The following is a 56,521-nucleotide window of genomic DNA, read 5'->3' on the forward strand; positions in this document are numbered from 1 at the left end:
TGTCGGCAGGATCAGACCCCAGTACTCGTCCACACCGCCGAGGTTCGCGATCAGCAGGAACGTCGGGATCAGCGTGACGTGGAACGGCACCATCACCATGGCCAGGAACGACCAGAAGATCACTTCCTTGCCCGCGAAGCGCTTCTTGGCGAATGCGTAGCCAGCCATCGCCGAGAGGAAGAGCACCGCAACGACCGAGACGAGCGAGTACACCAGGGTGTTGAACAGCCACAGCAGGATGTTCTGGCCGGCGAGCACCTGCTCGTACGACGCGAACGACATGTCGCCCCAGGGCAGCAGCGAGCCGGGGAACTCCACCGCGGCGCCCGGCTTCAGGCTCAGCACGACCATGGCGTAGAACGGGAAGAAGCTGAAGATCGCGGCGAGGCTCAGCCACAGCCAGCGCAGGGCCAGGCCCCCACGGGTGGGCTCGAGCGCCCGGAACGAACGCTGCTTCTGGCGGGCCTTCGGCGACGTGACGGCGGTCATTTCTGCTTTCCGATCACCAGGCGCTGGATCAGCGCGACGACGAGGGTCATGACGAACAGGGCGACACCGGCCGCAGCCGCGTACCCGTACTCGAAGTACTTGAAGCCCTGGTCGTAGATGAGGTAGACGAGCGAGTAGCTGGCGTTCGCGGGACCGCCCTGCGTCATCACGTAGATGACGTCGAACACCTGGAACGCCGCGGTCGTCTCGATGACGGCGAGGAAGAAGACGGTGGGGCGCAGGTGCGGCAGGATGACCCAGCGGAAGCGCTGCCAGGCGTTCGCGCCGTCCATCAGCGCCGCCTCTTCGAGCTCACGCGGGATGTCCTGCATCGCGGCGATCATGATCATCATGCCGTAGCCGAAGCGCGACCAGACGCCGACGATGATGATGGCAGGCACCACGAGAACGGTGCTCGCCAGCCACGAGCCGCCGAGGCCCAACGGCGTCATGAGTGCAGACCAGGGCCCGTTGCTGGAGAAGATCCAGACGAAGATCGCACCGGCCAGCACCAGCGAGGTGATGACGGGCAGGAAGAAGATCGAGCGGAAGAACCGCGAGCCGCGGAACGCGCGGCGCACGCCGAGTGCCATGGCGGTGGAGAGCACCAGCGAGATCGGCACGGCGAAGACGGTGTAGAGCAGAGTCGTGCCCAGCGCCCGCCAGAACAGCGGGTCGTTGACGAGTCGCTGGAAGTGGTCGAGTCCGCGCCACGTGATCTCACCGGAGATGTCGTAGTCGAAGAAGCTCAAGGCGACGCCGACGATCGCCGGTCCGAAGCGGAACGCGAGGAACAGCAGGAACGCGGGGAGCACGAACAGCAGTGCGATGCGCGCTTCTCTGCGGGCGAGCACGCGCTTGGAGATCGACGCGCGCTTCGTCTTCGGTGTGGGCGGCGCGGGCGGAGCCGTCATCGGTGGGGCTGTCGTCATTTCGATTCCTCGCAGGAAGGGGAGGGGTGCGCGGCGGGCCCGCGCACCCCTCTCGCCGATTACTTCAGGAGCGGCTCTGCGGCCTTCGCCGCGTCCTCGAGCGCCTGCTCAGGGCTCTTCTGCCCGAGCAGTGCAGCCTGGATCTCCGGGGAGAGCACACCCATGAGCGCGCGCGAGCTCGGCGCGAGCTCTCCGACCGTGCTGACGTTGACGAACTGCTCGACCTGGCCCTGCAGCGAGTCGGGTGCGTTGAGCGGCTCACCCTCGAGTGCCGAGAAGAAGCCGGCCTCGAGCAGGTAGGGCTTGATCACGTCGGCGCTGGTGGCGAACTCGGCGAACTTGCCTGCAGCGTCCTTGGCCTTGGAGCCCTTGAGCATCGACAGCGAGCCGACGGTGCCGTAGGTGACCGTCTCCTTGTCGGTGAGCGGTGCGAGCACCTTGACGTTCTCCTCGCCCCAGATCGGTGCGAGCTCGGTGACCGAGTTGACCCACGAGCAGGCCGTCTTGCCCTGCGCGATGCCGGTCTGCTCGAACGGCGGAAGGCTGGTGAGCGGGTCGGGGTCGAGGGCACCGGTCTCGGCGAGGTCGGTCAGCAGCGTCAGCGCCTCGACGCCTTCGTCGCTGTTGAAGGCGAGGCCGCCGTCCTTGTCGTAGACGCTGCCGCCGGCCTGCCAGAGCAGCGGGTAGTAGGTCATGTTGAGGGTCGCCTCGGCCGAAGCGGTGTAGTTGAACAGGTACAGACCGGCGTCGACGAACTTCGGCGCGATCTCGCGCACGTCGTCCCACGTCTCGGGGTACTCGGTCACGCCGGCCTTCTCGAAGACCGCCGCGTTGCAGATCAGGGGCTGCGTGCTGGTGAGCATGGGAGCGCCCATCATGCCGGCCTCGAGCGTGACCGAATCCACGACGTTCGGAAGCATCTCTGCCTTGTGGTCATCGCTGAGGTACTCGTCCATCGGCTCGATGGACTTCTCGTAGGCGACGAGCTGGTCGGGGATCAGGTAGACGAGGTCGGGCCCCTTGTTGGCGGCGATGGCCGTCTGCAGGCTCTCGTCGCGGTTGGCCCACGGGAAGATCTCGTAGTCGACCGTGATGCCTTCGTTGGCGGCCTCGAAGTCGGCCACGGTCTCGTCCCAGAATGCCTTGTGCTTGGCCTCGTCTGCGATGACGGGGTAGAGCCAGACGGTGATGTTCTGGTCGCCGCCAGCGGCGTCGCCGCCTCCGGCCGAGCAGCCGGCGATGAGGCCGACTGCCGCGAGACCGGCCACGAGGCCAGTGATTCTCTTGACGCGCATGATGCTCCTTTGCTGAACGTGCAGGGTGATGCCATTATGACAGTGGTCTTGGATAATTAGTCAAGCACGAAGCTGCACTTCGCGTGAGATCCGTAGCTTTTCCTGTGTGACTCCGTGCGAGTCACACCCCTGTTATTCCACGAATTGCGTGTGCTAATTTTGTCGCACACTCATCGATGACGAGAGGAGTCCGCATTTGTTCCGCAACAGCACGCTGCCCATCGCGGTCCGCGCGGCCCTGCACGTCCGCGACCGCGGCTCGGCGACGGTCACCGAGATCGCGCAGACCCTCGAGCTCTCCCGCACCTCGGTCGAGAACGCCATGGGCACGCTCAGCGACATCGGCCTGATCGCCGACGCTCCCGTGACCAGCGGCCGTGGTGCCGGTCGCCCCGCGCGCCGGTTCTCGTTCGAAGGGCGCTCGGGCTTCGTCGTCGGCGTCGACATCGGCGTCGCATCGGTGCGCGTGGTCATCGCCGACCTCGCTGGACACGTGGTGCGGCACGAGAGCTTCAACGGCGTCGCCCTGTCGCGCGATGCGGCTGACAAGCTCGCCGTCGTCATCGACGACATCCGCTCCACCCTGACAGCGTCCGCGATCCCTACATCTCGCGTGCGTGCCGTCGGCGTCTCCCTGCCTGGAATCGTGGATGACGCCGGTCGCGTCACGACGTCGGTCGTGATCCCCGAGTGGTCGGGTGTCGACATCGGCGCTCAGCTGTCGGCGGCATTCGACTGCCCCGTGTCCGTCGACAACGGCGTGCGGCTGGCTGCCGTGGCCGAGCACCACCTCGGCGTCGCGCAGCTCGTCGACGACATGGTCTACCTCTCGGTCGGAAACCGCATCGCCATGGGCCTCATCCTCGGCGGACGAGCGCGCCGTGGCATCCACAACGCCGCGGGTGACATCGGCCGTCTGGCGTTCCCCGGTCTCGTGACCGAGACCGGGCAACTGACCTGGCACTCCGGCGCCTCCGGCGAAGAGGTCTTCAGCCGCGCCCGCGCCGGCGACGCCGCCGCCGCGGAAGAGCTCGCGGGTTTCATCGACCAGCTGGCCCGCGGCATCGCGACGCTCGTGCTCACCGTCGACCCGGCCATGGTCGTGATCGGCGGCGGCCTCTCCGCCGCACACGAGCAGTTCCTCGACCCGCTGCGGCGAGCGCTGAGCACGCACATCGACCTGCCGTTCGCGGTGCCGCTGGTGGGGGCCCGACTCGGCGCCGAAGCAGCGTCGCACGGCGCTCTTGTCTTCGCGTTCCGCCGGCACGCCGCCGAGATCTACCGCCTGGACGACGTGCCCGTCCCCCCGATCACCCCGCTGCCGGCTGACAACGCGGCCGTCGCAGAAACTCACTAGGAGACATCGTGAGCACATTGAAAGTCGGACTCATCGGCGCGGGCGGAATCTCCCGCGTGCACGCCGACGCCTGGCGCGCACTGGGGGTCACGGGCTACGTCACCTCACTCGTGGGTGCAGAGGAGATCGCCGCGGACTACGGCTTCGAGGTCGTCGACGATGTCGATGCCCTGATCGAGCTGGTCGACCTGGTCGACATCGTCACGCCCAGCAGCACTCACGCCGACTTCGCCCTGCGGGCCATCGCCCGCGGCCGCGACGTGGTGTGCGAGAAGCCGCTCGCCGACACGGCCGAGGCCGCAGCGGTCGTCGCCGAAGCCGCAGCGGATGCCGGTGTCCGCCTGTTCCCCGCCCACGTGGTGCGCTACATGGGCGAGTACCAGCGCGTGAAGGCCGGCATCGACTCCGGCCGGATCGGCAAGGTCGCCGTGCAGCGGTTCAGCCGTGCCGGCTCCGCCCCGGCATCCGCCTGGTTCTTCGCCGAGAGCACCGGCGGTGGGATCATCCGCGACCTGATGATCCACGACATCGACCAGGCGATGTGGTTCGCCGGCCCCGTGGCTTCCGTCTTCGCGGTGCAGAACCCGCCGACCGTGGATGACCGCGTTCCGGTGCCGGTGACCTCGCACGTCGTGCTGACGCACTGCAACGGCGTGATCAGTCACGTGCACGGCAGCTGGCTCGCACAGGGCATGCCGTTCCGCACCAGCGTCGAGGTCGCGGGCTCCGCCGGACGCCTGCGCTACGACAGCGCAGAGGACCACTCGCTGCGCGTCGACGCGGTCGCCGACCCCGGAGCCGAGGATTACCTGCCGCCGATGTCGCCGCAGGAGAGCCCCTACTACGCAGAGATCGCCGACTTCGTGGCCGCGATTCGCGAGGGCCGCACAGCGCTGGTCACTCCCGAAGACGGCATCGCCGCCGTGGCCGTCGCCGAAGCCGCCTACGCATCCATCGCCGCAGGCGCCCCGATCGAGATCACGCCCCAGGTCGAGGAGGCCGCAGCATGACCACGCCGCAGCCATTGCGCATCGCCGTTCTCTCGTTCGCGCACACTCATGCGCTCAGTTACGTCCAGGCGCTGAAGACGGTGCCGGGGGTCGAGCTGATCGCCGCCGACCCCGACGGTGCAGCCGCCCCCGACGACGCCCTGCGCGGAGCTGATCTGGCAGCCGAGCTCGGCGTCGCCTACGTCGACAGCTACGACGAGGCGTTCGCGTGGAAGCCGGATGCCGTCGTGATCGCCGCCGAGAACTCGCGCCATCGCGACCTCGTCGAGCGCGCGGCCGCCGTCGGTGCGCACGTGCTGTGCGAGAAGCCGCTGGCCACGAGCGTCGAGGACGCCGTCGCCATGCAGGAGGCGTGCGATCGGGCGGGGGTCTTCCTGATGGTCGCTTATCCGGTGCGCTTCGCTCCCGCGGTGCGCGACGCAATCGCCGATCTGCGCAGCGGCCGCCTCGGACGCGTGCTCGGGGTCACAGGGGTCAACAACGGCAAGCTGCCGCAGGACCGCGCATGGTTCACCGACCCCGCACTCGCCGGGGGCGGCGCACTCGTCGATCACGTCGTGCACTGCGCCGACCTGCTCGATGAGCTGCTCGGTGAGCGGGCGGCATCCGTCCGCGCCGTCTCGAACGCGTTCCTGCACGCCGATCGCGACCTCGCGGTCGAGACCGGAGGTCTGGTGACGGTTCAGTATCCCAGCGGCGTCATCGCGACGATCGACTGCTCGTGGAGCTGGCCGATGAGCTCGGCCACCTGGGGCGGACTCACGCTGCAGGTGGTCGCCGAACGCGGCACCGTCACCGTCAGCCCGTTCGCGAAGGGCATCGCCGGCCACGATGCGAACGGCGAGACGTGGGATCCGGTCGGCGCCGACCTCGATGCGCTGCTGCTGGACGAGTTCGTCGCGGCTGTCCGCGAGGGCCGTCAGCCGCAACCGGACGCCGGCGTCGGCATCCGCACCGTCGAGATCGTGAAGGCAGCCCAGGCCTCCGCCGCGCGCGGTGGCGAAGTCATCGCCCTGGCCTGAGCCGGGCCGGCCTCAAGAATTCAGGACGACGGCAAGTCCGCAGGATGATCCGGCCGTCAGCATCCTGCGGAATCGCAATCATCCTGCGAAGTTGCGCCCCACGGGTCGCTGAAGGAGTCGACGATGGCACAGATGCAGTCAGATGCCACGCGCTGGCGCGAGCGCGCCCTCGCCGTGATGCCGGTCGGCTCGAGCACGAACTCGAAGGCGCCTGCCCTGCTGCCGGAGGAGCCGGAGGTGATCGTGCGAGGGCGCGGATGCCGGGTGTGGGACGACCGCGGCAGGGAGTTCATCGACTACCGCAACGCGCTCGGTCCTGTCACCCTCGGCTACGCCGATGCGCGAGTGGACGCCGCCATCCGCGCGCAGCTCGATGACGGCATCCTGTTCGGGCATCCGCACCCGCTCGAGACGACCACCGCCGAACTGTTCTGCTCGCTGGTGCCGGGGGCTGAGGCAGCGAGGTTCCTGAAGACCGGCGGCGAGGCGCTGGCCGCACTGATCCGCATCGCCAGGGCGCACACCGGTCACGACCGGATCGTGCAGATCGGCTACAACGGATGGTTGAACTCCCTGGCCCCCGGCGCCCGCGTGCTGCCTGGTGCGACCTCGGCGCAGGTGCCGGGGGTGCCGGCCGCGCTGGCCGAGCTGCATCACGCAGTGGACTGGGACGACCGCGAGACGCTCGACGAGCTCTTCGCCGCGCACGGCTCGCAGATCGCGCTCATCCTGGTCGCCGCCGACTACCCGTCGGTGCCAGGGGCCACGGACTTCTACCGGCACCTTCGGGCCACCGCCGATGCGCATGGTGCCCTGCTCGGCTACGACGAGATGGTCACCGGGTTCCGTGTGGCGCTGGGCGGCATGGCCGAGTTCACCGGGGTGCTGCCCGATCTGTCGGTGTTCGGCAAGGGCGTCGCGAACGGCATGCCGCTGTCGGTCTACTGCGGTCGGCGCGACGTGCTCTCGGTGCTCGATCGCGGCGAGGTGGTCGTCTCATCGACCTACGGCGGCGAGACGCTGTCGCTGGCCGCGGCGAGCGCGACGATGTCCGCGATGCGCGATGACGGAGTGATCCCGCACCTGCATGCCGCCGGTGCCCGGCTGCAAACCGGGATGAACGCGCTGTTCGCCGCCGCCGGCGTCGAACTCCGACTGGTCGGGCATCCGACGTGCCCCCAGTTCGTCGCGGAAGACGAGCGGATGCTGCAGACCTTTCTGCGGGCGGCGTTCCGCCACGGGCTCTCGTTCTACCGCGTCGTGTATGTGAACGCCGCGCACACTGATGCCGACATCGACGAGACCCTGCAGCGCGTGCACGCGGCACTGGCCGAGGTGCGCACATGACCGGCATCGACGCGCACACGCACCTGGATGACGGGCGCTTCGACCCTGACGTCATCCGCCGCGGCGCAGGGCTCGGCATCGACCTGTTCCTGTGCAGCAACATCGGCGCGTTCGTCGCGCATCCGTCGCTCGACGAGGTGCGCGAGATGAACCGCGTGCTGGTCGGTGAGCTCGCCCAGCATCCCGACCATCTGCGCGGCTACTGCTACGTGAATCCGCGGTACGGGCGCGACAGCCTCGACGATCTGCGGCGCAACGTCGAGGAGCACGGCATGATCGGCATCAAGCTGTGGATCGCGACGCTCGCCGACGACCCGCTGAGCGATCCGATCCTGGAGTACGCGGCCGAGCACCGGCTCATCGTGCTGGCGCACGCCTGGCGGAAGACGGTCGGGGGCTTCCCCTACGAGTCGACCGCCGAGCACATCGCGGCGGCCGCACGCCGGCATCCCGACGTCCGCTTTCTGATGGCACACCTGGGTGGGCAGACCGATTCGGCCATCAACACCGTGCGCGACGTGCCCAACGTCGCCGTCGACACGTCTGGCACGATCATCGGCTCCGGAGAGGTGGCCCTCGCCGTCGATCGGCTGGGCGCCGATCGCGTCGTCTTCGGCTCTGATCTTCATCACGTCGACCTGTCGGCGAACGTCGGCAAAGTGCTCGGCGCGGGCCTCGAGCCCGCTGTCGAGCAGCGCATCTTCGGCGGCACCGTCGCCGGCTGGCTCGCGGAGGTGGCGGCATGACTGCGCAGGCGCGGATGCTGCTGAGCGCGTTCTCGCAGCTCGAGGCGACCGACACGATGTGCCACCTCGGGCAGTGGCCGTACCGGCTCTCGGCCGGCAGTGACGCGGACGGGCTGCGCGTGTACGCGGCACGGCATGGGCTGCGCGCGCTTTGGGTGTCGCACCTGTCGGCGCTGTTCGGCTTCGAAACCCGCACCGGGAACGAGGCGGCTCTGGCGGCCTGTGCCGGCGACGACCTGTTCCGCTTCTTTGCGGTGATCGATCCGAGCGAGGCGGGCTGGCGCGAGGAGCTGGACTGGGCGGCGGATGCCGGTGCACACGGCATCCGCGTGGCACCGGGGTTCCATCGCTACCCGGTGCACCTGGTGGCCGACCTGATCGACGCTGCCGCCGAGCACGCGATACCGGTGCAAGTGATCGCCCGCATGGATGACGCTCGCGTGCGGCACCCGCTCTCCCCTGCCCACGACCTCGAGGTGCGCGATCTCGCGGAGCTCCTGCGGGCGCGACCCGTTCACCCGCTCGTGCTGAGCGGACTCAATGCGCTCGACTGGCACGAGCTGAGCCGTCACCTCGGCGACGATGCACCGGCGAGCGTGCGGCTGGACATCTGGCACATCAACGGCCCGACTGGCGTCGCCGACGGGTTCGCCGACGATCCGGGGCGCTGGGTGTTCGGCAGCGGCTACCCGGTGCAGACGCCAGAGGCGACGATGCTGCAGCTGATGGCATCCAGCCTCTCCGCTGACGACCTGGCGACGATCACGACGGCGTGACGCGGGTCACCGCAACTTTGCAGGACGACTCCACTTCGACAGGGCGATCCGGCGCGCAGCATCCTGTGGAGTTGCAATCGTCCCGTGGAGTTGAGCCGCCTCACCCTGCCAGCAGCGCGGCCGCGGCGTCGGTGACGCGCTCGAGCGACCCGCGGGCGAACGGCCCAGGCATGGCGTAGTAGCGGTGCGCATCGTCGACCTCATACCCGCCGTGCGCGTACTCGGCGGCATCCGGCAGGTATCCGGCGACGCCGTCGCAGTACCCGAGTACGACCAGCGGCCCGCCGTGATGCGCGCGGAGCAGGTCGGATGCTGCCAGGAAGGGCTCCCCCGGCAGCGCGACGATCCGCAGGTCTCCGACTCCGATGACAGAGACCCGCGTCGACCACGTCGTCGCGGCGGACTCCGGAGTGGGCTTCGACGTGGACTCCGCCCAGCGCAGCCACTCCTGCAGCAGCGCCGCCCGCTCGGTGCCACCGTCGAGCTCGGCGCGCCACTCCCGCACGCGGTCGGCGACATCGACCTCTGGCGTGACAGCGAGCTCGACGGGTGTCGTGCTGAACGACACCTCCGTCGCGGCGAGGTCACGGGCGGGGGCGGCGAGCACGGCCCCCGCCAGATGCTCGCCGATGCGCGTCGCATCCGCGAAGCCGCGCCCTGATCCGGCGACGAACGACGACTCCGGACTGAAGTCTCCGGGGTTCACGTCGCCCGCCGTGCCAGTCGCGTACACGCATACGCTGTCCGGGTGCGCGCGCTCGATCGCGTCTCGCAGGGACGCGGGAAAGTCCGCACTGATCTGCGTGTTCGCGGCATCCAGCACGACGGGATGGCAGGCGAACGAGACCAGAGTGGCGATACGACGGCCCTGGTGATCGAACCCGATCGCCTGCACGGGCGGGTCGATCCTGCGCCCCGAGTGGCGGCGATCGTGCGCGACCCCGGCGCCCCGCGCCTCGGAGACCGAGATGGTGCAGGGAAGGAGCCCGGCGGCGGCAGCAGCCACAGCCTGCGGGACGGCCACTTCAACCGCCCGGCGCAGTTGCGCGTCGTCGACACCGGCTCGTCCGAGAGCGATGCACGGCCCGGAATGCGTGTGGGTCGCGTGCACGACGACCTCGTCGACGGCGCCCTCCGCGCGAACGGCCGCACGCACGGCAGTGCAGGTGTCCTCGTGCAGCATGCAGCAGTCCACAGCGACGATCGCGATGCGCTCCAGCACCAGGGCGCGCACCGACAGTGCATCGCGCACACCCGTGCTGCCGGAGGTGCGCGCCGCAAAGCCCGACATCGCCGTTCCGGTCGGCACCTCGACGGTTCGCACCGCGGCGCCGACGCGCAGCATCCCAGCATCCGACATACGCCGATGCTCGCACGCCAACCGACACCTCGACCAGCCCCACCACGCCTTCCCGAGGGGCGGGTGGCGCGTAGGCTCGGGCGCATGGGTGACAAGGACGCACTGCGGGTCGGGATCGTCGGGGCTGGGGGCATCGCGCCCCCGCACATCGACGGCTGGCTCGCGCTCGGCGCCGAGGTCAGCATCCTGCGGCGCACCGGCGCGCAGGAACTCGCCGACCTGCACGGCATCCGAGTCATCGACGACCTCGATCAGCTGATCGACCAGTCCACGATCATCGACATCATCAGCCCGACGACCACCCATCTCGACATCGCGCGCCGCGCGTTCGCCGCGGGGCGCGACGTGGTGTGCGAGAAGCCGCTTGCCGTCACGACCGCAGACGCCGTCGCGCTGGCACAGGCGGCGTCGGATGCCGGCATGCGCCTGTTCCCGGCGCACGTGGTGCGCTACTTCGAGGGCTACCGCCTGCTGAAGGAGCAGATCGCCACGATCGGCACGCTGCTCGAACTCACCTTCCGGCGCACGGTGCCGGCCCCTGATGCGGCGTGGTTCTTCGCGGAGGATGCCGGTGGCGGTCTGATCCGCGACCTGATGATCCACGACCTCGATCAGGCACTGTGGCTGGCGGGCCCCGTCGCCGAGATCTCGGCCACACAGGATCCGCCGTCGACGGACGGGCAGGTGATGCCGCCGGTATCTGCGCACGCGACGCTCACCCACGCGAACGGCGCTATCAGCCACGTGCGCGCGGACTGGTTCGGACCCGAAACCGTGTTCCGGTCACAGGCCCAGGTCGTCGGGGCCGACGGCAGTCTCGAATTCGACACCGCCGGGTCGGGCGGTCGGCGTGAGGGCTATCTGCCGCCGGCATCCGACATCGACCCCTACCAGGCGCAGCTCGCCGACTTTGTCGACGCGCTGCGCACCGGGCACGACGCGCGCGTCACTCCCGAGGACGGCATCGCCGCCGTGCGGCTGGTGGATGCTGCATACGAGTCACTCCGCACCGGCCGGCCGGTGCTGCTGTAGGAGTCGCTTCCGGGGGCACGGAAGCCGTCACGCCCGCAGGCTGAACGGCTTCACGATCACGCGTCGGCGGTCGCGCACCCAGACGGCGCCGTCCACCCGGTGCTCGACTCGCGTCGTGAAGCGATAGCGGTACGAGACGACTCGCACCCAGTGCGGTGCCGCACCGGCGAACGGGTCGTGGCGCAGCAGCTGCAGAGTCGCGGCGTCGGCCTCGAGAAGTCGCACGAGCAGCACCGAGAACCAGTCCTCGAGCGAGTGGCCCAGCGGCAGGAACCACATCAGCCAGTCCAGCCGCAGGTGGTACGGCGCGAACGGGCGCGGGATCCGATGCACGTCGCCCGGTTTGCCCTTGAACTCGTACTCCGACCATTCCTCGGCGTCGGGGTCAGCATCCGCCGTCGCCTCGATCACCCACTCGATGCGCTCCTTCGTCACGGTGCCGAAGGCGCCGTAGGCGTTGCCCAACTGCCAGCGGTTGAAGCTCGCGTTCATCAGTTGGCGGTGCGCGAAGAGGTTGCGTATCGCGGGCCAGCTCAGGGCGAGATAGCCGGTAGCGATGACGGCCGTGAGGATGAGCCAGTAGAGCGGCACAGGCGGCGCCTCACCGCGCGGCGCCCAGCCGGGAACCGCAACGGCCGAGAAGCCCAGCACGATCGTCGCCCAGTTCAGCCAGGCGAAGTTGCCGGTGACCACCAGCCACAGCTGCGTGAGGAAGATGATCGCCGCGGCGCCGGTGCCGATCCAATCCCAGACCGGGCTGTCGACCCAGATCCCGACCAGCGGTGCGAACAGCAGGAACGGCACCACCAGCTGCGCGAAGTGGTTGCCGAGCACCTCGCCCTTGTGGAACCACCGCGGCAGCAGATGCGCCTGTCGGCTGAGCGGACCGGGCATGGGCTGCGTCTCATGGTGGTAGGTCAGCGCCGTCAGATCGCGCCACTCACGCCCACCGCGGATCTTGATCATCCCGGCGCCGAACTCCAGTCGGAACAGCAGCCACCAGAACAGCACGACCACCAGCGTCGGCGGCGGCTGAGCGGCCGAGCCGAGGAACGCCGCGAGAAATCCGGCTTCGAGCAGCAGCATCTCCCACCCGAACGAGTAGAACGTCTGCCCGATGCTGACGATCGACATGTAGCCGCCCCACAGCAGCAGAAAGCACACCATCGGCAACCACGGTGGGCCCAGCTGCGGCACACCGATCACCAGCACCACAGCCATGGCCATGCCGGCCCAGCACAGCGAGGCGAGTCGCCGATCCGTGTAGCGCACGCGCGAGAAGAGCGTCGGATGCAGCATCCGACGCCGTCTGCTCGACCCGGCCACCCAGGCGAGCAGGTCGGGCGCCGGGAGCAGCCCGCGCTCTCCGAGCAGCGGACGGAACTGGTTCAGGGTCGACAGGAAGGCGACGAGGTAGAGCGCCGCGATGCCGCGCTGCAGCGCCTCGCGCGCGAAGCCGTAGTCGACGGCGGCGAACCCGTCCATGTCAGCAGGCTACGCCGGGTGACGCCGCGAAGGGCGCCGTGGCCGAAGCCACGACGCCCTTCGCAGATGCAGGTGTTACTCGGTGACCAGCCAGTCGATCTGGTCGCCGTTCTCCTCGATCCACTTGTCGACAGCCTCTTCGGACTTGTCCTTGTACTCATCGGAGGTGACGAGGCTCTCCAGCGCGCCGTACTGCTCGTCGGTCAGCTTGACCTTCTCGATGAAGTCGGCGGCCTCGGGGAACTCCTCGGCAAAGCCGAGCTTGCCGAGGAAGTGCAGTCCCTCGGTCTCGCCCATGGCGCCCTTCGGGTCCTTGAGATCCTTCATCGGCCACGCGTCGTTGGCCCAGAACGGACGCCACAGTGTGACGACGATCGGGTCCTCCTTCGCGACGGCCGTGTCGAGCGTGGCGAGCATGCCACCGGTCGACGACGTGACGAGCTCGTAGTCCTTGTCGAGGCCGTACTCCGGGATCGCCTTCTCCTGCACGGCCTTGGTGAGGCCGGCGCCGGGCTCGATGCCGATGATCTTGCCGTCGAACAGGTCGGCGTTGGCCTTGAGGTCGTCGATGGAGTTGATGTCTGTCATGTACTCGGGCACGGCCATGGTCAGCACTGCGCCGTCGTAGTAGGTGCCGAGATCTTCGATCTTGTCGCCGTACTCCTCCATGTACGAGGCGTGCGTGACCTCGGACCACGCCGACGGGTACATGTCGATGTCGCCCTGGGCGAGCGCGGTGTAGAGAGGGCCGGCGTCGACGACGTCTTCCATCTCGATGTCGTAGCCCAGCTTCTCGAGCTGGTCGGCCAGCAGGTACGCCGTGCTCAGGCCGTCAGTCCACGCGGGGAGGAACCCCATCGTGATGGTGCCCTTCTCGTCGCCTCCGGGTGCGCCCGCGTCGCCGTCGCCGGAGTCGCCACTGGCGCAGCCGGTCAGGATGAGCGACGCCGCAGCTCCCAGCGCGACGATTCCGGTCAGGTGCCTCTTGTTCATGATGCTTCCTTCTTTCTTCACGTATGTCTCACGCGTTCCGTATGTGGTGCTGTTCAGAGAGATGTTTCAGTGGGCGGCGATCGAGTCGGGGGTCTGAGCGGATGCCGTGGCAACTTCGCGACGCGCCATCTCACGACGGCGCCGCAGGAGGCCCAGCAGCGAAGAGCGCGATCCGCCGGGATTGCCGAGCGCCGCGGTGACCCGGTCGAGGTACACGGCGATGAACACGACGCCGAGACCGGCCTCGATGCCCTGCGCCACGTTGATGGTCGCCAGCGCCGCGACGACCTCCTTGCCGAGGCCGGGAGCACCGGCCATTCCGGCGATGACGGCCATCGAGAGGGCCAGCATGATGACCTGGTTGACGCCGGCCATGATGGTCGGCATCGCCAGGGGCAGCTGGATGCCGCGCAGGATCTGGCCGGGCGACGCGCCGAACGCATGACCGGCCTCGACCGTCTCGGCATCGACACCGCGGATGCCCAGTTCGGTGAGCCGGACGCCAGGAGGCAGTGAGAAGATCACCGTGGCGATCACACCCGGCACGAAGCCGAGGCTGAAGAAGATGATCACCGGGATCAGGTACACCAGCGACGGCATGGTCTGCATCAGATCGAGCACGGGCTTGATGACCGTGCTGACCGTGTCGTTGCGCGCCGCCCAGATGCCCAAGGGCACCGCGATCGCGACCGTGACGAGCGTGGCGAGCAGCACCAGCGCCAGGGTCTGCATCGAGGTCTCCCACTGACCGACGCCGATGATGATGACGAACATCACCACAGTGCCGACCGCGAGCTGCCATGAGCGCACCAGCCAGGCGATCAGCGCGAAGATGAGGATCATCACGGGCGCCGGCGGCGACATCAGGATGTTCGCCAGGCCCTCAGCGAGGAAGCCGACGAAGGCCGAGATCGCGTCGGTCAGCCAATCGAGGTTGTCGCGGATCCAGTCGACGAGGCTCTTGCCCCATTCACCGATCGGAATGTCGAAGCCGTCCATCAGCGCACCCCCTCAGCATCCGGAGTCGAGCCGTCGACGGCGGACGCCGCCGCCTCGAGCACCTCGTCGATCATGGTGGCCGACATCGGCTGCAGCGGGATCGTCAGCTCACCGGTCGCGCCGGTGCCGGGGCCGAGAGCGGCCAGCAGCGTGACACGCGGGATCACTCCGGTGAGGCGTCCATCGGCATCCGTCACTGCCAGCGGCAGCGACGACTCGACCGACGGGATGAACAAGTTCATCAGGATCTCGTCCTCGTCCACGCTCTGCGGCGCGGGCTTGAGGATGGATGCCAGTGACGTCTCACCCTTGCGGACGAGCTTCACGGCATCCCGGTCGGTGACGATGCCGATGAGCTTGCGGTCGCGGCCGACGACGTACGTCGCCGACATGTACGCGTCGCGCATCTGTCGCAGCGCCGTGCGCGGACCCGCCGTGTCGTTGACGACAGGACGGGCAGGCTCCATGACGTTCGCAGCGGTGAGCACACGGGCGCGGTCGACATCCTGCACGAACTGCTCGACGTAGTCGTTGGCAGGGTCGGTGAGGATGTCCTCTGGCGTGCCGATCTGCACGATGCGACCATCGCGCATGACGGCGATGCGGTCGCCGAGGAACATCGCCTCGTTGAGGTCGTGGGTGATGAAGATGATGGTCTTCTGCAGCTTCGCCTGCAGATCGACCAGCTGCTCCTGCATCTCGCGGCGGATCAGCGGGTCGAGGGCGCTGAACGCCTCGTCCATCAGCAGGATCTCGGTGTCTGCGGCGAGCGCGCGGGCGATGCCGACGCGCTGCTGCATGCCACCGGAGAGCTCGGACGGCAGCTTGTCGCCCCATCCGTTCAGGCCCACCAGTTGGAGGATCTCCTCGGCTTTGGCGAGGCGCTCGTCCTTGCCGACGCCTCGCAGCTCGAGCGCGTAGGCGACGTTCGCGGCCACCGTGCGGTGCGGCAGCAGCGCGAAGTGCTGGAACACCATGGACACACGACTGCGCCGGATCTCGCGCAGCTTCGCCGGCGGGGCCTTCGCGATGTCGTCGCCGCCGATGATCACCTCGCCGTCGGTGATGTCGTGCAGACCGTTCAGCATGCGGATGAGCGTGGACTTGCCGGAACCCGACAGGCCCATGATGACGAAGGTCTCACCGCGGTTCACGGTGAAGCTCGCGTCGATCACTGCGGCGGTGCCGGCATCCTGCACCTGCGTACGGGACTCACCGGCCTTCAGGCGCTTGACGGCCTGCTGTGGATTTCGGCCGAACACCTTGTAGAGATTGTGCGCTTCGAGAGCGGTTTCGGACACGTTTCCCCCGTGGCTCACCTCGGGTTGCGGGAGCCAAAATCGGTTACGCCCGGGTGATGTTCACAAGGCCGCTTCGAAGCTGTGCGGGCGGCTCGGGCGACGGATTTCGGATCCGCGCAGAGAACATCGACCTTACGCTCGCGACTCTCCCGGAGCACAGCTGAAAACGAAGAGAGCACGACCGCGGACTGGTCGTACGGGCATGAGCCCGTCTTTCTACGTAATCATGGTCGCCCGGCTGAACCAAACCGAGGAAGGGATCGAGACAAGGACGTTACCCGCCTTTCACGTGGTCTACGCCCGCTTAATTGACCTGGTCACCGTGAATTTCGAGGTACGCGTGATCTGCTCGGTGGGCCCGACCTCGCGGGTCAGCACTCTGCGGTGGTCGAGATGCGAATTGAAGACGGTCCACACCTCGCCGCCTTCACGAGTCAGCCTCGCCGCCGCCTCGATGAGACGGTGACCGGCCCCTTCGTGCACGCTCGCGCCGAGGTGGAACGGAGGGTTCAACAGCACCAGATCGGCGCTGCCGTCGCCGAGGTCGGACCCGGCGTCGTCGAGGGTGACCGTGATGCGATCCTGCAGGTCGTTAGCCGCGACTGTGGCGCGCGTCGAGCGCACGGCCGCTGCCGAGCGATCGGTCGCGATGATCGTGGCAGGCGGATGCTGCAGCGCGAACGCCACGGCGAGTGCGCCCGTCCCGCAGCCGAGGTCGACGACCATGGGGCGGGCGGCCACGGCCGAACTGCCGGAGGCGAGGGCGGGCATGGCGTCGAGCAGCGCCCGCGTGCCGATGTCGAGCTTCGCCCCCGCGAATGCTCCGCCGTATGCGCACAGCACGAATTCCAGCGACGCCTCTCCCTCTCCCCGCGAGAAACCACTTCCCGGATGAGAAATGACGTGTCTGCTGGTTTCTGGAGCGGGAAGTGGTTTCTCAGCGGGGTGCGTGGGGGCGGAGGCGACCAGCAGACGGGACTTGCGGGCGGCGCGTTGGGGCTGCACGGCGGCGAAGTGTCGGGCGAGCACGTCGTTCTGGGCGAGTGTCATGTGCTTGACGCGGCCGCCGGCCACGAGAACGGCGTCGGATGCTGCCCATCGGGCGACAGCATCCGCGATCTCCTCCAGCGCGGCGAGCGACTTCGGCAGCTGCACCAGCACGACCCGCGCACCGGCGAGCAGCGTCTCATCGAGTTCGTGAGACTGCCAACCGCTCGATCCCAGCGCCCGCGCATTGTTCACCAGCGCGCGCCGCCCGGTCACGAGATCCTGATGCACGCGGATGCCCGACAGGCCGGCATCCGACAATGCCAGCGTGATGGCGCCGTATTCGTCGCCGATCACCGCGATCTCGGAGCCGGGCACACCCGCCTCGAGCGCCCACTGCACGAGCAGTTCGTCGGTGGCATCCCACGCCTGCAGGTTGGGCGCCTCGACGTCGGGGAATCGGCGCAGCCTGCTGAAGTCGAACACCCGCCCACGATACCGATCAGAAGCTTCATCGCGGGGCGGTTTGACCGATAGCGTGAGAGGCATGACGGCCACGCTCACGCTCGAATCGGTCACGCTTCCCTCCGCTCCCGTCGGAGTGCCGAATCCGCTGCCCGCTGTGGCCGCCATGCCGGAGGCTCCTTACGAGGCGTCGACCGAGAATCTGCCCGCTGAGATCGCGGCGAACATCGCGTACGGGCGGGTCACCAGCATCCACCCCTACCTGCTGCAGGACGGCTACTCGCGCGAGCTCGCCCCCGCGCCGATGCGTGTGGCGGTGCTCGAGAACCACCTGATGCGCGCGGAATTCGCGCTCGACCTCGGTGGGCGCCTCATCCGACTGCTCGACAAGGCGACCGGGCGCGACCTGGTGTACCGCAACGCGGTCTTCCAGCCCGCGAACCTCGGCCTGCGCAACGCCTGGTTCTCGGGCGGCGCGGAGTGGAACATCGGCATGCGCGGACACTGGCCGCTGACGTCAGCGCCGCTGTACGCCGCCGAGCTCACCGCCCCGGACGGCGAGCCGGTGCTGCGCATGTGGGAGTACGAGCGCAAGCGCGGCCTGATCGTGCAGATCGACGCCACTCTCGACGCGAACGTCGCAGCTCTGCACGTGCAGGTGCGCGTGCGCAATCCGCACCCGACCGAGACCGGCATGTACTGGTGGACGAACATCGCCGTCGCGCAGACGGCCGGCTCGCGCGTCTTCGCTCCCGCAACGCACGCCTATCAGACGCAGTACGACGGCTCACTCGGGTACGTCGACGTCGCGGCCCCAGACATCAGCCGGCCGGCGAGCGCCGAGGCGGCAGCCGACTGGTTCTTCGACCTTTCGGAGCCCGGTGCGCTGAGGTCGGACGAAGCGCAGCGGATGCCCTGGATCGCCGCCCTCGAACCCGACGGCTCCGGTCTCGGACACACGTCAACGTCACTGCTCAAGGGACGCAAGCTCTTCGTCTGGGGCGACACCACCGGCGGTCGGCACTGGTGCGACTGGCTCGGCGGCGAGACCGGGGCGTACTTCGAGATCCAGGGCGGTCTCGCGACGACGCAGTACGAGCACCTGCCGATGCCGGGCGGGGCGACCTGGGAGTGGCGCGAGACGTTCGTGCCGCTGCAGGTCGATGGCGACATCGACGGGGAGTGGGGTTCGGCGGCGCCCGTCGTTGAGGCGGCAGTGGTCGCAGCGTCCAGCGGCGCGGACGGGTCGCGCCTTGACGCCGTCGCTGACGTCGCCCCGGATCGGATGCTGAACACCGGCGCTCCCTGGGGAGCGCTGGAGGCCGAGCTCGCTGCGCGCTTCGGTGCGACGTTCGAGGGCCTGCCAGGGGTGCGCTTCGACCGGGATGCCGGTACTTATCAAAAGGCTGACGAGGGCGCCTACTGGGTCGGGCTTCTCGACGGGTCTGACTCGTCCGTCGACGGTGCTCTCGGCTCTCCGGCCTCGTACGTCGAGGGCGAGCACTGGGAGCGCCTGCTCGCCGAGGCCCCGGCGACCTGGTTGACGCACTATCACCGCGGCGTCATCGCGCATGCCGGCGGAGACCTTGCACGCGCGTCCTCGCACTACGAGGCGTCGCTGCGCCAGCGCCGCTCGCCCTGGGCGCTGCGCGGACTCGGGCTGGTGCGGATCACCGAGCGCGACGTGGATGCCGGGATCACGCACCTGGCCGATGCGCTCTCTCAGGCGCCGGGCATGGTGCCGCTGGTGCTCGAGCTCGGCGCCGCACTGCTGGCCGCCGAGCGCGCCGACGAGGCGTCGGCTCTCGTGGCATCCCTCTCCTCTGATGCGCGCGATCTCGGACGCGTGCGCGTTCTCGCGATCCGCGCCGCCCTCGCAGCCGGTGACCGCGAGGCCGCCGGCCGCCTGCTCGAGGAGCGCTTCGAGGTGCCCGACATCCGCGAGGGCGAGCTGAGCATGTCGGCCCTGTGGCGCGAGGCCTTCCCCGACCGCCCGGTGCCGGAGTGGTACGACTTCTCGATGTCCTGAGCCTCCCCGCCCCAGCTCCGGGAACGGATGGCGGGAGCCTGAACGGTTGGCAGGCGACACGCCGCCGATTCCACCGCCAAGCGTAAGAACTCCCGCCAAGTGTTCCGGTCCGCGAGCCCGGAAGGACATCCGGCGACCCCGAAAGTGAGCTCTGGGGTTGACGCGCGCCCGGTTAGGTGGTTAGTTAGTTGAGTAACTAACCACTCAACCGGAGGCGATGTGATCGACGAAGGCAGGCCGCTGTTCCTCCAGATCGCCGAGGCGATCGAGGACTCCATCCTCGATGGAGCTCTCACCGAAGAGGGGCAGGCACCTTCGACGAACGAACTCGCCGCCTTCTACCGGATCAATCCGGCTACCGCAGCGAAGGGGGTCGCCATGCTGACCGACAAGGGCATCCTGCTCAAGCGTCGTGGGATCGGCATGTTCGTGGCCGCCGGCGCCCGCGCCACGCTGCTCGCCGAACGGCGCACCGCCTTCGCCGAGCGCTACATCGACCCCCTCATCGCCGAAGCCCGCACTCTTGGGCTCGACGCCGACGACCTGACCGCATTGCTGCATGAACGCGCCCAGCGCGCAGCATCCACCGAAGGGACCCCCGCATGACATCCGTCATCGAGGTGCAGAATCTGACCAAGCGCTACAAGGACACCGTCGCTCTCGACAATGTCTCGCTGACGATCGAGAAGGACACCATCTACGGTCTGCTCGGCCGCAACGGCGCGGGCAAGACCACACTGATGTCGATCCTCACCGCGCAGAACTTCGCGACCTCCGGTGACGCACACGTCTTCGGCGAGAGCCCGTACGAGAACGCGGGAGTGCTCAGTCGCATCTGCTTCGTGCGAGAGAGCCAGAAGTACCCGGACGACGCGACTCCGACGCACGCGTTCCGCGCCGCACAGTTGTTCTTCCGCAACTGGGACCAGGACTTCGCCGAGCAGCTGATCGCCGATTTCCAACTGCCGACGAGCACGCGCATCAAGAAGCTCTCCCGTGGCCAGCTCTCGGCAGTCGGGGTGATCATCGGCCTGGCATCCCGCGCCGAGATCACATTCTTCGACGAGCCGTACCTCGGACTCGACGCCGTGGCTCGTCAGATCTTCTACGACCGGCTCATCGAGGACTACTCCGAGCACCCGCGCACGATCATCCTGTCGTCGCACCTGATCGACGAGGTCTCGAACCTCATTGAAAAAGTGATCGTGATCGACTCGGGTCGGATCCTGCTGAACGAGGACACTGACGCTGTGCGCGGACGCGCGTCGACCATCGTCGGAGACGCCGCCAAGGTCGAGGCCTGGGTCGCGGGGCGCGAGGTCATCCACCGCGAGGCGCTGGGGCGCGTGGCATCCGTCACGGTCCTCGGCCACCTCAGCGACGCCGATCGCGCTGACATCGCCGCAGCGGACCTCGATCTCGCGACGGTCTCACTGCAGCAACTCGTCGTCCGACTCACCCAGAACGCCGCGAAGTCGGCGTCCGACCCCGCCACCCACACTGCCACCCACACTGCCAAGGAGGTGCACTGATGCGCCGCACACTCAACGTCGTCAGACTGCAGCTGATCAACAAGAACACCTTCGTCTGGGTGCCGCTGATCGTCCTCGGTGCGGCCGTGCTGATGTCGGTGCTGATCTACGCACTCATCCCCACCGACGCACCCAAGTACGGTGGCGGCGGGCAGGCACCACTGTGGGTCTTCTTCGCCGTGGGTCTGTCGGCGATGACACTGACCTTCCCGTTCTCGCAGGCGATCAGCATCACCCGGCGCGAGTTCTTCATCGGCACGATGCTGTCGGCCATACTGGGTGCCGCGTTCATGGGCGTGCTGTTCCTGATCGGCGGCGGCATCGAGAAGCTGACGAACGGCTACGGCGTGAACGGCTGGGTCTTCTACCTGCCGTGGATCTGGGAGGCAGGTCCCCTCGGTGCCTTCGTGGTGTACTTCACCCTCGCGATGTTCTTCTTCGTTGTCGGCTTCACCGGCGCGACGGTCTACAAGCGCTGGGGAGCGATCGCGGTCACCGTCGCCAGCGTCGGCATCGGCCTGATCCTCATCGGACTGCTCTTCCTGGTGACGCGCCTCGAGCTGTGGGGGCAGGTGGGACCTGCGATCGTGCAGCTGGGTGCGCTGGGGCTCGCCCTGTGGGGGCTCGTCGTGGTCGCAGTGCTGATGCTCTTCTCGTTCCTCGCCTTCCGACAGACGATTCCGTAGATCGGATGCCAGTGCGGGCACTTTCGGATGCTGCGCAATGACGCCTTCGGCCGGTCAGCCTGTACGGGGACCGGCCGAAGGCGTTCCTGCGTTGCGCCTCTCAGCGCGCCTAGTCGTCTCAGTGCGCAGGGTCCTCTCAGCGCGCAGGATCGTCTCGGCGCGGTGGGCTGTCGAGGTCTTCGAGCAGATCCACTGCGGCCCTGGCGTAGTCGCCGATCCAGCGGTCGAAGATCCGCTTGATCGGCATCGGCGCCAGCGACAGCCGGCGCTCCCGTCCGACGCGGCGGCCGATCACGAGGTCGGCACCCTCGAGCACGCGCAGGTGCTGCAGCACGGTCGTCCGGTCGATCTCGGGAAAGCGCGCGCACAGTTCGCCGGTGGTCAACTCTGCGGGGCGCAGGGCATCCAGCATCCGACGCCTGATCGGCGCGGCGAGCGCCTTGAAGACGAGATCGTCGTCAGGGGTTCCCTCTTCGGAGGACATGTTATAAGTTTACAACATGTCTCAGGAACTCACCGAACTCTCTTTCACCGTCTCGGGGCGCGTCGCGCGCCCCGTCGCCGAGGTATACGAGGCCGTCGCCGACCCGCAGCAGCTCTCGAAGTACTTCACCACCGGAGGTGCCCGTGGGCACCTCAAGCCCGGCGCCGATGTCAGCTGGGACTTCGCCGACTTCCCCGGCCGCTTCCCGGTGACGGTCATCGACACCGACGCTCCGCACCGGATCGTGATCGAGTGGGAGGTCGCCGAGGCAGCCGCCGAGAGCGGAAGCACCAGGGTCACCTTCGAGTTCGCGCCGATCGATGACGGCGCGCGCACGCTCGTCACGATCACCGAGAGCTCATGGCAGGCGACGGCGGCCGGCGCGAAGGGCGCATTCGGCAACTGCGAGGGCTGGACCGGCATGCTGATCGCCCTGAAGGCCTGGGTCGAGCACGGCATCAACCTGCGGGAGGGGTTCTACAAGTAAGGCGCCTCGAGCGCGCGGGCGCAGCGCTCAGATCGTGTCGTCGGCGGCGATCAGGTCGATCCCCCACATGCGGCTACCAGGGTCGGTCGGGTCGTGGGCGGCTTCGGCCTCGGCGAAGATCTTGTTGACCTTCTCGGTCACCGTCTTGAACTCCGCCTCGGTGAGGCGCATCGAGCGCTGTTCGAACGTGCCGTGCACCTCGGTCGTGCGGCCAGTGACGTACTCGGGCGCCCAGTCCATCACGCGGCGCACCATCTCGAGGTGATCATCGGCAAGCGTGCGCATGAGTGCGGCACCGAGCACCTCGTCCTCGATCGGATGCTCGGGTGAGCCGACATTGAAGCCGCCGCTCACGGGCGTCCAGACCCGATCCCGCCGGTCGCGGGCGTGCTCTGGGGCTTCGGCGACCAGGCCGGCGTCGGCAAGCACGCGCAGGTGGAAGCTGGCGGTGTTGGCCGGAACATCCAGGTCCGCGGCGATATCGGCGGCCCGTGCGAACTCGCGGCGGGCGAGCGCCTTCGTGATCCGGCGACGCAGCGGATTGGCGAGGGCCTTCAGCATCGCCGACGTCATGTAGGTGTGCTCGTCGGCCTCAGCGCGTGCGTCGAGATCTTCCTGTTCGGCCATGCCGCGATTCTACCCACGAGAATAATCGCGCGATATTTATTGCGCAATTTTATCTGCGCATCTACTCTGGACGCATGACCTCGACGACCGATGCGCCGCCTCGCCTCTGGAGCAACCGCGGCTACGTGCTGTGGCTGACCAGCGACACCGCCAAGGGGCTCGCCACTTCGCTGTTCAGCTTTGCGATCCCGCTGGTCGCGCTGTTCATCACGAACGATCCGGCACAAGCCGGGATCATCGGCGGCATCGGCATGGCCGTGCGCCTGGTGATCACGCTGTTCGGCGGCGTCTTCGCCGACCGGCACGATCGCGTGAGCATGATGCTCGTCGGCGCAACGGCGGGTGTCGCCCTGGGCGCCGCGTTCATGCTTCTCGCACTTACCGATGCCCTGACGTTCGCCACTCTGCTGGTGGTCGAGGTGCTGATGGCCGCTCGCGCCGGGGCGTTCGAGCCGGCGAGCGAGAGCGCACTGAAGGAGATCGTCCCGGACGGGGTGATGGGTCGCGCGCAGGCTGCGAACCAGGGACGGGATGCCGCCTTGCAACTCGCTGGCGGGCCGCTGGGCGGCATGCTGCTCGCCGCCGGCGCCTGGCTGATCGGGCTCGCGATGACGGTGAGCTACGCGGTGGCCGCCGCCACGGCCTGGTGGCTGAAGAGGATGACAGGAGCGGATGCCCAGGCATCCGACCTCGACGATGCTGCGCAGGGACCGGCATCCGACGCGTCCGCCGCGCGCGCCGAGCGCGGCATGCTGCGCGAGATCCGCGAGGGGTTCGTGTGGCTGTTCTCGCGACCCGACCTCGGTGGGGTGCTGCTGATCATCACGGTCATCAACCTCGGATTCAACGCGGCGAGCACCAGCGTCGTCTACGCGCTGCAGCAGGACGGACATTCCGAATTGACCATCGGCGTCATCTCGGCGGCGATCGGCGCGGTGATGCTCGTCGGCGCCCTCGTCGCGCCGACGCTGGTGCCGCGAGTCAAAGCCGGCACGCTGACCATCGTCGGGCTGATGACCACCACCGCCGGCGCACTCGTGATGAGCGTGGTCGACACGCCGCTCGGCGTCGCGATCGTGTTCGGCGCTGCGGTCTTCCTGCTGCCGTCGTTGAACGCCGCGATGATGGGCTACTTCATGGTGGCGACGCCGTCACGCCTGCTCGGGCGCGCCAACAGCGCCGCGGGAGTGCTCGGCATGGGCGCGATGCCGCTCGCCCCACTCATCGCCGGCTTCGGACTGGCGTGGGTCGGGCGCACGCCGACCATCCTGTTCTGCGCAGCGCTGTGCGCGGTGGCCCTGCTGCTGGCGGTGTTCAACAAGCCCTTGCGCTCGCTGCCCGCCGAGGCCGGCTGGGCGGCGCATGCGAAGCAGTTCGAGGATGCCGGGGCGACGGCATCCGTCGGCTGAGTCGCAGTCGGCGCGAACACCCTCGAACCGGCGGAATCCAACTGCGCCCTGTGAGCGACCCAGTGAGCCACCCAGTGCGGAAGACTTGACTCTCACACTGTGGCAGGCGGGATAACGGATACATGCTGTCCATCGGAGCGTTCGCGCAGATCGGCCAGGTGACCCATCGGATGCTGCGGCATTGGGACACCGCCGGATTGCTCGTGCCCGCGCACGTCGATGAGTTCAGCGGCTACCGCTCCTACGACCCGTCACAACTGCACCGGCTGCACCGGATCGTCGCGCTGCGCCAGCTCGGCTTCGGGCTCGACGACATCGCGGCGATGCTGGATGACGGGATCGACGGCGAGCGCCTGACCGCACTGCTGCGCGAGCGGCGTGCCGAGGTCGAGCGCGAGCACCGGATCGCGGCCGCGAGACTCCTCGACGTGGAACGGCGGCTCCAGCTCATTCAGGAGGAGAACCACATGTCCCGTATCGAGATCATCGAGAAGCCGCTGCCCGCCGTGCGTCTCGCGGCGCGCAGCGCCGTCGTCGCCGAGCAGGCCGAGAACGCCGCGTTCATCGGCCCCGGATTCGACGCGGTCGCGGAGGTGTTGGATGCTGTCGGCGCGTCGCGCGCGACCCCGATCGCCTGCTTCGCCTCGGCAGAGGACGGGATGCTGATCACCGTCGGCTACGAGTACTCCGGGCATCCGCTCGACGGCGTCGAGATCGCCGAGCTGCCGGCCGTCCCGTCAGCGATCTGCGGCGTGCACCTCGGCACTATGGACCGGATCTCGCACAGCTGGATGGCGCTGCACGAGGAGATCCTCGCCCGCGGCTTCGTGCCGTCGGGCCCGTGCCGCGAGCTGTACGTGCGCGCGGTGTCTGACGATCAGTCCGACTGGGTCACCGAGCTGCAGCAGCCTGTCGAACGCGCCTGACATTATTTGTTCATCTCCTCTACTATTTGGCCGGGGAAGCGTATACCGTGTGAGCACCACACCCCTCATCCCCAGGAGGCCGATGATGTCCCCCCTCGAATTGAACCGCCGCTCATTCCTCGCCATACTCGGCGCAGGAGCACTTGTGGCTCTCTCCGGAGAAGCCGCCAGCGCGAGCACCTCCCCCTTCCGCACCGCGACGTCCGATCCGCTGGCCGCGTTGATCGAGCGCCGCCGGATCATGCTCGCCGGCGACGGCAGCGCAGCCTCCGTTCCCGAGCTCGCCGGTGTCCTCCAGCAGATGAGCGAGAGCGCCGGTGCGAGCTGGGATGCCATGGTGCGGCCAGCCGCAGCACCGGGCATCTGGCCCGATCTCCCCCTGGTCGGCGTGAGCGGCTCGGTGATGTCCGGGAACATGGGCGTCACCTTCAACCGCATCTTCGACCTGGCTCTGGCCTACTCGACCGCCGGCTGCGCGCAGCACGGCGACAGCGCCCTCGCTGCTGATCTGGTCGACGCGCTCGCCTACCTGAGCGCGAACGTCTACAGGGCCGGCCGCTCGCCCGTCGGCAACTGGTGGTTCTGGGAGATCGGCGTGCCGCGCAAGGCGGCCGAGACCCTCATCCTGCTGCATGAGGTCGTGCCCGCAGAGGTGCGCACGGCGCTCCTGGCGGCAGCCCGCCACTTCACGCCCAACCCGAACTGGCGCGGCCGCGGCACGAGCTTCGCCGAGACCGGAGCGAACCGCACCGACAAGGCGCTCTCCTGTGCGCTGCGCGGCATTCTCGATTCCCGTCCCGACGAGATCGCCCTTGCGCGCGATGCGCTCAGCGACACCGTCGGCGGTGGCCGCAACAGCGTTTTCGGCTACGTCACCCGCGGCGACGGCTTCTACCGCGACGGCTCGTTCGTGCAGCACGGCTACCTGCCATACGTCGGCACGTACGGCGTCGTGACCCTCAGCGGCATCGCCGAGATCCTGGGCCTGCTGGGCGGCAGCGCGTGGGACATCGTCGATCCGAACAAGACCGTGATCCTGGATGCCGTCGAAGCCGCGTACGCGCCGTTCATCTGGAACGGTCGCATGATGGACACCGTTCGCGGGCGTGCCGTCTCCCGGCAGGCCGCCCCGGACTACGTCGACGGCGCCGGCGCCATCACCGCGATCCTCCTTCTCGCACCCGGTGCGGGTGAGCCGTACCGCAGCCGCTACCTGTCGCTCGTGAAGGGCTGGCTCGAACGCTGCGTCGACGAGAAGCTCTACGGACTCCCCTCGCAGACGATCGCGAAGTCGCTGCTGGTGACCTCGGTCCTCGGCGACGATGTGATCCCCGCGGCACCCGCCCCGGTGTACACCAAGGCGTTCGGCGACCAGGACCGACTGGTGCACCACCGCCCGAACTTCAGTGCCGTGGTCAACGTCTCGTCCAAGCGGATCGGCCGCTACGAGTGGGGCAACCGCGAGAACAACATCGGCTGGTACCAGGGCGACGGACTCACCTTCTTCTACACCCCGACGGACCCCGCCCAGTTCAGCGCCGACTTCTGGCCGACCGTCGACCCTTACCGGCTGCCCGGCACGACCGTCACGGCAGAACCGCGGAACAACGGAGCGACCGACGGCACGGGCATCCCCCGCGCCTTCCAGGCGTTCGGCGGCGGACTCGCGCTGGACGACCGGTGGGGCATCCAGGGCATGGATCACCTCAACCACAACAGGACGCTCAGCGGGCGGAAGTCGTGGTTCTTCCTCGACGACAAGGTCGTCTGCCTGGGGGCGGCGATCACGTCAGCATCCGGACACGACGTCTTCACCACGATTGACAACCGTTCGTTCGCACCCGGCACCGTGCCGAACGTGCGCACCGACAACCGCAATCGCGTCCTGACCGCGTCCGACGCACCCGTCCGGGTCGGCCGGAACGTGCACATCATGGGTCACGGCGGCTACGTGTTCCTCCAGGGCGAGAACGTCGCCGGAGACATCGATGTGCGCATCGTGCGGCGCACGGGAGACTGGAAGACGATCAACTCGGGCTCCGACACCGGCGGCACCGACGAGGTGAAGACGCGCGACTACGTCACGCTGACCCACCACCACGGCACCGATCCGTCCGGCGGGGGCTACGCGTACATCGTCCTGCCCAACGTGGCGCACAGCGTCACGTTCACCGAATCCGACGATCCGACGGTCGCGGTGGTCGCGAACAACGCCCAGGCCCAGATGATCAAGGTCGTCCGCGACGGGCTCACGCTCGCGAACTTCTTCGCCGCGGCGTCGGCCGGTGCGATCGAGGCGAGCGGGCCGTGCTCGGTGGCCGTGCGCGCCGACGGCGGCCGCACGACGGTGGCGCTCTCCGATCCCAGCCGCACGCAGCAGGTCGCCCGCGTCACCCTCGCCGACGTGTCGACATCGTCGGTGGTGGAGGCGGATGCCGGAGTGCGGATCGTCTCGGCGGCACCGCTCACCGTCGAGTTCGAACTCGACGGTCACGGCCACTCGAAGCGGATCGTCCTGGCCTGACTCGACCTCGGAGCATGTCGCGAAACCCTCCGGATCCGCGAATGGCGGGTCCGGAGGGCCGCGACACGCTCAGCGCAGCGGGTCGAACGGCTTGATCACCGGGTCGATGCGACCGGTGACGATCTGCTCGGCGAGCAGCTTTCCCGTTGCCGGCCCGAGCACGATGCCCCACATGCCGTGGCCACCGGCGACGTAGACGTTCGGGGCCTTCGTCGCACCGACCAGCGGCAGGCCGTCGGGTGTGACCGGGCGTGAGCCCACCCACTCGTCCTGGCGGTCGTCGAGGTCGACGCCGGTGAACAGCTCGCGTGCCTGCGCGATGATCGCCTGCACTCGACGGGGCTGGAACGGCTCGTCCGGCCCCCGGAACTCCATCGTGCCTGCGATGCGGAATCGCCCCTGGTACGGCGTGCACGCGATGCGCTGTGCCGGCAGGTAGACCGGGTGCTCCTGAGGCTCTGCCGTCGCGACCGAGAACGAGTAGCCGCGGCCGGCCTGCACGCGGGTGCGCACACCGAGCTTGCGGGCGAGCGCTGGCATCCACGCTCCCGTCGCGATCACGACCGAGTCGGCCTCGCGACGCTCCCCGTTCGACAGAGTCACCACCGGGTGACGGGTCGACGATACGTCGGTCACCTCGTAGCCGATGACCAGCTCGCCACCGCGCGCCACGACCGCCCCGCCGAGTGCCTCGACGAAGGGTCCAGGCTCGAAGAACCGCTGGCCGTCGAGCCGGTACGCGTGAGTGACAGCATCCGACAGCACCGGCGCGAGCTCGCGCGGGTTCTCGAGACGCTCGAACGGCACGTCCTGTCCGTGCCGGATGACGCCCTCGATCTCGTGCAGGAAGCCCTTCGAATCAGACTCCCCCTTGAAGCCGATCACGAACGGACCCTCGCGGGTCCACGACTGCACACCGCCGTCGATGAGCTCGTCGAAGCACTCCAGGGCGATCTTGTCGATCGGCGTGAGATCGGCCATAGTGCGGTCCCACGCGCGGTTCGTGCCGTGGGCGGCGAACTGGGCGAGGAACGCCCAGAGTCCGGCATCCACTCGGAACGGAACGTGCAGTGCGGCATCCGGATCCAGCAGGGCCTTCGGCCCGTACGTCCACAGCCCGGTGTCGGCGAGCGGGATCGTCTTGCCGGGGGTGAGCCACCCGGCGTTGCCCCACGATGATCCAGCGGCGATGCCGACCCGGTCGATGACCGTGACGTCGACGCCACGCTCCTGCAGATGCCATGCCGTGGCGAGACCGACCATTCCGGCCCCGACGACGATCGTCCGCGTCATTGCGTCCTCCTGAGACTGCTCATGCTCCAATGCGTGCGCGGGCGCGAAGAGCACCTGCTACCTGCGATTATGCAGATCTCGACGACGCCAGCAGGTCAGCATCGAAGATTCTGCGTAAAATTGCGGAGAAGCAGTCGAAATCTTCACTCACTGAGGAGGAAGTGACCCCATGGCTCCCGAATCTTCGCCCGCCGCGCATGCGGGGTTGGATGCTGTCGATCGCAAGATCCTCTCCGAGCTCAGCCGCAACGGGCGGATCTCGAACACCGACCTCGCCGCGATCGCCGGAATCGCCGAGTCCACCTGCCTCAAGCGCGTGCGCGCGCTGCAGGAGAGTGGCGTGATCGTCGGCTTCCACGCCGAGATCTCGCCGGCCGCAATGGGGCTGCACCTGGAGGCACTGATCACGATCCGACTGCAGGCGCACGCGCGCGGCGACCTGCGCCGGTTCCAGGGATACCTTGAGGATCTCCCCGCGACCCAGCGGGTGTACTTCCTCGCCGGGGATCGCGATTTTCTCGTGCACGTGGCGGTGTCGGATGCCAGTGCGCTGCGCGAACTGGTCTCTGACACCATCAGTCTGCGCCCAGAGGTGGCATCCACCAGCACCAGCCTGATCTTCGCCCAGGCCGCGGGTTCAAGGGGCCTGTGACAGGCGAAACCGCCAGGGCTCAGGTCGCGGGGCGGACGTCGTAGCCGGCATCTGTCAGCGCTGCGCGCTGGGCATCCGACGCACCGGCATCCGTCAGCACGACCGGGAACAGCTCGGACCCACCCACGTGCGCGAACGCCGAGCGTCCGAGCTTCGACGCGTCGGCGACGACGTATGCGCGCTCGGCACGCTGCGCCATCATGCGGTTGACGGCCGCTTCGGCCTCGTCGTGGGTGCTCGCGCCCGACTCCGCCGACAGCCCGTTCACGCCGATGAAGGCGATGTCGAGTCGGATGCCGCTGAGCAGCTGTTCGACGAACGGGCCGACAAGCTCGAAGCTGCGCGGGTGGATCACGCCGCCGGTCACGACCACCTTGAACTCCGGCCTCATGGCCAGCTGCGAGGCGATGTTCACCGCGTTCGTGACGACCGTCAGCCCGTGCTCGGCGAGATCGGCTCGTGCGGCGAGCGCCGTCGCGATCGCATTGGTGGTGGTGCCGCCAGACAGGCCGACGACCTGTCCAGGCGAGACCTGCGCGGCGGCCGCGGCGGCGATCTGCTCCTTCGCCCCGGTGCCGTGATGACTGCGGTACCGGATCGGCAGCTCGTAGGCAACCGACTGAGCCACGGCGCCGCCGTGCGTGCGCGTGAGCAGCCGTCGCTCGGCCAGGCTGTCGAGGTCGCGTCTGGTCGTCGCCGCCGAGGCGCCGAAGCGCTCGACGAGCTGATCGACACTCACCTCGCCCTTCTCCGCGAGCAGGTCGAGGATGGCGGAGAGGCGCGCGGCGCGGTTCATATCGATCCCCGAGTGGTCGGTGGCTGGCGGTGAAGCTCAGTCGGATGCCAGGGCGAAGAGTCGCAGCATCCGCGCTGCCTCTTCGGCCACGGCCTCGCGGGCGGGCTTCAGGTACTTGCGCGAGTCTACGAGGTTCTCGTCGGCCGCCAGCGTCTCGCGGATCGCGCGGGTGAAGAAGCCGTTGAGGTGCGTGGAGACGTTGACCTTCGTCATACCGGCGTGCACCGCCTGCACGATCACGTCATCCGAGACGCCGGACGAGCCGTGCAGCACGAGCGGCACGTCGACGCCCTTGCGCCCGGCACCGCGCAGCGCTGTGCGAAGGCGTCCGATCAGCTCGATGTCGAGAGATGCCGATCGGTCGAGCATCGCGTGCGATGAGCCGACCGCGACGGCGAGCGAGTCGACGCCGGTGGCCTCGACGAAGGCGCGCGCCTCAGCGGGGTCGGTGCGCACGCCCGGCGCGTGGGCGCCATCCTTGCCGCCGACCTCGCCGAGCTCGGCCTCGATGTAGACGCCGGCAGCGCGCGCACGCGAGGCGACATCGGCGGTGACGGCGACGTTCTCGTCGTAGTCGAGCTTGCCGCCGTCGAACATGACCGATCCGAAGCCGAGCTCGATGGCCTCGTCGACCAGCTCGGGGCGCTCAGCGTGATCGAGGTGCACGGCGACGGGAGTCGATGCGCGGCGTGCGACGGCGAGCGTCGCCCAGCCGATCGGCTCGAGCCCGCCGTGATAGTCGGCGCAGTTCTGCGAGATCTGCAGGATGACCGGCAGGTTCGCACGCTCGGATGCTGAGACGAGCGCCTCGGCGGTCTCGAGGTGAATGACGTTGAAGGCGCCGAGGCCGGTGCCGACGGCGGCGGATGCGCGCATGAGGTCGCGGGCGGAGACGAGGGTCATCGGGTTTCCTTCGGGGTGAGGACGAGGGACTGCTCGAGGTCGGGCCAGGTCGGGTGGATCTCGCCGGCGAGCGGCATGAGCACGGCGGCGGCGGACCATGACGTCGCGCGACGCAGGATCTGCTCGGGGTCGTGGATGCCGGCATCCATCAGCACGGCACACGCGGCGACCGCGGCGTCGCCCGCCCCTGTCGGGTTGCCTGCCAACGGGGTGCCGAGGCGGGCGTGCAGGATGTTGACGGCCAGGCCGGCGTGCGGAATCACTGATGCATCGGCGTCCGCACGGTGTGTCGCGCCGCGACTCGCCGTGTCGGAGACGGATCGTCCGTAATCCGACACAGCGGAGGCGGTGGATGCCGGTGCCTCTGCTTCTGCGGCGGTGATGGCCAGCATCCCGTCGGCGCCGCGAGAGAGCAGCACGAGTTCGGCGCCGCGGCGCAGCAGCTCGCGGGCGCCGTCGATCGGGTCGGCAAGGCCGGTGGCATCCGCCAGCTCGTGCTCGTTGGGCTTGAGGACGGATGCCCCGGCATCGGCCGCCACGAGCAGCGCGGGGCCCGACGTGTCTGCGATCACGGTCGCACCGGCTTCACGGCCGAGCGCGATCAGCGACGGCAGGACATCGGCGGGGGTGTCAGGCGGGAAGCTTCCCGAGATCACCAGCACCGGGGCGCCGGCATCCGAAACACCACTGCTCGCGAGCGCCTCGGCGACGGCGGCGCGCAGCGCGTCCCATTCCGCCGCGGTCGGCGCGAAGCCGCGTTCGTTGACGATCGTCGTGTCGCCCAGCGCCTCATCGACCAGCGCGATGCTGCGACGCGTGGATGCGGCGACCGGGACGAACAGGTGCGGCACCCCGGCGGATTCCAGCTCTTCGGCGAACTCCGCACCCGTCGCACCGCCCACGGTGGTCACCGCGACGACCGACGCGCCCTGAGCATGCGCGACGCGAGCGACGTTGAGGCCCTTGCCTCCGGCGCGCGCGGCACCGGCATCCGCCCGATGCGTGCCCCCGGCGACGATCTTCTCGACGTGCCAGGTGAGGTCGAGCGCGGGGTTCGCGGTGACGGTGACGATCATGCGCCACCCCCGCTCACAGCGGCGGAGGCGGCCTCGCGGGCGTGCAGCGCCGATCCGAGGATGCCGGCGTTGCCAGACAGCTCGGCCGGAACCAGCTCGGGGATGCGGTGGAAGCTCAGTCGATCCTGCAGCCGCGTGCGCAGCTCGTCGAACAGGGCGCCGCCTGCGCGCGAGAGTCCGCCGCCGATGACGACGGCCTCGGGGGCGATCACGGCAGTGAGCTGTGCTATCGAGAGCGTGAGGGCGTCGAGCGCCTCGTTCCAGATGCGCGCTGCGGTCTCGTCACCGGACGCAGCGAGGGCGATGACCTCCTTCGCCCCACCGGCACCCACCCCTGAGGCCTCGGCGTATCGCCGCGAGATGGCTCCGGCAGAGGCGACGGCCTCCAGGCATCCGCGTGCCCCGCATGGGCACGGCCACTCCCCGATCGGCGAGTGCCCGATCTCGCCGGCGTAGCCGCCGGCGGTGTGCGGGCGTCCGTCGATGAGGATCGCACCGGCGATGCCGGTGCCGATGATCAGCACGACGGAGTTCTTGTACGAGCGGGCACCGCCGAGCACGTGCTCGGCCCAGCTCGCCGCGCGCACGTCGTGGTCGAAGGCGACCGGCAGCCCGAAGCGCGCCTGCGCGAGATCCCGCATCGGGGCGTTCCGCCAGCCGAGGTTGCTGCTGAACACTCCGACGCCGGCCTGCTCGTCGACGATGCCGGGCACGACGAGGCCGACGGCCTGCGGCACGATGTCGGGATGCTGCGCGCGCAGCTCCGCGGCCAGGTCGGCGAGCCGGTCGATGAGTCGCTCCGCGCCGCCTTCGCCGCCAACCGGGGTGGGCGTGCGGCGAAGGCCGACCGCGGCGCCTTCGGCGTCGAACAGCGCCGACTTGATGTCGGTGCCGCCGACGTCGAAGGCGAGCACGGGTGCCCCGCTGCCGATCGACGCGGCGCGCGCGAGCTTCTCCCCTGACGCGTCGGTGACGACGTCTGGGATGCTGCTGTGATCAGGCGATGCGGTGCTCACGTGTCAGTCGGATCCGATCTCTGTCGTCGAAGAGGCTCAGTCGTCGAGGATGACGGAGCGCGTCAGGTTGCGCGGCTGATCGGGGTCGAGACCCTTGCCGACAGCGCGGTCGAGGGCGACGCGATGCAGGCGCACCAGGTCGGCCATCGGGTCGATCGCGTGCTGCACGAACTGGGCACCGGTCGCCTCTACCTGGGCCTTCAGTCCCTCGGGTGCGGCGCCGAACTGCCAGGTGATGCGGCCCGGGGCGGCGATCGCGATGGGACCGTGACGGTACTCCATGGCCGAGTACGACTCGGTCCACGACTGCGACGACTCGCGCATCTTCAGCGCCGCCTCGTGCGCCAGGCCGATCGACCAGCCGAGGCCAAGGAAGCTGTACTGCTCGGCAGCGCCGAGGGCTGCGTCGTCGGTGGCGTCGAGCACGGTCTGCGCGTCGGCGATGGCCGAGTCCAGGTCCTCACCAAGTGACGCACGGAACAGTGCGAGGGCGGTGGTCGCGAAGCGGGTCTGCACGACCGACTGCTCGTCGGCGAACGGCAGACCGATGACGGTGTCGGCGAGGTCGACGAGCGGCGAGCTGGTGTCGCCGACGACCGCGATGACGGGGGTCTTGCCCTTGACGCGCTCGGTCAGCTCGAGCACCTCGGTGGTGGTGCCGGACCGGGTCAGGGCGACGATCGCGTCGTAGCCGCGACCGGCGGGGACCTCGGATGCTGTGAACGCGTCCGTCTCGCCGAGGCCAGCGGCCTCGCGCAGTGCCGCATAGGACTGCGCCATGAACCAGGAGGTGCCACAGCCGACGACGGCGATGCGGGCGCCGGATGCCGGCAGAAGTGCCTGCTCGGTGCGCATTCCTGCGGCGCGGGCCCAGGTCTCGGGCTGCGAGTTGAGCTCTGCGCGCATGTGCGCGCCTGCGGTGGGCGTATCGGTCATGTCTAACTCCTCGGCTCCTGCCATCCGATATTTCGGATGTAAGTTTGTGATTGTTTAAGCGGCTTATCGCTCATAATACCGCAGAAGGGTGTGTTCGGGGAGGAACTTCCCGACGTTGGCCCCTCACCGGCGTACCGAGTTACTGATGCCCGTCCGTCCGCACGGCGTGTCGACACCCGACACGCCGCAGGGAACTCACGATCGTCAGTGATTCGGCACAGTCAAACCCCACCCCGCAGCTGCGCGGCACTCCATCGCACGCCGAGTGATGACCCCAGCGCCAACTGCGCGGCTCCCGCGTGCCCGGCGACCTGCGCGGTCGCCCCGCGCACGGGAACGGACACCGTGCCACTCGGCGCCTGTCTGATCTGCTCGCGCACCAGGTCGAGGAACGCCTCGCCAAGGCCGGTCACCGCACCGCCGATCACGACCTCGTCCGGGTCGAGCATCGCCGTCAGCATGGTGATCACGCGACCGAGGGCGACGGCACCACCACGCAGTCGCTCCGGATCGGTCGCACCGACGATGGCGGCCAGCTCGCGGGCATCCATCCCCTCTGTGAAGTCGCTGCCGAGCATCGCCGGCATCGCCGCGGCCGATTCCAGGCAGCCGCGACGACCGCAGCGGCAGTCCTCCGCGTCATCGCCGAACACCACCTGCACGTGCCCGATCTCACCGACCCGCGCCAACGGACCGGGCGCCAGTTCGCCGTCCAGCGTGACCGATGCGCCGATGCCGATGCCGATGTGCAGGAACAGCTGTCGTCCGCTCGACGTGCCGCCGACGACCATCTCGGCGATCGCCTCGGCATCGACGTCGTTCACGAGCAGAGCGGGCGCGCCGAGCACCTCGGACAACTGCGCGGCGAGCGGCACGTCGACCCAGCCGAGCTGCACGCTCTGCAGGACGCGCTGCCCGTCCGTGGCGCCGGGCAGCTGCACGGTGGCCGCGAGGATGCGCGGGACGAAGCGGTGGCCGATGCGGGCGATCATGGCGTGGATCTCGCGATCGCGGTCGTGCGAGGAGTAGACAAGGCGCTCTTCATAGACCGACGAGCCGTCGAGTGTGATCAGTGAGGCATGCGCATCGCCGAACCGCAGCACGACGACGAGCAGCAGGTGATGCCCGCCGTCCACGGCGAGTGTCATGGCCCGCTTGCCGCCGGTACTGGCCGCGTGTCCGACCTCGACCACGAGGCGCTCGGCGATCAGCTCGGCGACCAGCGACGACGCCGTCGCGGCAGTGAGGCCGGTCTCCCTCGCGATGCCGGCGCGGGTTTCGCTTCCCGAGTTGTCGAAGACGAGCTGCAGCGCCCGACGCAGATTCGTCCGGCGAACGAGGGCCTGACCGTCGAGGTCCTCGCTGAAATACAGCATCCCTTGCCGGTCCTTTCTGCTGCACCGCCCCGGGCGGATCTTTGACAACAGCCGGAGTCGAGCTTACGCTCGCATTAGTAAGTTTAGTCGATGAACTAAGTAATCGACAGGTGCCGCCAACGTCGGACAGGCACTCGCCTCGGACCGACCCGAAGAAGGAACACGATGGTCGCCAACACATCGCTCTCGTCACGCGCCACGGCCCAGCAGCTGCCCGGCCTCGGCACCCGTCGCCACAACCGCGGCGTCGTGCTGCAGACGCTGCTGCGCGAGGAGACCGCCAGCCGCGCCGATCTCGCCCGTCTGACGGGTCTCGCACGGCCGACGATCACCGAGGTCATCCGCGAGCTGCTCGCGACCGGCGTCGTCATCGAGACCGGCCACAGCCAAGAGGTCAGGGTCGGCAAGCCCTCGGTGATGCTCGAGATCGATGCGCAGGCCGCCCAGTCGATCGCCGTCGACCTCACGCGCCCCGACTGGATCGTGGGCGCCGTGTGCGGGCCTGACGGCAGCATCCGTCTCCGCCACGAGATCGCGCGTGCCTCGGCGTCCGACCAGGGAGCGGCGGTCACCACGCTCGTGGCCCGCCTCTCGGCGCAGTCTGGAGTCCCCGTTCTCGGCGTCGGGATCGGCGTGCCGCTGGGTGCCGATGAGGAGGCCACCGCGGTCTCCGCCGCACTCGCCACCGCACCCGAGACGGTGAGTCTGCCGGTGCACATCGCCGCCGAGGCCGACCTGGTCGCCCGCGCCGAAGCGGGCTACGGCACGGACGAATTCCTGCTGGTGCGTGCCGGAGACGTGATCAGCACCGCCATCGTGACCGAGTACACCGCCGGCACCCCCACCGCCCGCGAACTCGCCCACCTCGACGTCGGCGGCGACGCGGGTCGCGCATGCCGCTGCGGCAACAGCGGGTGCGTGCACGTCTGGCTGGCTGTGCTCGGAGAGCGCATCGAGACCGCCGCGGATGAGGATGCCAAGGACGCGCTGCGCCGTGAGGCCGGCACGCGCCTCGGCACGCCGCTCGCCGCGATCGTCTCAGCGCTGGACCTGCCCCACGTCGTGCTGAGCGGCACGAGCGGGCTGCGCGGCGACGCGCTGTGCGATGCCGCCGAGACCGCGCTCAGCGCTGCCCGACTGCCGAGTGCGCACGTGGAGGTGCGCTGCAGCGGGATGGAGGATGCCGTGCTTCGCGGCGCTGCCGCCCAGGTGCTCGCGGTCGAACTGGCCTGATCTCGAACTGGCCTGATTTCGAACCCGACCAGCGCGCTCAGCGGCCTTCGGCGGCCTCGGTGTGGTGGCGGATGACCTCGGCGACGACGAAGTTGAACCACTTCTCGGCGAACTCCGGATCGAGGTGGGCCTCTTCGGCGAGCGCACGCAGGCGGGCGGTCTGCTGCTCTTCGCGTCCGGGGTCCGAGGCGGGCATGCTGTGCTCGGCCTTGAGGTGGCCGACCTGCTGCGTGCAGCGGAAACGCTCGGCCAGCATGAAGATCAGAGCCGCGTCGATGTTGTCGATGCTGGCGCGAAGGCGCTGCAGCTCGGCGCGGGCCTGCTCGGCGTCGTCAGTCATGATCCTCCTGTTGGTCGGCCCTTCACGATATCTCCCACCCGGCCATAGAGTGTTCGACATGACTCCAGACGAGCGACCCGCGTCCGAGCCCGCCGATGCCGTCGTCCCCGACGCGGCTGCCGAGTCCGCCGCGGACGTCGCGACTGCGGCGAAGGAGTCGGATGCTGCGCCGCAGCCGTACCGGCCGGTCGTCGACGCCCCGGTTCCGAGCCGGTCGTTCTGGACCCGCATCGACAAGCCGTTCGTGTTCGGTCTGCTGGTCACCCTCGGCGGCCTCACCGCCTTCCTGCTGGCGATCACCCTGTCGAACCTGTCGACGGTGCTGATCTACATCGCCTTCGCGCTGTTCGCGGCCCTCGGCCTCGACCCGGCCGTGCGCTTCCTCGAGCGCCGCGGGCTATCCCGCGGTATCAGCGTGCTGATCGTCATCCTGGGTCTGGTCGGCGTACTCGTCTTGGTGCTGCTGCTGATCATCCCGGTGGTCGTCGAGCAGGTCACCCTGTTCGTACGCTCAGTGCCCCAGTTGATCGCCGACTTCATGGCCGGTGACGTCTACGCCTGGCTCGAGAAGCAGTTCGGCGACCAGTTCGAGCAGTTGGTGGAGGATGCCCAGAAGTTCCTCACCGACGGTCAGACCTGGCAGGCCATCGGCGGCGGTGCGCTGCAGATCGGCACGTCCATCGCGACCGGCATCTCGGGCGTGATCGTCGTGCTCGTCCTCACGCTGTACTTCGTCGCAGGCCTTCCCAGCATCAAGACGTCGATGCTGCGCCTCGCCCCGGCCCGTGATCGGGAGCGCGCCAGCGACCTGACCGACCAGATCACGGACTCCGTCGGCGGCTACGTGGGTGGCATGGTGACGCTCGCGTTCATGAACGCCATCGTCGTGCTCATCCTGTACATGGTGCTCGGGCTGCCGTTCCCGCCGCTGATGGCGACCGTGGCATTCCTGATCACACTCATCCCGCTCGTCGGATCGGTGCTGTTCTGGATCATCGGTTCGGTGATCGCTGTGTTCGCCGACCCCTGGCAGGCGCTGATCTTCGCGGTCCTGTACCTGATCTACATGCAGATCGAGGCGTACGTGCTCACGCCGCGCATCATGAACAAGGCCGTGTCGGTTCCCGGCCCGCTGGTGGTCATCGGTGCACTGGCGGGTGGCACGCTGCTGGGCTTGCTCGGCGCTCTCGTGGCGGTGCCGGTGACGGCATCCATCCTCATCATCATCAAGCAGGTGTGGATCCCCCGCCAGGACTCCCGAGTCTGAGAGTCCCGGCGGGGAACCGCCTCAGATCCCTCAGCTCAGATCGTTGTCCGCGAGCCACTTCTTGGCGATCTCGGGAGCCGACATCTGGTCGACCGTGCTCTGCACGTTCATCTCGACCAGGTCCTCGGCATCGAGCTCGTCGCTGATGGCGTTGATGACGTCACTGACCTCGGTCGCCACGTCCTTTGACGCGATCGGCACGACGTTGGATGCCAGGATCATGTTCTCGGGATCCTTCAGCGCCACGATGTCCTTGGTCTTGAACGCCGGGTCGGCCGTGTAGATGTCGGCGATCTGGATCTCTCCGGCGAGCAGCGCGTCGAGCGTGCCGGGGCCGGTGGCCGAGAACTTCAGGTCGACGCCGTAGACGTCCTTGGCACCAGTGGGTCCGTACGGGCGCTGCTCGAACTCCGGCGCGCCGCCGATCGTGGCTGGCGTGCTGAGCCCCGCGAGATCGGCGATCGAGGTGAGACCGTTCTCGTCCGCGAAGGACTTCAGCACCGTGTAGGTGTCCTGGTCGCTCGCCTCTGCGTAGTCGAGCGCGACCAGCCCTTCTGGCATCGCCTTCTGCAGCGCGGCGTAGACGTCTTCTGGGCTGGTGGCCGTGGCGTCCTTGTCGAGGTACTCCAGCAGGTTGCCGGTGTACTCGGGGAACAGCGTGATCTTGCCCGACTCGATCTCAGGCATGTAGGCGTCGCGCTGACCGATGTTGAACTGGCGCTCGACCGTGAAGCCGGCGTCCTCGAGCGCCTGCGCGTAGATCTCGGCGATGATCTCGTTGGAGTAGTACGCCTGCGAGCCGACGACGATCGTGTTGCCGCCACGGTCGGCGCCGGTGTCGCCGGTGGGCTCCTCGAGTGGGTTGCTGGTACCGCATCCGGTCAGTGCGATGCCGGCGATCAGCACGACACCGGCGGCGAGGGCGGTGCGGGTCTTGCGAGTGGCGAACATTTCGGATGCCTTTCGTTGGGGATCAGGCGGATGTGAAGTTCTGGCGAGAAGAGGGAGGCGTCAGGCGGGAGCCGATGCCACGCGGCGAGCGCGAGGGGAGGGCGAGGGATCGGGCTGCTGTACCCGCACCCCGTTCGGCACCGCGGCGCGCTGGGCAAGAGCGAGCAGCAGGTCGACGATGAGGGCGAGCACGGCCACGAGGATGGCGCCGCCGAGCACCTGATCGAAGCGGCGCAGCGGGATCCCCTGGATGATCGGCCAGCCGAGACCGCCGAGGTTGACGTACGCGCCGATGGTCACGGTGGCGATGACCTGCAGCACACCAGCCCGAAGACCACCCACCAGCAGCGGCAGGCCGAGCGGGAGTTCGACCTTCGTGAAGATCTGCCATTCGGTCATGCCCATCGCACGGGCGGCGTCGATGGTCCTGCGGTCGATGGCCTCGAGTCCGGTGTAGGCGCCGGCCAGCAGCGAGGGGATGGCGAGCAGCACGAAGGTGATCACGGCAGCGAGCGGGGTGCGCACGACGCCAAGCACGAGCACCAGCAGCACGAGCAGGCCGAACGAGGGGATCGCCCTGGCTGCGCCGGACACCGCGATCGCGATCTCGCGGCCCTTGCCGGTGTGGCCGATCAGCCAGCCGACGGGGAAGGCGATGGCCGCAGCCACGGCGACCGACACGACCGTGTAGAAGAGGTGCTGCGCGAGCAGGATCTGCAGCGCGTACGGTCCCTCGAACCGCTCGGGGGAGAACAGCCAGGCGAAGGCGTCGGCGAAGAGGTTCATGATGTGGCGAATCCGGTTGCTGAGCGAGCGGAGCGAGACGAAGTGCGGCGGACCCACGGCATCAGCATCCGCCCGAGCAGCAGCAGAATCAGGTCGACGAGCAGCGCGATGATCACCACGGCGACGACGCCCGCGAGCACTTCGGCGACCAGGCGCCGCTGCTGCCCGTTGGTGAAGAGGTAGCCGAGGTTGGTGACGCCGATCAGAATGCCGACCGTGGCCAGCGAGATCGTGGAGACAGCGGTGACGCGGAGACCGGCGAGGATCACGGGGCCGGCCAGTGGCAGCTCGACGCCCCAGAATCGCCGCGGTGCGGCGTAGCCCATGGCGGTGGCGGCCTGGCGCACGCTCGGGTCGACGGAGTCGAGCCCGTCGGCGACCGCGCGAACCAGGATCGCGACGGCGTAGATCGTGAGCGCTGCGACGAGGTTCGCCTCGCTGATCACCGAGTAGCCGAGAGCGGCCGGCATCAGGATCAGCAGCGCCAGTGAGGGAATCGTGTACAGCAGCCCGGTGAGCACGATGATCGGGCCGCGCACCAGCCGGTAGCGCCAGGCGACCCAGCCGAGCGGGATCGAGAGAACCAGCCCGATCACGATCGCGACGATGCTCTGGCGCAGATGCACCAGAGTCAGCTCGAAGATGAGTCCGAGGTTGTCGGCGACCCAGCTCACGTGCCGTTCGCCTCCATGGGGTCGGATGCGAGCGACGCCCCCTCACGGGCATCCGACGCAACGGCGTCCGGCTCCTCGGCCAGCAGCCGCCCCTGCGTCCGCCCCTCTGAGTCGACGACGACGGCGCCGCGCGGCGTCTGCTTGACGGTGAGCGCGCGACGGCCGCGCTCGGCGCCGATGAACGCCTCGACGAAGCCGTCAGCGGGATTCTCGATGATCTCGCTGGGGCTGCCGACCTGCACGATGCGGGCGCCCTTGTCGAGGATGACGACCTGGTCGCCGAGCAGGAAGGCCTCGTCGATGTCGTGGGTGACGAACACGACGGTCTTGTCGAGGTCGACCTGCAGGCGGATGAGCTCCTGCTGCAGGTCGGCGCGGACGATCGGGTCGACGGCGCCGAACGGCTCGTCCATCAGCAGGATGTTGGGGTCGGCGGCGAGCCCGCGGGCCACGCCCACGCGCTGCTGCTGGCCGCCGGACAGCTGGCTGGGGTACCGGTCGGCGAGGTCGCGGTCGAGTCCGACGGTGTCCAGCAGCTGCCGCGCGCGCTCGTGCGCGTCGCGCTTGCCGACGCCCGTCAGTCGCAGCACCGTCGCGACGTTGTCGAGCACGGTGAAATGCGGCATGAGGCCGGAGTTCTGCATCACGTATCCGATGCGCCGACGCAGCGCGACAGGGTCGCCGCCGAGCACGCTCTCGCCGTCGATCTCGACATCGCCTGACGTCGGCTCGACCATGCGGTTGATCATGCGCAGCAGCGTGGTCTTGCCGCATCCCGAGGATCCGACGAAGATGGTCGTCTTGCGTGAGGGCAGCACCAGGCTGAAGTCCTCGACCGCACGGGTGCCATCGGGGAACGTCTTGTTGACGGATCGGAATTCGATCATCTTGCGCTGCCGCCTACCGGCGGCGTCCTTCGAGTCGTGCCTTCATGGGGTCGTGCCTCCTGGTCGCCCTTAGAGCGTATTAGCCCCCTCCGACATCGAGGCCAGATCGCGGGCGATTCGCAGTTTTCCGGCCCGCAGGGCGAGTGGGGCGGGCAGGTGTCAGCATCCACCCCCGTGTCGGATCACTGACGGCGCGCCGGCCGGGACGCCCCCTGCCCAGGCGGCACGCCCACATCATCAGTAATCCGACACCCGAAGATCAGGCCGACTGGCGGCCGTAGGCCTCCAGCAGCCGCAGCCAGATCTCGGCCATCGTCGGATAGGCGGGCACGGCGTGCCAGAGCCGGCTGATCGGCACCTCGGCCGTGACGGCGATCGTCGCGGCTGGCAGCATCTCTGCCACGTCGGGTCCGACGAAGGTCACCCCGAGCACCACCTCGCGGTCGGTGTCGACGATCATGCGCGCGCGCCCCGAGTAGTGGTCCGCGTGCAGGGCGGCACCCGAGACGGCGCCGAGTTCATGGTCGATGACCTCGATCCGATGGCCGGCTGCGCTGGCAGCATCCGACGTCAACCCGACCGAGGCGACCTCTGGGTCGGTGAAGACGACCTGCGGAACCGCGCAGTGGTCGGCGGATGCCACGTGCCGACCCCACGGCTGATCGGCGACCACCTCGCCGCGCGATCTGGCGACGATCACGTCTCCGGCGGCGCGGGCCTGGTACTTGCCCTGGTGGGTGAGCAGCGCACGGCCGTTGACGTCGCCGACGGCGTACAGCCAGTCGGTGCCGCGAACGAGCATCGTGTCGTCGACGGGCATGGCCTTGCCCGGTTCGAGGCCGGCGCCCCCGAGGTCGGCATCTCCGACGTCGACGCTGTCGAGGCCGATGTCCGCGCTGCGTGGCCGGCGACCTGTGGCGACGAGCACCTCGGTGGCGGTGATCTCCTCGGCCCCCGCACCTCCAGTGACGACCGTCACCCCGTCTTCGTCGCGGCGCACATCGACCGTGTCGGTGTGCAGGCGCACGTCGACGCCCATCTCACGAAGGCCCTTCGCGACCTGCTCGCCGGCGAACGACTCCATGCCGCCGAGCAGTCCGCTGCGCGCGAGCACGGTGACCTTCGATCCGAGCCCGGCGAACACGGTCGCCATCTCGACCGCCACGACGCCGCCGCCGATGATCGCCAGCGACTCCGGGACCTGCTCGGCACTGGTCGCCTCGCGGCTGGTCCAGGGCTGCGACTGCGCCAGACCAGGGATGGGCGGCATGGTCGGCTCAGACCCGGTGGCGACGGCGACTGCGTGGCGCGCGCGCAGCATCCGCTCCCCGTCCGCGGTGGAGACGGTGACCTCGCGCTCTGCGCTGATCCGGCCGTATCCGCGCACCAGGTCGATGCCGGCGTCGTTCAGCCAGTCGACCTGCCCGGCATCCGACCAGCGCGCGACGTACGCGTCACGGCGGGCGAAGACCTCCTTCGGATCGAGCTCGCCGCCGCTCACCCCGCGGACGTGCTTTGCCGCGTGCAGCGCGAGGATCGGACGCAGCAGCGCCTTCGACGGGGTGCATGCCCAGTACGAGCACTCCCCACCGACGAGCTCGTTCTCGACGATCACCGCCGTGAGCCCTCCCTGCACCGCACGATCGGCGATGTTCTCTCCGACCGGACCTCCACCAAGCACGATCAGGTCGTATTCATCCGTCATATTGCCCTCCTGGGCTCCAGTCTTGCCCGAGGACGGGCGGAGCGACAGGGGGTCGGCGCTCGGGCATCCGGTGTCGGATCACAGACGACGCGCCGGGGTGGGCACGCGGACCAGTGCGACACGCCGTGTGCGTCAGTAGTCCGGCACACGGGCCGAGACCGGCGGCAGCTTCAGATCAGCGGGCGAGGAGGATGCGCGTGGGAGTGGGGGCCGGGGTGGTGTGCCGCACATCACGCGGAGCGCCGGTGCGCTCGTCGAGGTCGATGACGCTGACGGAGTCGGAGCGCTGCCCCGCGACCAGCAGCGTGCCGTCGTGCACGAGGTGGTGCCGCGGCCAGTCGACCCCGGATTCGGCGAGCGCGAGCGGCTCGAGTGTCTCTCCTCCGCCGCGCACGCGCAGCGCCGCGACCGTGTTGCTGCCACGCAGCGCCGTGTACAGGGTGTGTCCGTCGCGCGACATGGCGAGTTCGGCGGGGAAGTCGAAGCCGATCTGCGCGACCTCAGAGGCGGTGGTCGCCGAGACGAGTCCCCAACGGCCCTCGCGATCGGATGCCAGGGTGAAGACCTCACAGGAGTACTCGGTGACCACGTGCAGGTGTCCGCTGGGGTGCAGCACCATGTGCCGCGGGCCGGTGCCGCGGGGCAGTTCGACGTCGTGGTCGATGCTCAGATCGCGGCGGCGGATGCGCACCAGATCGAGGCCGAGGTCGGCGGTGGCGATGCGACGGTCTGGCAGGAACACCGCCGAATGCGCCCGCGAGACGCGGGCTGCGTCGCCGGACTCGCCTCCGAGATCGGGGGTGTCCACGTTCTCGGCCGCGTCACTGTCCCCGAACAGCGCGGCGCGGAGCGCGGCCGCCTTGTCCTGCACCGGTTCGACCAGGTTGCCGTCGTCGGCGATGCCGTACGCGACGACGCGTCCGTCGCCGTAGCAGCTGGCCACCAGCATCCGACCATCCGGCGACACTGCGAGGTGGCAGACCGACTCTCCCGCGGCGAGCGCTGGACCGAGCGGACGCAGCGAGGCCTCACCCGCTCGCGCGAACGCGCGCACCGTGCCGGCACCTTCCAGGGCGGCGTAGACGACGTCGAGAGTCGGATGCTGCGCAAGCCACGACGGCGAAACGGCTTCCGCCGCGACGCCCCGGTACCGAAGAGTCGACGGGCCACGCCCCTCGTCCACCGACAGGAAGCCGATCCCGTCGGCCTCGCCGTCCATGTCGGAGCCGTATCCGCCGGTCCAGAACCGCGTCATCTGATGTCCTTCTTCGGATTCTCAGGGTGCCGAGTGCACGGGAACCTGTCGAATGCACGGCCTGTTCACGTCAACGACCCGTGCACTCGGCGAGGTCCCGTGCTCTCGACGGAAAAGCGCGAAGCGCACGGGCGACCAGGCGCCGGTCAGTCGACCAGGTCGTGGCGGACGATGACCTCGTCGCGGGCGGGGCCGACACCGATGACCGAGATGCGCGTGTTGCTCATCGCCTCGAGCGCCAGCACGTAGTCCTTGGCGTTCTGCGGCAGGTCGTCGAACGTGCGGGCCTTCGAGATGTCCTCGGTCCAGCCGGGGAAGTACTCGTAGATCGGCTTCGCGTGGTGGAAGTCGGTCTGGTTGACCGGCACGTCGTCGAAGCGCACACCGTCGACGTCGTAGGCGACGCAGACCGGGACCTGGTCAAGGCCGGTGAGCACGTCGAGCTTGGTCAGCACGAGGTCGGTGATGCCGTTCACGCGGGTCGCGTAGCGGGTGATCGGAGCGTCGTACCAGCCGGTGCGACGCTCACGGCCGGTGGTCGTGCCGAACTCGAAGCCGGTCTGGCGCAGCCACTCGCCTTGCTCGTCGAAGAGCTCGGTGGGGAACGGGCCCGAGCCGACGCGGGTCGTGTACGCCTTGACGATGCCGACGATGCGGTCGAGGCGCCCCGGTCCCACCCCGGAGCCGGTCGCGGCGCCGCCCGCCGTCGCCGACGAGGAGGTCACGAACGGGTACGTGCCGTGGTCGACGTCGAGCATGGTGGCCTGCCCTGCCTCGAACACAACGACCTCGCCGCGGTTCAATGCCTCGTCGAGCAGGTGCCCGGTGTCGGCGACCATGGGTCGCAGGCGCTCGGTGTACGAGAGCAGGTCCGCGATGATCTCATCGACGGTGATCGCGCGACGGTTGAAGACCTTCACCAGCAGGTGGTTCTTCTGATCGAGTGCGCCTTCGACCTTCTGGCGCAGGATGTTCTCGTCGAAGAGGTCCTGCACGCGGATGCCGACGCGGTTGATCTTGTCGGCGTAGGCCGGTCCGATGCCGCGGCCGGTGGTGCCGATGCGGCGGTTGCCGAGGAAGCGCTCGGTGACCTTGTCGAGCGTGCGGTGGTACGCGGTGATGATGTGCGCGTTGGCGCTGACCTTCAGGCGCGACGTGTCGACGCCGCGGGCCTGCAGCGCGTCGAGCTCTTCGAAGAGCACCTCGAGGTCGACGACGACGCCGTTGCCGATGACCGGGTTGACGCCGGGGCTGAGAATGCCGGATGGCAGCAGGTGCAGGGCGTACTTCTCGTTTCCGATGACGACGGTGTGCCCGGCGTTGTTGCCGCCGTTGAATTTGACGACCCAGTCGGTGCGCTCACCGAGCAGGTCTGTCGCCTTGCCCTTGCCCTCATCGCCCCACTGGACGCCGACGATCACGATTCCTGGCATGGGTGAACCCCCTGGTACTGCACGCTGTTCGCCGGGCTTGCACCGGCAGATGAGCTGGCCCGAACGGGCGAGTCCATCCTATCGAAGGAGATTCTTCCCGCCGAAGAACCCGCTGTTCACTAGAGTCTTCCCATGACGACCTGGTGGCCCTACGTGCGCCTCGCCGCCGCGATCCTCGGTTTCGCGGCCCTCACCCGACAGCTGGCGATCGCGATCGGCAACGCCCAGCGCGCCGAGACAGAGTGGGGTGCGCACCTGCCGACGGTGACCGCGAACTTCTTCAGCTACTTCACCGTGCTCTCGAACCTGATCGCCGCGGTGACGCTTGTGATCGGGGCGGTGTGGATGCTGCGCCATCGTCGCGACCGCACGCCGGAGCCGCTCTGGCTGTCGACGCTGTTCGCCTGCGCCTCGACGTACATGATCGTGACCGGCATCGTCTACAACGTGCTGCTGCGCCAGATCGCGATCGCCGGCATCTCGGACGTCTGGACCAACGAGACGCTGCACGTGATCATCCCCCTGGTGATGCTGGCCGACGTGCTGCTGGCGCCACATCGCCGCGCACTGCCGTGGTCGTCGCTGTGGGTTGTCGCCGCGTTCCCGATCGCCTGGGTCGCGTACACGCTGCTGCGTGCGGGCTTCATCACCGCACCGTTCACCGGTACCGCCTGGTGGTACCCGTACCCGTTCCTCGACCCCCACCTGCAGGGCGGCTACCCCGGCGTCATCGCCTACGTCATCGGCATCGCCGCGGTCATCATCGCCGTCGGCGCCGGGGTCATCTGGGCGGGACGTCGGCAGTGGACGGGCGGCGCGAAGCAGGCATCCGCGGTCGAAAGCGAGCGACGACGCGCCAGCCGCTGACGCGACGAGCACGCATCAGGCGCCCTCCGGCACGTGCAGGCGGGCCAGGAACGCGTCGGTGCCGCGCGGCACGCCACGACGGTCGCTGCGCGAGACGAGCACCGTCACGACCACCGCGATCGGCACCGTCCACGCCGCCGGCTGCTCGAGAAACGGGCCGAGCGCGGACCACACCGCTGCGAGCAGCGACCCGCCGAAGATGGCGACCCCCGAGAGCAGTGCCCCCGTGAGCATGCCCGAGATCGCGCCGCGCGCGGTTAGTCCGCGCCACCAGATGCCGAGAATCAGGATCGGGCACAGCGTCGACGCCGTGAAGGCGAAGACGAGACCGACGCTGCCGGCGAGACCGGCCGAATCTGTCGCGAGCGCCACGAGAAGAGGAATGAGCGACGACACGACTGCGGCGATGCGGAAGCCGCGCACGCTGCCACCCAGCAGGTCCTGGCTGATCACGCCTGCCAGTGAGACGACCAGGCCCGACGACGTCGAGAGGAAGGCAGCGAAGGCCCCGGCGATGACTAGCGCGGTCAGCAGGTCGCCGCCGAGGCCCGGTACGAGGCGGCCTGGCAGCAGCAGCACCAGGGCATCGGCCTCACCGGACGCGGCGAGGTCAGGTGCGAACGCGCGCCCGAGCAGACCGAACGCGGTGGGGAAGAGATAGAACACCGACAGCAGAGCGAGCACGATGAGGGTCGTGCGCCTGGCTGCAACGCCGTCGGGGTTCGTGTAGAAGCGCACGAGCACGTGCGGGAGGCCAAGCGTACCCAGCAGGAGGGCGACCATGAGTGACACGGTGCGGTAGATGTCGAGAGCTCCGGGCCCAGCAGCCGGCGGGAAGGCCTCGACCGGTGTGAGCTGCGCCGGCGGCTCGCCCCCACCGAGAATCAGCAGCAGTGCGACGACCGGAATGGCGATCGCCGTGAGCTTCAGCCAGAACTGGAACGCCTGCACGAAGGTGATCGACCGCATGCCTCCCGCCGAGACGAGCACCGCGACGAGCACCGCGACGGCGACCGAGCCGACCCACGACGGCAACCCCGTCGTGATGCGCACCGTCAGCGCTGCGCCCTGCAGTTGCGGCACGATGTAGAACCAGCCGATCAGGATGACCAGCGTCGAGGTGACTCGGCGCGCCCAGATCGATTCGAGGCGCGCCTCGGTGAAGTCCGGGATCGTGTAGGCACCCGAGCGCCGCAGGGGGGCCGCGACGAAGAACAGCAGCATGAGGTACCCGCCCGTGTAGCCGATCGGGAACCATAGACCGCCTGCCCCCTGCAAGAGGATCAGCCCGGCGATGCCGAGGAACGAGGCGGCCGAGAGGTACTCGCCGCCGATGGCCGAGGCGTTCCACCATGGCCGCACCGTGCGCGAGGCGACGTAGAAGTCGCTCGTCGTGCGCGAGAACCGCAACCCGTAGAAGCCGATCAGGGCAGAGGCGAGGGCCACCGCGGCGATCGCGGCATAGCCGATGATGGGGTTCACGCATCCTCCGCAAGTGAGCGGTAGCGGGCCTCGTTGCGCGAGGCGACGCGCACGTAGAGAGCGGCGACGGTGATGGTCAGTGGATAGATGCCGCCACCGAGCAGCAGCCACGATGCTGGAACGCCGAACACATAGCTCGAATCGAGGCCAGGGACGAGGACGATGACGAGGACGAAGAGCACCGTGGCCGCCACGAACCCTGCGGCGAAGACGACCGCCAGTCGCAGCTGCGACCGGATGAGCGAGCGCACGTAGACGCCCGCGATGTCGCTGGTCGGTCCGACGGGGCTCAGCTGCGTCAGGGGGCGCGTGGGGGCGCCGGCCACCCCCGCGCGCGGAGCCGTGACCCGCACCCGTGCGGGTGCATTCGTCGGATGCTGCGCAGCAGCGCCACCGCCGCCGGCTTCGCCGTCACCGAGCTCTGACATGACGCTCATTGCCTTGGGCGGATGACCGCCTGGTCGAGTCTGCTTCGGAGCGCCGGCAGCAGCCGTCGACTCACCGGCAGCTCAGCTTGGCCGACGGTGACGCTCGGACGGTCGGCGCTGAGCCGGACCCGGCTGAGATGCGGCAGCGACACGAGATACGAGCGGTGCACCCGCACGAAACCGGCGTTCGCCCACTGCCGCTCGAGGTCGCTGATCGGCACCCGCACGAGATAACTCGCCTCTTCCGTGTGCAGACGGGCATAGTCGCCCTGCGCCTGCACGTAGCGCACGTCGTCAAGCCGGATCATCCTGGTCGTGTCACCGAGAGTGACCGCGACCATCTCGGGCACGGAGAATTCGTCGGGACCCGCCTGCCGCGCCGCACCCGTTTTCAGTGCCTCGACGATGCGCCCGATCGAACGCTGCAGACGCTCTGCGCGAACGGGCTTCAGAAGATAGTCGACCGCGGCGAGGTCGAAGGCCTCGAGCGCGCCCTCTTCGTCGGCGGTCACGAAGACGAGCACCGGACTCCGCTCGAACCGGGCGAGCGCCCGCGCGAGATCGAAGCCGGTGAGTCCCGGCATGTGGATGTCGAGGAACGCCGCGTCGACGGGTTCCCTGGCGAGCAGACGGATCGCATCGGCGCCTGACGACGCCTGATGGATCATGCCGATCCGCGGATCCTGTGCGAGCAGGAACGCGAGCTCGTTCACCGCGGGCTGCTCGTCATCGGCGATGAGCACGGAGATCATGGTTCACCTCTCCCCTCAGCGAACGCGGGGATCGTGGGGCGTCGCGGTCCAGATTTCGGCACACGCATGCGCACGAGCGTACCGGCGCCGACATTCGTCTCGACGACGAGTCCGAATTCGTCTCCGTAGACCTGGCGCAGCCGCACATCGACATTGCGCACCCCGACATGCTCGCCGTCGACCGGACCACCGGCGAGCACCGTCGCGAGCACATCAGGGTCGATGCCGACGCCGTCGTCTTCAATGCTGATCTCGGCGTACGCGCCGGAGTCGGCTGCGGTGATGGTGATGCGGCCGCCGCCCTCTTTCGATTCGAGGCCGTGACGCACCGCGTTCTCGACGAGCGGCTGGATCGACAGGAACGGCACGACCGTCGGGAGCACCTCAGGGGCGATCTGCAACGTCACCCTCAGCCGATCACCGAAGCGAGCGCGTTCGAGCCGAAGATAGCTGTCGATCGACCGCAGTTCTTCGGCGACGGTGGTGAAGTCACCGTGCCGACGAAACGAGTACCGTGTGAAGTCGGCGAATTCCAGCACCAGCTCGCGCGCCTGCCCGGGGTCGGTGTTGATGAACGAAGCGATCGCGTTCAGTGAGTTGTAGATGAAATGCGGGCTGATCTGCGCCCGCAGCGCGCGCACCTCGGCTTCGGCGAGTGCCGCACGCGAGGCGTCGAGCTCTCCGAGCTCGACCTGGGCCGCAACCCATTCCGCCACTTCACCGGTTGCCCGCACGAGACCAGCGCGCACCGGGGCGGCGAAGGCGACGATCGCTCCGAGCGGACCGGTGCTTCCGAGGACGGGTGCCGCGACGGCATCCGTCTCCCGCCCGCCGACCGAAATGCGTCGCTGCACCTGCTGCCGGTGGCCCGCGACCACCGCGACCGCAAGCCGTTCGGCGACGGGACGGATCGTCTCGTCGCCATCGATCGCGATCGCGCCCGAACGATCGGCGATGGCAAGGCTCTCGCACCCGAGCAGCGCGCGCAGATGCTTGACGGCGCGGGCCGCATCGGCTTCGTCGATGCCGCCGCGCAGATTCTGCGCCGCCCGCGATGCCAGGTGCAGCGTCTGGTACGTCGCCTGCTCGGCATCCGTACCGAGGTCCTTCGACGTGCCGACGATGCGGCGCAGCAGCAGCACCAGCCCGAGTGCGAGCGCCCCGCCGAGCGCGCCGATCGCTGCGGCGACCAGCATCGACTCTGACATGCGGAAAGCGTAACCGCTCAGCACCCGCCGATTCACTCGTCGGCGCATGCCCACCGTTCGCCGCACGATGACCGCCGCTCGTCGACGACGAACGGCGTGCACCCCATGCCGAAGGCGTGGAGCGCAAGAGTTGCTCCACTGCCTCGAGCAGCGGCACACCCCGCCACAACCCCTGAAGGAGACGCCATGGGCAACGAAGCCCTGAGCGCGGAGCAGCAGACGGCGCAGACCGTCGACTACCCCGCGGTGCAGAAATCGAAAGAGTTCCGACGGCTGCGGTCGAAGCACCGGAAGTTCGTCTTCCCTGTGCTCATCGCCTGCCTCGTCTGGTATTTCGCGTACGTGCTGCTGGCCAGCTACGCGCGCGACTTCATGTCGACCCCGGTGTTCGGGCACGTCAATGTCGCGATCCTGATGGGTCTCGCGCAGGTCGTGACCACATTCGCCGTGACGACCTGGTACGTGCGCTACGCCAACCGGGAGCTCGACCCCGTGGCTGAGAGCATCCGCGATGAGATCGAATCCGGCGCGAAGTTCGTCGCCAAGGGGGTGACCCGATGATGCTGCATCTCGCTGCCACCGGCGCCTCCACCGGTGAGCCGTGGCTGAACATCTCGATCTTCGGCGCCTTCGTCGCGATCACGATGATCATCGTGTTCCGCGCGAGCCGCAACAACAAGACCGCCGCCGACTACTACGCGGCCGGTCGATCCTTCACCGGCGGCCAGAACGGCTCGGCGATCGCCGGTGACTACCTGTCGGCAGCGTCCTTCCTGGGAATCGTCGGCGCTATCGCCATCAACGGCTATGACGGGTTCCTCTACTCGATCGGATTCCTGGTCGCCTGGCTCGTCGCGCTGCTGCTCGTCGCCGAGCTGCTGCGCAACACGGGCAAGTTCACGATGGCCGATGTGCTGAGCTTCCGCCTGAAGCAGCGACCGGTGCGCATCGCCGCCGCCACCACGACGCTCGTGGTCTGCTTCTTCTACCTGCTCGCGCAGATGGCCGGTGCCGGCGGGCTCGTCTCGCTGCTCCTCGGCGTCAACGACCAGATCGGCCAGGCCCTCGTCATCACCGTCGTCGGCGCGCTCATGATTCTCTACGTGCTCATCGGCGGGATGAAGGGCACCACGTGGGTGCAGATCATCAAGGCCATCCTGCTCATCGCAGGTGCCGCGGTGATGACCGTCTGGGTTCTCGCGCTCAACGGGTTCAACCTGTCGACGCTGCTCGAGAACGCGGTGCAGGTCGCAGGCAACCCCGAGATCCTGAACCCGGGCCTGAAGTACGGCGCCTCCGGTACCACGCAGCTCGACTTCATCTCCCTCGCCCTCGCACTCGTGCTCGGCACGGCGGCGCTGCCGCACGTGCTCATGCGCTTCTACACGGTGCCAACGGCCAAGGAGGCCCGCAAGTCGGTCGTGTGGGCGATCTGGCTGATCGGCATCTTCTACCTGTTCACGCTGGTGCTGGGCTACGGTGCGGCAGCCCTCGTCGGTGCTGATGTGATCGCCGCAGCTCCCGGCGGCCCGAACTCGGCAGCCCCTCTTCTCGCGTTCGAGCTCGGCGGTCCGCTGCTTCTCGGCCTCATCTCGGCGATCGCCTTCGCCACGATCCTCGCGGTGGTCGCCGGCCTCACAATCACGGCGGCGGCCTCGTTCGCGCACGACATCTACGCGAGCGTCGTGAAGAAGGGCAACCCGGCACCCGGTTCAGAGATGAAGGTCGCTCGTCGCACGGTAGTCATCATCGGCGTCGTGGCCATCATCGGCGGCATCGGCGCGAACGGGCAGAACATCGCGTTCCTCGTCGCTCTGGCTTTCGCGGTCGCCGCATCGGCGAACCTGCCGACGATCGTCTACTCGCTGTTCTGGAAGCGCTTCACGACCAAGGGCGCCCTCTGGAGCATGTACGGCGGGCTCGCCTCGGCGATCATCCTGATCATCTTCTCGCCGGTCGTCTCAGGCTCCGTGACGTCGATGCTGAAGACGGAGGACATCAACTTCGCGATCTTCCCGCTGTCGAACCCCGGAATCGTCTCGATCCCGCTGGCCTTCTTCCTCGGCTGGCTCGGCACGGTGCTCGACAAGGGCACGGAAGACCCCGCCAAGCAGTCGGAGATGGAGGTGCGCTCGCTCACCGGCGTCGGCGCCGAGAAGGCCACTTCGCACTGAGCTCACGCTGAGAGCGGGCGGGAGTGGGGCGGATGCTGCGCAGCATCCGCCCCACTCCTGCGTTCGGGCGCTTCTGCATGACGAGATTGGCGTCAGCGATCGGTGAGCATGCTGCGCGAGAGGCCCAGTTCGCGGAGTGCCCGCTCGGCCTGACCGCGCCGCAGATCCAGTGATTCGCCGATCTCCGTCGCCAGCCGCGGGCGCGCCCGCACCAGGGCATCCACGGTGTCGAGGGGGATCGTCAGCACGGTGAGCCTGCCGGCGGCGACGGTCACCGCCTGGCTGCGCTCGCGGGTCAGCGCGGTGTGCCCGATCAGCTCGCCGTCCTCGCCACTCGCGAACTCGATGCGCGAGCCCTGCACCTCGATTGCGAGCGTCACGCGTCCGTCGACGATGAATTGCACTTCGTCTGGGACGATGCCAGCGGCGAGCACGACCTCGCCGGCACCGTACCGCTGCAGGCGGGATGTCTGCTGCAGAAGCTCGCGGTCGCCCTCGCCCAGGTGCAGGCGCGGCGCGAGCTCGGCGATCGCCGCGTCGAGCATCGCGGGTTCGGCGAGCGGATCCGTGGCGTCGCCGTCGAGCGCCAGGCCCCGGCGACGTGCGGCGTACCAGAGCCACGACAGATACAGCGTGAGAGCCGATCGGGCATCCGCGGGCGAGGGGACCGGGATCGACACCGAGTACGCGCCCTTGCCCGCGTAGTCGACCGAGACGCGCTCGTCCCGTGATCGCACCGGCAACCCTTCAGCGACATCGATCAGCAGGGCGATCACCTCGTGCGGCGGGTCATCGGTGCCGAAACTCACCGCGGCCGTCGCAGCATACGGCCCCTCGGGCTCGCTCATGTTCGTGAAAGACGCTCCCGACAGCGTGGAGTTCGGCACGATCTGGATGCCCTCGCCGGTATCGATGTGCACTGCCCGCCAATTCACCTCGGTGACCCGACCCTTCACTCCTCCGGTGTCGAGGTGATCACCGATCTTGAACGGCTGCTCGAACAGCAGCAGCAGCCCCGAGATCACCCCGCCCACCGCATTCTGCAGGGCGAGGCCGATCACGATCGAGGTCACCCCCAGGGCGGCGAACAGACCGCCGACATCCGCCTCCCAGACCCACGAGAACAGGATCGCCAGCCCCACGACGACCAGGACGAGGCGCGCGATCTCGACGAAGATCGTCGGGATGCGCTTGCGCCACGACCCCTCTGAGGCGTTCGCGAACAGCACGACGTTGAAGGCCGAGAGCACCAGCAGGATCAGCAGGAAGCCGAAGATCGTGGCGACCACACGCACCCAGACCTGGTCGGCAGGTGAGCGGATCGCGAACGTGAGCAGCGCGAACAGCGCCCCCGCGGGGATCACCCAGTTGCGCAGGATCGCGACGGGACCGGCGAGCGGGCTGTTGCGCCGGCGAAGAGCGCCGAGCAGTTCGGTGATTCCGACCAGAAGGACGGGAAAGCCGACGGCGATCCCGACGACCCACCATGCCCAGCCGTCCGCGAAGGCGTCAGCCATGTCAGACCACCTTCCACACGGTCTCGGTGTGACCCTTGACTTCGACCACGCCTGCCTCGACGTACGTGAACAGCTCCTGCGTGCGGTCGCGCACGTCCTGGCTGACGTAGATCCCCGGCTCGCCGGTGATCGAACGCACCCGGTAGGCGAGGTTCACGGCATCGCCCCACAGGTCATATGCCAGCGACGTCCTCGCCACCAGACCGCTCGTGACGGTTCCGGCATCGACGCCGACTCGCAGTGCGATGTCGGCTCCGTTCTGCGCGTTGAACCGCTCGACCACGCCGAGCAGGCTCCGCGCGAACTCGACCGATCTGCGCACGTTGTCGACGCGCGGCACGATCAGGCCGGAGGATGCCAGATACCCCTCATGCAGGGTGCGCACCTTCTCGACGCCGGCCGTCGCGGCGGCCTCGTCGAAGCCGCGCATCAGCACGTTGAGCTGTGCGACCTCGTCGTCGGTCGAGAGCTCCCTCGCGTAGTCGTCGAAGCCGACCAGTTCGGCGAACACGACGGACACGTTGTCATGCGCTTCGGAGATCGCCTCGTCGCCGGCGCGGTACTTCGCCGCCATGCTCTCTGGCATGAGCGTGTGCATGAGCTTCTGGTTCTCGGACCGCTGCTCGTCGATCAGCTGCTGCTTGATCCGAAGACTGGACGCCATGTCGTTGAACGCGCTGCCCAGGTCGCCGAACTCGTCTCGTGATCCCTGTGGCACCTGCACGTCGAGATCACCCTCGGCGACCCGGTTCACTGCGCCGACCAGGCGGTGCACCGGGCGGGTGAACACCTGGGCGAGCAGCAGCGACAGCAGCGCCACGGCGAGGATGATCCCCAGCAGCGAGATGAGCACGGTGCGGGTGAACTCGGCCGTCGGGGCGAAGGCCTCGTCGGCGGTGATGCGGGCGACGACGACCCAGTCCAGGTCGGGAACATCGAGGGGGCCGTAGCTGACGACCGTCTCGCCGCTGATGTAGCCGGGGCCGACCGAGGTTCCCTCCTTGCCGCGCTGCGCCTGTTCGACGGCCTCAGTGCGCACCGGCTGCAGCAGCACGGTGCCGCCCACCTCGACCGCGCGTTTGGCGATGCTCGGCGGGGTGCCGGCGTCGATCACCGACTGCGCGTAGTCGTCTGGATGCTCGACGAGTTCTCGTGACGTGCTGCGCATCGTGTCGTCGCGACCGACCAGATACACCTCGCCGGTGGAGCCGAGG

Annotated in this window: 53 protein-coding genes (2 of these 53 running past the window's edge); 21 read left to right on the forward strand and 32 right to left on the reverse strand. The window is 68.6% G+C overall.

What is annotated here, in order from left to right; all coding sequences use genetic code 11:
- The 3 genes in view from MNR00_RS16595 to MNR00_RS16605 are tightly spaced (at most 59 nt apart) and all read right to left on the reverse strand, a layout consistent with a single transcriptional unit that may run on beyond the window.
- A protein-coding gene (locus MNR00_RS16595; RefSeq protein ID WP_241927012.1) for a carbohydrate ABC transporter permease crosses the window boundary here: on the reverse strand, positions 1-489 show its 5' portion. 387 nt of this gene lie to the left of the window's left edge; the window shows 489 of its 876 coding nt (coding positions 1-489); its start codon is at positions 487-489; its stop codon lies off the left edge, out of view.
- The gene (locus tag MNR00_RS16600) at positions 486-1,421 is read right to left on the reverse strand and encodes a sugar ABC transporter permease (protein ID WP_241927013.1); all 936 of its coding nucleotides are present in this window, start codon (positions 1,419-1,421) and stop codon (positions 486-488) included. The genes MNR00_RS16595 and MNR00_RS16600 overlap by 4 nt, the downstream gene beginning before the upstream one ends.
- Positions 1,422-1,480: 59 nt before the next feature.
- Positions 1,481-2,716: a sugar ABC transporter substrate-binding protein gene (locus tag MNR00_RS16605; RefSeq protein WP_241927014.1), complete on the reverse strand. Its 1,236-nt coding sequence runs from the start codon at positions 2,714-2,716 to the stop codon at positions 1,481-1,483.
- A 196-nt stretch (positions 2,717-2,912) separates the two neighbouring features.
- Between MNR00_RS16605 and MNR00_RS16610 the strand changes: the two genes are divergently transcribed.
- The 6 genes from MNR00_RS16610 to MNR00_RS16635 all read left to right on the forward strand — a co-directional run bounded on the left by MNR00_RS16610 (position 2,913) and on the right by MNR00_RS16635 (position 8,974).
- Entirely contained in the window at positions 2,913-4,073 is a 1,161-nt protein-coding gene (locus MNR00_RS16610; RefSeq protein ID WP_241927015.1) for an ROK family protein, read from the forward strand.
- Between the two features lie 8 nt (positions 4,074-4,081).
- Positions 4,082-5,083, forward strand: a complete 1,002-nt coding sequence (locus tag MNR00_RS16615) for a Gfo/Idh/MocA family oxidoreductase (RefSeq protein ID WP_241927016.1) — start codon at positions 4,082-4,084, stop codon at positions 5,081-5,083.
- Positions 5,080-6,105, forward strand: coding sequence for a Gfo/Idh/MocA family oxidoreductase (locus tag MNR00_RS16620; RefSeq protein ID WP_241927017.1), 1,026 nt, complete (start codon positions 5,080-5,082; stop codon positions 6,103-6,105). The genes MNR00_RS16615 and MNR00_RS16620 overlap by 4 nt, the downstream gene beginning before the upstream one ends.
- 123 nt (positions 6,106-6,228) lie before the next feature.
- The gene (locus tag MNR00_RS16625) at positions 6,229-7,452 is read left to right on the forward strand and encodes an aminotransferase class III-fold pyridoxal phosphate-dependent enzyme (RefSeq protein ID WP_241927018.1); all 1,224 of its coding nucleotides are present in this window, start codon (positions 6,229-6,231) and stop codon (positions 7,450-7,452) included.
- Positions 7,449-8,198: an amidohydrolase family protein gene (locus MNR00_RS16630; protein ID WP_241927019.1), complete on the forward strand. Its 750-nt coding sequence runs from the start codon at positions 7,449-7,451 to the stop codon at positions 8,196-8,198. Before MNR00_RS16625 ends, MNR00_RS16630 begins: the two co-directional genes overlap by 4 nt.
- On the forward strand, positions 8,195-8,974 hold the full coding sequence (locus MNR00_RS16635) for an amidohydrolase (RefSeq protein ID WP_241927020.1): 780 nt from the start codon (positions 8,195-8,197) through the stop codon (positions 8,972-8,974). Before MNR00_RS16630 ends, MNR00_RS16635 begins: the two co-directional genes overlap by 4 nt.
- Before the next feature lie 100 nt (positions 8,975-9,074).
- Here the strand turns inward: MNR00_RS16635 and MNR00_RS16640 are convergent, their stop codons facing one another.
- A complete protein-coding gene (locus tag MNR00_RS16640; protein ID WP_241927021.1) occupies positions 9,075-10,334 on the reverse strand; it encodes a neutral/alkaline non-lysosomal ceramidase N-terminal domain-containing protein in 1,260 nt (419 codons plus the stop codon).
- 84 nt (positions 10,335-10,418) lie between these two features.
- Here MNR00_RS16640 and MNR00_RS16645 point away from each other — a divergent pair, with 84 nt between their 5' ends.
- Positions 10,419-11,366: a Gfo/Idh/MocA family oxidoreductase gene (locus MNR00_RS16645; protein ID WP_241927022.1), complete on the forward strand. Its 948-nt coding sequence runs from the start codon at positions 10,419-10,421 to the stop codon at positions 11,364-11,366.
- Positions 11,367-11,393: 27 nt separating this feature from the next.
- Here MNR00_RS16645 and MNR00_RS16650 read toward each other — a convergent pair whose 3' ends face one another.
- From MNR00_RS16650 to MNR00_RS16670, 5 genes are all read right to left on the reverse strand, one after another.
- Positions 11,394-12,851 carry a lipase maturation factor family protein gene (locus tag MNR00_RS16650; RefSeq protein WP_241927023.1) on the reverse strand — a complete coding sequence of 486 codons (1,458 nt, stop codon included), beginning with the start codon at positions 12,849-12,851 and terminating at the stop codon, positions 11,394-11,396.
- Between the two features lie 75 nt (positions 12,852-12,926).
- The gene (locus MNR00_RS16655; protein ID WP_241927024.1) at positions 12,927-13,844 is read right to left on the reverse strand and encodes a glycine betaine ABC transporter substrate-binding protein; all 918 of its coding nucleotides are present in this window, start codon (positions 13,842-13,844) and stop codon (positions 12,927-12,929) included.
- Positions 13,845-13,910: 66 nt separating this feature from the next.
- Positions 13,911-14,843 carry an ABC transporter permease subunit gene (locus MNR00_RS16660; RefSeq protein WP_241927025.1) on the reverse strand — a complete coding sequence of 311 codons (933 nt, stop codon included), beginning with the start codon at positions 14,841-14,843 and terminating at the stop codon, positions 13,911-13,913.
- Positions 14,843-16,144 (reverse strand): glycine betaine/L-proline ABC transporter ATP-binding protein, encoded by a 1,302-nt coding sequence (locus tag MNR00_RS16665; protein WP_241927026.1) that lies wholly within the window; start codon positions 16,142-16,144, stop codon positions 14,843-14,845. Before MNR00_RS16665 ends, MNR00_RS16660 begins: the two co-directional genes overlap by 1 nt.
- A 294-nt stretch (positions 16,145-16,438) precedes the next feature.
- A complete protein-coding gene (locus MNR00_RS16670) occupies positions 16,439-17,617 on the reverse strand; it encodes a methyltransferase (protein ID WP_241927027.1) in 1,179 nt (392 codons plus the stop codon).
- A 61-nt stretch (positions 17,618-17,678) separates the two neighbouring features.
- Here MNR00_RS16670 and MNR00_RS16675 point away from each other — a divergent pair, with 61 nt between their 5' ends.
- From MNR00_RS16675 to MNR00_RS16690, 4 genes are all read left to right on the forward strand, one after another.
- Entirely contained in the window at positions 17,679-19,625 is a 1,947-nt protein-coding gene (locus MNR00_RS16675) for a DUF5107 domain-containing protein (protein ID WP_241927028.1), read from the forward strand.
- Between the two features lie 219 nt (positions 19,626-19,844).
- The gene (locus MNR00_RS16680; RefSeq protein WP_241927029.1) at positions 19,845-20,231 is read left to right on the forward strand and encodes a GntR family transcriptional regulator; all 387 of its coding nucleotides are present in this window, start codon (positions 19,845-19,847) and stop codon (positions 20,229-20,231) included.
- Entirely contained in the window at positions 20,228-21,157 is a 930-nt protein-coding gene (locus MNR00_RS16685) for an ABC transporter ATP-binding protein (RefSeq protein ID WP_241927030.1), read from the forward strand. Before MNR00_RS16680 ends, MNR00_RS16685 begins: the two co-directional genes overlap by 4 nt.
- A complete protein-coding gene (locus tag MNR00_RS16690) occupies positions 21,157-21,843 on the forward strand; it encodes a hypothetical protein (RefSeq protein ID WP_241927031.1) in 687 nt (228 codons plus the stop codon). Before MNR00_RS16685 ends, MNR00_RS16690 begins: the two co-directional genes overlap by 1 nt.
- Positions 21,844-21,979: 136 nt before the next feature.
- Here MNR00_RS16690 and MNR00_RS16695 read toward each other — a convergent pair whose 3' ends face one another.
- A complete protein-coding gene (locus MNR00_RS16695; RefSeq protein WP_241927032.1) occupies positions 21,980-22,327 on the reverse strand; it encodes a metalloregulator ArsR/SmtB family transcription factor in 348 nt (115 codons plus the stop codon).
- A 16-nt stretch (positions 22,328-22,343) separates the two neighbouring features.
- Here MNR00_RS16695 and MNR00_RS16700 point away from each other — a divergent pair, with 16 nt between their 5' ends.
- Positions 22,344-22,814 (forward strand): SRPBCC domain-containing protein, encoded by a 471-nt coding sequence (locus tag MNR00_RS16700; RefSeq protein ID WP_241927033.1) that lies wholly within the window; start codon positions 22,344-22,346, stop codon positions 22,812-22,814.
- 27 nt (positions 22,815-22,841) lie between these two features.
- On the opposite strand, the gene MNR00_RS16705 is transcribed toward MNR00_RS16700, so the two are convergent.
- A complete protein-coding gene (locus tag MNR00_RS16705; RefSeq protein WP_241927034.1) occupies positions 22,842-23,441 on the reverse strand; it encodes a helix-turn-helix domain-containing protein in 600 nt (199 codons plus the stop codon).
- A 74-nt stretch (positions 23,442-23,515) separates the two neighbouring features.
- Here MNR00_RS16705 and MNR00_RS16710 point away from each other — a divergent pair, with 74 nt between their 5' ends.
- The 3 genes from MNR00_RS16710 (at position 23,516) to MNR00_RS16720 (ending at position 28,300) form a co-directional block, all read left to right on the forward strand.
- Positions 23,516-24,850 (forward strand): MFS transporter, encoded by a 1,335-nt coding sequence (locus MNR00_RS16710; protein ID WP_241927035.1) that lies wholly within the window; start codon positions 23,516-23,518, stop codon positions 24,848-24,850.
- A 122-nt stretch (positions 24,851-24,972) separates the two neighbouring features.
- Positions 24,973-25,776: a MerR family transcriptional regulator gene (locus MNR00_RS16715; protein ID WP_241927036.1), complete on the forward strand. Its 804-nt coding sequence runs from the start codon at positions 24,973-24,975 to the stop codon at positions 25,774-25,776.
- 82 nt (positions 25,777-25,858) lie between these two features.
- Positions 25,859-28,300 carry a polysaccharide lyase 8 family protein gene (locus MNR00_RS16720; protein ID WP_241927037.1) on the forward strand — a complete coding sequence of 814 codons (2,442 nt, stop codon included), beginning with the start codon at positions 25,859-25,861 and terminating at the stop codon, positions 28,298-28,300.
- 69 nt (positions 28,301-28,369) lie between these two features.
- On the opposite strand, the gene MNR00_RS16725 is transcribed toward MNR00_RS16720, so the two are convergent.
- Positions 28,370-29,593 (reverse strand): FAD-binding oxidoreductase, encoded by a 1,224-nt coding sequence (locus MNR00_RS16725; protein WP_241927038.1) that lies wholly within the window; start codon positions 29,591-29,593, stop codon positions 28,370-28,372.
- 169 nt (positions 29,594-29,762) lie between these two features.
- Between MNR00_RS16725 and MNR00_RS16730 the strand changes: the two genes are divergently transcribed.
- Entirely contained in the window at positions 29,763-30,245 is a 483-nt protein-coding gene (locus MNR00_RS16730; protein ID WP_241927039.1) for an Lrp/AsnC family transcriptional regulator, read from the forward strand.
- 19 nt (positions 30,246-30,264) lie between these two features.
- On the opposite strand, the gene MNR00_RS16735 is transcribed toward MNR00_RS16730, so the two are convergent.
- The 6 genes from MNR00_RS16735 to MNR00_RS16760 all read right to left on the reverse strand — a co-directional run bounded on the left by MNR00_RS16735 (position 30,265) and on the right by MNR00_RS16760 (position 36,348).
- Positions 30,265-31,041, reverse strand: a complete 777-nt coding sequence (locus MNR00_RS16735) for a DeoR/GlpR family DNA-binding transcription regulator (protein ID WP_241927040.1) — start codon at positions 31,039-31,041, stop codon at positions 30,265-30,267.
- A 36-nt stretch (positions 31,042-31,077) separates the two neighbouring features.
- Positions 31,078-31,944 (reverse strand): class II fructose-bisphosphate aldolase, encoded by an 867-nt coding sequence (locus tag MNR00_RS16740; RefSeq protein WP_241927041.1) that lies wholly within the window; start codon positions 31,942-31,944, stop codon positions 31,078-31,080.
- Positions 31,941-33,020 (reverse strand): PfkB family carbohydrate kinase, encoded by a 1,080-nt coding sequence (locus tag MNR00_RS16745; RefSeq protein WP_241927042.1) that lies wholly within the window; start codon positions 33,018-33,020, stop codon positions 31,941-31,943. The genes MNR00_RS16740 and MNR00_RS16745 overlap by 4 nt, the downstream gene beginning before the upstream one ends.
- Positions 33,017-34,036 carry an ROK family protein gene (locus tag MNR00_RS16750; protein ID WP_241927043.1) on the reverse strand — a complete coding sequence of 340 codons (1,020 nt, stop codon included), beginning with the start codon at positions 34,034-34,036 and terminating at the stop codon, positions 33,017-33,019. The genes MNR00_RS16745 and MNR00_RS16750 overlap by 4 nt, the downstream gene beginning before the upstream one ends.
- A gap of 36 nt (positions 34,037-34,072) precedes the next feature.
- Positions 34,073-34,972: a sugar isomerase gene (locus tag MNR00_RS16755; protein ID WP_241927044.1), complete on the reverse strand. Its 900-nt coding sequence runs from the start codon at positions 34,970-34,972 to the stop codon at positions 34,073-34,075.
- 221 nt (positions 34,973-35,193) lie between these two features.
- Positions 35,194-36,348: an ROK family protein gene (locus tag MNR00_RS16760; RefSeq protein WP_241927045.1), complete on the reverse strand. Its 1,155-nt coding sequence runs from the start codon at positions 36,346-36,348 to the stop codon at positions 35,194-35,196.
- 165 nt (positions 36,349-36,513) lie between these two features.
- Here MNR00_RS16760 and MNR00_RS16765 point away from each other — a divergent pair, with 165 nt between their 5' ends.
- Complete coding sequence (locus MNR00_RS16765) at positions 36,514-37,581, forward strand: ROK family transcriptional regulator (protein ID WP_241927046.1); 1,068 nt, start codon at positions 36,514-36,516, stop codon at positions 37,579-37,581.
- 37 nt (positions 37,582-37,618) lie between these two features.
- Here the strand turns inward: MNR00_RS16765 and MNR00_RS16770 are convergent, their stop codons facing one another.
- Positions 37,619-37,921 carry a chorismate mutase gene (locus MNR00_RS16770; RefSeq protein WP_241927047.1) on the reverse strand — a complete coding sequence of 101 codons (303 nt, stop codon included), beginning with the start codon at positions 37,919-37,921 and terminating at the stop codon, positions 37,619-37,621.
- Positions 37,922-37,979: 58 nt separating this feature from the next.
- Between MNR00_RS16770 and MNR00_RS16775 the strand changes: the two genes are divergently transcribed.
- The gene (locus MNR00_RS16775; RefSeq protein ID WP_241927048.1) at positions 37,980-39,188 is read left to right on the forward strand and encodes an AI-2E family transporter; all 1,209 of its coding nucleotides are present in this window, start codon (positions 37,980-37,982) and stop codon (positions 39,186-39,188) included.
- Between the two features lie 30 nt (positions 39,189-39,218).
- Here the strand turns inward: MNR00_RS16775 and MNR00_RS16780 are convergent, their stop codons facing one another.
- From MNR00_RS16780 to MNR00_RS16810, 7 genes are all read right to left on the reverse strand, one after another.
- Positions 39,219-40,139 carry an ABC transporter substrate-binding protein gene (locus MNR00_RS16780; RefSeq protein ID WP_241927049.1) on the reverse strand — a complete coding sequence of 307 codons (921 nt, stop codon included), beginning with the start codon at positions 40,137-40,139 and terminating at the stop codon, positions 39,219-39,221.
- Positions 40,140-40,199: 60 nt separating this feature from the next.
- Positions 40,200-40,925 (reverse strand): ABC transporter permease subunit, encoded by a 726-nt coding sequence (locus MNR00_RS16785; RefSeq protein WP_241928879.1) that lies wholly within the window; start codon positions 40,923-40,925, stop codon positions 40,200-40,202.
- Positions 40,922-41,599 carry an ABC transporter permease gene (locus tag MNR00_RS16790; RefSeq protein ID WP_241927050.1) on the reverse strand — a complete coding sequence of 226 codons (678 nt, stop codon included), beginning with the start codon at positions 41,597-41,599 and terminating at the stop codon, positions 40,922-40,924. The genes MNR00_RS16785 and MNR00_RS16790 overlap by 4 nt, the downstream gene beginning before the upstream one ends.
- The gene (locus MNR00_RS16795; RefSeq protein ID WP_241927051.1) at positions 41,596-42,486 is read right to left on the reverse strand and encodes an ATP-binding cassette domain-containing protein; all 891 of its coding nucleotides are present in this window, start codon (positions 42,484-42,486) and stop codon (positions 41,596-41,598) included. Before MNR00_RS16795 ends, MNR00_RS16790 begins: the two co-directional genes overlap by 4 nt.
- 259 nt (positions 42,487-42,745) lie before the next feature.
- Positions 42,746-44,191: an NAD(P)/FAD-dependent oxidoreductase gene (locus tag MNR00_RS16800; RefSeq protein ID WP_241927052.1), complete on the reverse strand. Its 1,446-nt coding sequence runs from the start codon at positions 44,189-44,191 to the stop codon at positions 42,746-42,748.
- Between the two features lie 175 nt (positions 44,192-44,366).
- A complete protein-coding gene (locus MNR00_RS16805; RefSeq protein ID WP_241927053.1) occupies positions 44,367-45,446 on the reverse strand; it encodes a beta-propeller fold lactonase family protein in 1,080 nt (359 codons plus the stop codon).
- Positions 45,447-45,592: 146 nt separating this feature from the next.
- Positions 45,593-46,879: an adenylosuccinate synthase gene (locus tag MNR00_RS16810; RefSeq protein ID WP_241927054.1), complete on the reverse strand. Its 1,287-nt coding sequence runs from the start codon at positions 46,877-46,879 to the stop codon at positions 45,593-45,595.
- A 132-nt stretch (positions 46,880-47,011) separates the two neighbouring features.
- On the opposite strand from MNR00_RS16810, the gene MNR00_RS16815 reads away from it, so the two are divergent.
- Positions 47,012-47,746 (forward strand): Pr6Pr family membrane protein, encoded by a 735-nt coding sequence (locus MNR00_RS16815; protein WP_241927055.1) that lies wholly within the window; start codon positions 47,012-47,014, stop codon positions 47,744-47,746.
- Positions 47,747-47,761: 15 nt separating this feature from the next.
- Here the strand turns inward: MNR00_RS16815 and MNR00_RS16820 are convergent, their stop codons facing one another.
- Genes MNR00_RS16820 through MNR00_RS16835 form a run of 4 tightly spaced genes read right to left on the reverse strand, consistent with a single transcriptional unit; the run spans position 47,762 to position 51,616 of the window.
- On the reverse strand, positions 47,762-49,228 hold the full coding sequence (locus tag MNR00_RS16820; protein WP_241927056.1) for a cation acetate symporter: 1,467 nt from the start codon (positions 49,226-49,228) through the stop codon (positions 47,762-47,764).
- Positions 49,225-49,656, reverse strand: coding sequence for a hypothetical protein (locus tag MNR00_RS16825; RefSeq protein WP_241927057.1), 432 nt, complete (start codon positions 49,654-49,656; stop codon positions 49,225-49,227). Before MNR00_RS16825 ends, MNR00_RS16820 begins: the two co-directional genes overlap by 4 nt.
- Before the next feature lie 5 nt (positions 49,657-49,661).
- Positions 49,662-50,408: a LytTR family DNA-binding domain-containing protein gene (locus MNR00_RS16830; RefSeq protein ID WP_241927058.1), complete on the reverse strand. Its 747-nt coding sequence runs from the start codon at positions 50,406-50,408 to the stop codon at positions 49,662-49,664.
- Positions 50,405-51,616 carry a histidine kinase gene (locus MNR00_RS16835; RefSeq protein ID WP_241927059.1) on the reverse strand — a complete coding sequence of 404 codons (1,212 nt, stop codon included), beginning with the start codon at positions 51,614-51,616 and terminating at the stop codon, positions 50,405-50,407. The genes MNR00_RS16830 and MNR00_RS16835 overlap by 4 nt, the downstream gene beginning before the upstream one ends.
- 186 nt (positions 51,617-51,802) lie before the next feature.
- Here MNR00_RS16835 and MNR00_RS16840 point away from each other — a divergent pair, with 186 nt between their 5' ends.
- Together MNR00_RS16840 and MNR00_RS16845 are read left to right on the forward strand one after the other, a co-directional pair.
- Complete coding sequence (locus tag MNR00_RS16840) at positions 51,803-52,177, forward strand: DUF485 domain-containing protein (RefSeq protein WP_241927060.1); 375 nt, start codon at positions 51,803-51,805, stop codon at positions 52,175-52,177.
- Positions 52,174-53,790, forward strand: coding sequence for a sodium/solute symporter (locus MNR00_RS16845; RefSeq protein WP_241927061.1), 1,617 nt, complete (start codon positions 52,174-52,176; stop codon positions 53,788-53,790). The genes MNR00_RS16840 and MNR00_RS16845 overlap by 4 nt, the downstream gene beginning before the upstream one ends.
- Positions 53,791-53,882: 92 nt before the next feature.
- On the opposite strand, the gene MNR00_RS16850 is transcribed toward MNR00_RS16845, so the two are convergent.
- Positions 53,883-55,307, reverse strand: a complete 1,425-nt coding sequence (locus MNR00_RS16850) for a mechanosensitive ion channel family protein (RefSeq protein WP_241927062.1) — start codon at positions 55,305-55,307, stop codon at positions 53,883-53,885.
- Between the two features lies 1 nt (position 55,308).
- Positions 55,309-56,521, reverse strand: partial view of an adenylate/guanylate cyclase domain-containing protein gene (locus MNR00_RS16855; protein ID WP_241927063.1) — the 3' portion only. The gene runs 941 nt beyond the window's last position; only the last 1,213 of its 2,154 coding nucleotides appear in the window; its start codon lies beyond the right edge, outside the window; the stop codon is at positions 55,309-55,311.

This window comes from Microbacterium sp. H1-D42 (assembly GCF_022637555.1).
GTDB lineage: Bacteria > Actinomycetota > Actinomycetes > Actinomycetales > Microbacteriaceae > Microbacterium.

Coding starts and splice junctions, on each gene's coding strand:
- MNR00_RS16775 (WP_241927048.1), top strand. CDS start 37,980: ATGACTCCAGACGAGCGACCCGCGTCCGAGCCCGCCGATGCCGTCGTC.
- MNR00_RS16840 (WP_241927060.1), top strand. CDS start 51,803: ATGGGCAACGAAGCCCTGAGCGCGGAGCAGCAGACGGCGCAGACCGTC.
- MNR00_RS16605 (WP_241927014.1), bottom strand. CDS start 2,716: ATGCGCGTCAAGAGAATCACTGGCCTCGTGGCCGGTCTCGCGGCAGTC.
- MNR00_RS16770 (WP_241927047.1), bottom strand. CDS start 37,921: ATGACTGACGACGCCGAGCAGGCCCGCGCCGAGCTGCAGCGCCTTCGC.
- MNR00_RS16705 (WP_241927034.1), bottom strand. CDS start 23,441: ATGGCCGAACAGGAAGATCTCGACGCACGCGCTGAGGCCGACGAGCAC.
- MNR00_RS16765 (WP_241927046.1), top strand. CDS start 36,514: ATGGTCGCCAACACATCGCTCTCGTCACGCGCCACGGCCCAGCAGCTG.
- MNR00_RS16795 (WP_241927051.1), bottom strand. CDS start 42,486: ATGATCGAATTCCGATCCGTCAACAAGACGTTCCCCGATGGCACCCGT.
- MNR00_RS16620 (WP_241927017.1), top strand. CDS start 5,080: ATGACCACGCCGCAGCCATTGCGCATCGCCGTTCTCTCGTTCGCGCAC.
- MNR00_RS16720 (WP_241927037.1), top strand. CDS start 25,859: ATGATGTCCCCCCTCGAATTGAACCGCCGCTCATTCCTCGCCATACTC.
- MNR00_RS16635 (WP_241927020.1), top strand. CDS start 8,195: ATGACTGCGCAGGCGCGGATGCTGCTGAGCGCGTTCTCGCAGCTCGAG.
- MNR00_RS16600 (WP_241927013.1), bottom strand. CDS start 1,421: ATGACGACAGCCCCACCGATGACGGCTCCGCCCGCGCCGCCCACACCG.
- MNR00_RS16805 (WP_241927053.1), bottom strand. CDS start 45,446: ATGACGCGGTTCTGGACCGGCGGATACGGCTCCGACATGGACGGCGAG.
- MNR00_RS16685 (WP_241927030.1), top strand. CDS start 20,228: ATGACATCCGTCATCGAGGTGCAGAATCTGACCAAGCGCTACAAGGAC.
- MNR00_RS16725 (WP_241927038.1), bottom strand. CDS start 29,593: ATGACGCGGACGATCGTCGTCGGGGCCGGAATGGTCGGTCTCGCCACG.
- MNR00_RS16760 (WP_241927045.1), bottom strand. CDS start 36,348: ATGCTGTATTTCAGCGAGGACCTCGACGGTCAGGCCCTCGTTCGCCGG.
- MNR00_RS16835 (WP_241927059.1), bottom strand. CDS start 51,616: ATGTCAGAGTCGATGCTGGTCGCCGCAGCGATCGGCGCGCTCGGCGGG.
- MNR00_RS16730 (WP_241927039.1), top strand. CDS start 29,763: ATGGCTCCCGAATCTTCGCCCGCCGCGCATGCGGGGTTGGATGCTGTC.
- MNR00_RS16650 (WP_241927023.1), bottom strand. CDS start 12,851: ATGGACGGGTTCGCCGCCGTCGACTACGGCTTCGCGCGCGAGGCGCTG.
- MNR00_RS16745 (WP_241927042.1), bottom strand. CDS start 33,020: ATGATCGTCACCGTCACCGCGAACCCCGCGCTCGACCTCACCTGGCAC.
- MNR00_RS16825 (WP_241927057.1), bottom strand. CDS start 49,656: ATGTCAGAGCTCGGTGACGGCGAAGCCGGCGGCGGTGGCGCTGCTGCG.
- MNR00_RS16630 (WP_241927019.1), top strand. CDS start 7,449: ATGACCGGCATCGACGCGCACACGCACCTGGATGACGGGCGCTTCGAC.
- MNR00_RS16755 (WP_241927044.1), bottom strand. CDS start 34,972: ATGACCGATACGCCCACCGCAGGCGCGCACATGCGCGCAGAGCTCAAC.
- MNR00_RS16700 (WP_241927033.1), top strand. CDS start 22,344: ATGTCTCAGGAACTCACCGAACTCTCTTTCACCGTCTCGGGGCGCGTC.
- MNR00_RS16845 (WP_241927061.1), top strand. CDS start 52,174: ATGATGCTGCATCTCGCTGCCACCGGCGCCTCCACCGGTGAGCCGTGG.
- MNR00_RS16660 (WP_241927025.1), bottom strand. CDS start 14,843: ATGGACGGCTTCGACATTCCGATCGGTGAATGGGGCAAGAGCCTCGTC.
- MNR00_RS16690 (WP_241927031.1), top strand. CDS start 21,157: ATGCGCCGCACACTCAACGTCGTCAGACTGCAGCTGATCAACAAGAAC.
- MNR00_RS16780 (WP_241927049.1), bottom strand. CDS start 40,139: ATGTTCGCCACTCGCAAGACCCGCACCGCCCTCGCCGCCGGTGTCGTG.
- MNR00_RS16815 (WP_241927055.1), top strand. CDS start 47,012: ATGACGACCTGGTGGCCCTACGTGCGCCTCGCCGCCGCGATCCTCGGT.
- MNR00_RS16645 (WP_241927022.1), top strand. CDS start 10,419: ATGGGTGACAAGGACGCACTGCGGGTCGGGATCGTCGGGGCTGGGGGC.
- MNR00_RS16785 (WP_241928879.1), bottom strand. CDS start 40,925: ATGAACCTCTTCGCCGACGCCTTCGCCTGGCTGTTCTCCCCCGAGCGG.
- MNR00_RS16625 (WP_241927018.1), top strand. CDS start 6,229: ATGGCACAGATGCAGTCAGATGCCACGCGCTGGCGCGAGCGCGCCCTC.
- MNR00_RS16740 (WP_241927041.1), bottom strand. CDS start 31,944: ATGACCCTCGTCTCCGCCCGCGACCTCATGCGCGCATCCGCCGCCGTC.
- MNR00_RS16675 (WP_241927028.1), top strand. CDS start 17,679: ATGACGGCCACGCTCACGCTCGAATCGGTCACGCTTCCCTCCGCTCCC.
- MNR00_RS16830 (WP_241927058.1), bottom strand. CDS start 50,408: ATGATCTCCGTGCTCATCGCCGATGACGAGCAGCCCGCGGTGAACGAG.
- MNR00_RS16810 (WP_241927054.1), bottom strand. CDS start 46,879: ATGCCAGGAATCGTGATCGTCGGCGTCCAGTGGGGCGATGAGGGCAAG.
- MNR00_RS16715 (WP_241927036.1), top strand. CDS start 24,973: ATGCTGTCCATCGGAGCGTTCGCGCAGATCGGCCAGGTGACCCATCGG.
- MNR00_RS16695 (WP_241927032.1), bottom strand. CDS start 22,327: ATGTCCTCCGAAGAGGGAACCCCTGACGACGATCTCGTCTTCAAGGCG.
- MNR00_RS16735 (WP_241927040.1), bottom strand. CDS start 31,041: ATGAACCGCGCCGCGCGCCTCTCCGCCATCCTCGACCTGCTCGCGGAG.
- MNR00_RS16850 (WP_241927062.1), bottom strand. CDS start 55,307: ATGGCTGACGCCTTCGCGGACGGCTGGGCATGGTGGGTCGTCGGGATC.
- MNR00_RS16800 (WP_241927052.1), bottom strand. CDS start 44,191: ATGACGGATGAATACGACCTGATCGTGCTTGGTGGAGGTCCGGTCGGA.
- MNR00_RS16640 (WP_241927021.1), bottom strand. CDS start 10,334: ATGTCGGATGCTGGGATGCTGCGCGTCGGCGCCGCGGTGCGAACCGTC.
- MNR00_RS16710 (WP_241927035.1), top strand. CDS start 23,516: ATGACCTCGACGACCGATGCGCCGCCTCGCCTCTGGAGCAACCGCGGC.
- MNR00_RS16655 (WP_241927024.1), bottom strand. CDS start 13,844: ATGAACAAGAGGCACCTGACCGGAATCGTCGCGCTGGGAGCTGCGGCG.